42 protein-coding genes and 1 pseudogene (1 of these 43 running past the window's edge) are annotated in these 57,671 nt (G+C 72.9%); 18 read left to right on the top strand and 25 right to left on the bottom strand.

What is annotated here, in order from left to right; genetic code table 11:
- The 3 genes from ACIQGQ_RS32215 to ACIQGQ_RS32205 all read left to right on the top strand — a co-directional run.
- Window positions 1-942, top strand: partial view of a purine-cytosine permease family protein gene (locus tag ACIQGQ_RS32215; RefSeq protein ID WP_402402621.1) — the 3' portion only. 492 nt of this gene lie to the left of the window's left edge; the window shows 942 of its 1,434 coding nt (coding positions 493-1,434); its start codon lies off the left edge, out of view; the stop codon is at window positions 940-942.
- A 74-nt stretch (window positions 943-1,016) separates the two neighbouring features.
- Window positions 1,017-2,654 (top strand): amidohydrolase, encoded by a 1,638-nt coding sequence (locus tag ACIQGQ_RS32210; RefSeq protein ID WP_402402618.1) that lies wholly within the window; start codon window positions 1,017-1,019, stop codon window positions 2,652-2,654.
- Complete coding sequence (locus tag ACIQGQ_RS32205) at window positions 2,651-3,751, top strand: C45 family autoproteolytic acyltransferase/hydolase (protein WP_402402616.1); 1,101 nt, start codon at window positions 2,651-2,653, stop codon at window positions 3,749-3,751. Before ACIQGQ_RS32210 ends, ACIQGQ_RS32205 begins: the two co-directional genes overlap by 4 nt.
- 58 nt (window positions 3,752-3,809) lie before the next feature.
- Here ACIQGQ_RS32205 and ACIQGQ_RS32200 read toward each other — a convergent pair whose 3' ends face one another.
- The 3 genes from ACIQGQ_RS32200 to ACIQGQ_RS32190 form a co-directional block, all read right to left on the bottom strand.
- Window positions 3,810-4,160 (bottom strand): zf-HC2 domain-containing protein, encoded by a 351-nt coding sequence (locus ACIQGQ_RS32200; protein ID WP_402402614.1) that lies wholly within the window; start codon window positions 4,158-4,160, stop codon window positions 3,810-3,812.
- Between the two features lie 212 nt (window positions 4,161-4,372).
- Window positions 4,373-5,041, bottom strand: coding sequence for a response regulator (locus ACIQGQ_RS32195; RefSeq protein ID WP_402402611.1), 669 nt, complete (start codon window positions 5,039-5,041; stop codon window positions 4,373-4,375).
- Window positions 5,013-6,257 carry a sensor histidine kinase gene (locus ACIQGQ_RS32190; protein WP_402402608.1) on the bottom strand — a complete coding sequence of 415 codons (1,245 nt, stop codon included), beginning with the start codon at window positions 6,255-6,257 and terminating at the stop codon, window positions 5,013-5,015. Before ACIQGQ_RS32190 ends, ACIQGQ_RS32195 begins: the two co-directional genes overlap by 29 nt.
- A 403-nt stretch (window positions 6,258-6,660) precedes the next feature.
- Here ACIQGQ_RS32190 and ACIQGQ_RS32185 point away from each other — a divergent pair, with 403 nt between their 5' ends.
- The 5 genes from ACIQGQ_RS32185 (at window position 6,661) to ACIQGQ_RS32165 (ending at window position 20,426) form a co-directional block, all read left to right on the top strand.
- Entirely contained in the window at window positions 6,661-13,512 is a 6,852-nt protein-coding gene (locus ACIQGQ_RS32185) for an SDR family NAD(P)-dependent oxidoreductase (protein WP_402402606.1), read from the top strand.
- The gene (locus ACIQGQ_RS32180; protein ID WP_402402603.1) at window positions 13,509-18,026 is read left to right on the top strand and encodes a beta-ketoacyl synthase N-terminal-like domain-containing protein; all 4,518 of its coding nucleotides are present in this window, start codon (window positions 13,509-13,511) and stop codon (window positions 18,024-18,026) included. The genes ACIQGQ_RS32185 and ACIQGQ_RS32180 overlap by 4 nt, the downstream gene beginning before the upstream one ends.
- Window positions 18,016-18,360: an acyl carrier protein gene (locus ACIQGQ_RS32175; protein ID WP_402402600.1), complete on the top strand. Its 345-nt coding sequence runs from the start codon at window positions 18,016-18,018 to the stop codon at window positions 18,358-18,360. Before ACIQGQ_RS32180 ends, ACIQGQ_RS32175 begins: the two co-directional genes overlap by 11 nt.
- Before the next feature lie 90 nt (window positions 18,361-18,450).
- Window positions 18,451-19,260 carry an alpha/beta fold hydrolase gene (locus ACIQGQ_RS32170; RefSeq protein WP_402402598.1) on the top strand — a complete coding sequence of 270 codons (810 nt, stop codon included), beginning with the start codon at window positions 18,451-18,453 and terminating at the stop codon, window positions 19,258-19,260.
- Window positions 19,257-20,426 carry a glycosyltransferase gene (locus tag ACIQGQ_RS32165; RefSeq protein WP_402402595.1) on the top strand — a complete coding sequence of 390 codons (1,170 nt, stop codon included), beginning with the start codon at window positions 19,257-19,259 and terminating at the stop codon, window positions 20,424-20,426. The genes ACIQGQ_RS32170 and ACIQGQ_RS32165 overlap by 4 nt, the downstream gene beginning before the upstream one ends.
- A 212-nt stretch (window positions 20,427-20,638) precedes the next feature.
- Here the strand turns inward: ACIQGQ_RS32165 and ACIQGQ_RS32160 are convergent, their stop codons facing one another.
- The gene (locus tag ACIQGQ_RS32160) at window positions 20,639-21,430 is read right to left on the bottom strand and encodes an SGNH/GDSL hydrolase family protein (RefSeq protein WP_402402592.1); all 792 of its coding nucleotides are present in this window, start codon (window positions 21,428-21,430) and stop codon (window positions 20,639-20,641) included.
- Between the two features lie 245 nt (window positions 21,431-21,675).
- On the opposite strand from ACIQGQ_RS32160, the gene ACIQGQ_RS32155 reads away from it, so the two are divergent.
- The 3 genes from ACIQGQ_RS32155 (at window position 21,676) to ACIQGQ_RS32145 (ending at window position 26,876) form a co-directional block, all read left to right on the top strand.
- A complete protein-coding gene (locus ACIQGQ_RS32155; RefSeq protein ID WP_402402589.1) occupies window positions 21,676-23,646 on the top strand; it encodes a DUF4139 domain-containing protein in 1,971 nt (656 codons plus the stop codon).
- Between the two features lie 7 nt (window positions 23,647-23,653).
- Window positions 23,654-25,216, top strand: a complete 1,563-nt coding sequence (locus ACIQGQ_RS32150; protein ID WP_402402587.1) for a mucoidy inhibitor MuiA family protein — start codon at window positions 23,654-23,656, stop codon at window positions 25,214-25,216.
- Between the two features lie 64 nt (window positions 25,217-25,280).
- A complete protein-coding gene (locus ACIQGQ_RS32145; protein ID WP_402402584.1) occupies window positions 25,281-26,876 on the top strand; it encodes a sensor histidine kinase in 1,596 nt (531 codons plus the stop codon).
- A 16-nt stretch (window positions 26,877-26,892) separates the two neighbouring features.
- On the opposite strand, the gene ACIQGQ_RS32140 is transcribed toward ACIQGQ_RS32145, so the two are convergent.
- Together ACIQGQ_RS32140 and ACIQGQ_RS32135 are read right to left on the bottom strand one after the other, a co-directional pair.
- The gene (locus tag ACIQGQ_RS32140; RefSeq protein ID WP_402402582.1) at window positions 26,893-27,714 is read right to left on the bottom strand and encodes an ABC transporter permease; all 822 of its coding nucleotides are present in this window, start codon (window positions 27,712-27,714) and stop codon (window positions 26,893-26,895) included.
- On the bottom strand, window positions 27,711-28,676 hold the full coding sequence (locus ACIQGQ_RS32135; RefSeq protein ID WP_402402580.1) for an ABC transporter ATP-binding protein: 966 nt from the start codon (window positions 28,674-28,676) through the stop codon (window positions 27,711-27,713). Before ACIQGQ_RS32135 ends, ACIQGQ_RS32140 begins: the two co-directional genes overlap by 4 nt.
- Window positions 28,677-28,827: 151 nt before the next feature.
- Between ACIQGQ_RS32135 and ACIQGQ_RS32130 the strand changes: the two genes are divergently transcribed.
- Window positions 28,828-29,613 carry a response regulator gene (locus ACIQGQ_RS32130; protein WP_402402577.1) on the top strand — a complete coding sequence of 262 codons (786 nt, stop codon included), beginning with the start codon at window positions 28,828-28,830 and terminating at the stop codon, window positions 29,611-29,613.
- 64 nt (window positions 29,614-29,677) lie between these two features.
- Here ACIQGQ_RS32130 and ACIQGQ_RS32125 read toward each other — a convergent pair whose 3' ends face one another.
- Both ACIQGQ_RS32125 and ACIQGQ_RS32120 read right to left on the bottom strand, forming a co-directional pair.
- Entirely contained in the window at window positions 29,678-30,406 is a 729-nt protein-coding gene (locus ACIQGQ_RS32125) for a GNAT family N-acetyltransferase (RefSeq protein ID WP_402402575.1), read from the bottom strand.
- A gap of 154 nt (window positions 30,407-30,560) precedes the next feature.
- On the bottom strand, window positions 30,561-30,908 hold the full coding sequence (locus ACIQGQ_RS32120) for a DoxX family protein (RefSeq protein WP_402402572.1): 348 nt from the start codon (window positions 30,906-30,908) through the stop codon (window positions 30,561-30,563).
- Window positions 30,909-31,002: 94 nt separating this feature from the next.
- Here ACIQGQ_RS32120 and ACIQGQ_RS32115 point away from each other — a divergent pair, with 94 nt between their 5' ends.
- Complete coding sequence (locus ACIQGQ_RS32115) at window positions 31,003-31,446, top strand: MarR family winged helix-turn-helix transcriptional regulator (protein ID WP_402402570.1); 444 nt, start codon at window positions 31,003-31,005, stop codon at window positions 31,444-31,446.
- A 96-nt stretch (window positions 31,447-31,542) separates the two neighbouring features.
- Here ACIQGQ_RS32115 and ACIQGQ_RS32110 read toward each other — a convergent pair whose 3' ends face one another.
- The gene (locus tag ACIQGQ_RS32110; protein ID WP_402402567.1) at window positions 31,543-33,807 is read right to left on the bottom strand and encodes a PQQ-binding-like beta-propeller repeat protein; all 2,265 of its coding nucleotides are present in this window, start codon (window positions 33,805-33,807) and stop codon (window positions 31,543-31,545) included.
- A 653-nt stretch (window positions 33,808-34,460) separates the two neighbouring features.
- On the opposite strand from ACIQGQ_RS32110, the gene ACIQGQ_RS32105 reads away from it, so the two are divergent.
- Window positions 34,461-35,396, top strand: a complete 936-nt coding sequence (locus ACIQGQ_RS32105; protein WP_402402564.1) for an NAD(P)-dependent oxidoreductase — start codon at window positions 34,461-34,463, stop codon at window positions 35,394-35,396.
- A gap of 64 nt (window positions 35,397-35,460) precedes the next feature.
- On the opposite strand, the gene ACIQGQ_RS32100 is transcribed toward ACIQGQ_RS32105, so the two are convergent.
- On the bottom strand, window positions 35,461-36,744 hold the full coding sequence (locus tag ACIQGQ_RS32100; RefSeq protein ID WP_402402562.1) for a glycosyltransferase: 1,284 nt from the start codon (window positions 36,742-36,744) through the stop codon (window positions 35,461-35,463).
- Between the two features lie 69 nt (window positions 36,745-36,813).
- Between ACIQGQ_RS32100 and ACIQGQ_RS32095 the strand changes: the two genes are divergently transcribed.
- Window positions 36,814-37,452, top strand: a complete 639-nt coding sequence (locus tag ACIQGQ_RS32095; protein WP_402402560.1) for a TetR/AcrR family transcriptional regulator — start codon at window positions 36,814-36,816, stop codon at window positions 37,450-37,452.
- 91 nt (window positions 37,453-37,543) lie between these two features.
- Here ACIQGQ_RS32095 and ACIQGQ_RS32090 read toward each other — a convergent pair whose 3' ends face one another.
- Entirely contained in the window at window positions 37,544-39,127 is a 1,584-nt protein-coding gene (locus tag ACIQGQ_RS32090; protein WP_402402558.1) for an alpha/beta hydrolase, read from the bottom strand.
- A gap of 247 nt (window positions 39,128-39,374) precedes the next feature.
- Entirely contained in the window at window positions 39,375-41,600 is a 2,226-nt protein-coding gene (locus ACIQGQ_RS32085) for a HelD family protein (protein WP_402402770.1), read from the bottom strand.
- A gap of 174 nt (window positions 41,601-41,774) precedes the next feature.
- Here ACIQGQ_RS32085 and ACIQGQ_RS32080 point away from each other — a divergent pair, with 174 nt between their 5' ends.
- Window positions 41,775-42,272, top strand: coding sequence for an HAD domain-containing protein (locus ACIQGQ_RS32080; protein WP_402402555.1), 498 nt, complete (start codon window positions 41,775-41,777; stop codon window positions 42,270-42,272).
- A gap of 142 nt (window positions 42,273-42,414) precedes the next feature.
- Here the strand turns inward: ACIQGQ_RS32080 and ACIQGQ_RS32075 are convergent, their stop codons facing one another.
- The 12 genes and pseudogenes from ACIQGQ_RS32075 to ACIQGQ_RS32020 form a co-directional block, all read right to left on the bottom strand.
- Window positions 42,415-43,074 (bottom strand): DUF2461 family protein, encoded by a 660-nt coding sequence (locus tag ACIQGQ_RS32075; RefSeq protein WP_402402553.1) that lies wholly within the window; start codon window positions 43,072-43,074, stop codon window positions 42,415-42,417.
- Between the two features lie 105 nt (window positions 43,075-43,179).
- A complete protein-coding gene (locus tag ACIQGQ_RS32070) occupies window positions 43,180-43,608 on the bottom strand; it encodes a CBS domain-containing protein (RefSeq protein WP_402402550.1) in 429 nt (142 codons plus the stop codon).
- A 559-nt stretch (window positions 43,609-44,167) separates the two neighbouring features.
- Window positions 44,168-44,878 carry a GNAT family N-acetyltransferase gene (locus ACIQGQ_RS32065; RefSeq protein ID WP_402402548.1) on the bottom strand — a complete coding sequence of 237 codons (711 nt, stop codon included), beginning with the start codon at window positions 44,876-44,878 and terminating at the stop codon, window positions 44,168-44,170.
- Between the two features lie 183 nt (window positions 44,879-45,061).
- Window positions 45,062-46,015 (bottom strand): LLM class flavin-dependent oxidoreductase, encoded by a 954-nt coding sequence (locus ACIQGQ_RS32060; RefSeq protein ID WP_402402767.1) that lies wholly within the window; start codon window positions 46,013-46,015, stop codon window positions 45,062-45,064.
- A gap of 78 nt (window positions 46,016-46,093) precedes the next feature.
- Window positions 46,094-46,627: a hypothetical protein gene (locus ACIQGQ_RS32055; RefSeq protein WP_402402546.1), complete on the bottom strand. Its 534-nt coding sequence runs from the start codon at window positions 46,625-46,627 to the stop codon at window positions 46,094-46,096.
- Entirely contained in the window at window positions 46,624-47,613 is a 990-nt protein-coding gene (locus ACIQGQ_RS32050; protein ID WP_402402544.1) for an alpha/beta fold hydrolase, read from the bottom strand. The genes ACIQGQ_RS32055 and ACIQGQ_RS32050 overlap by 4 nt, the downstream gene beginning before the upstream one ends.
- Window positions 47,597-48,442 (bottom strand): hypothetical protein, encoded by an 846-nt coding sequence (locus ACIQGQ_RS32045; RefSeq protein ID WP_402402541.1) that lies wholly within the window; start codon window positions 48,440-48,442, stop codon window positions 47,597-47,599. Before ACIQGQ_RS32045 ends, ACIQGQ_RS32050 begins: the two co-directional genes overlap by 17 nt.
- Window positions 48,443-48,508: 66 nt before the next feature.
- Complete coding sequence (locus ACIQGQ_RS32040) at window positions 48,509-49,810, bottom strand: lanthionine synthetase C family protein (protein ID WP_402402538.1); 1,302 nt, start codon at window positions 49,808-49,810, stop codon at window positions 48,509-48,511.
- Window positions 49,807-52,824, bottom strand: coding sequence for a lantibiotic dehydratase (locus ACIQGQ_RS32035; protein ID WP_402402535.1), 3,018 nt, complete (start codon window positions 52,822-52,824; stop codon window positions 49,807-49,809). Before ACIQGQ_RS32035 ends, ACIQGQ_RS32040 begins: the two co-directional genes overlap by 4 nt.
- Window positions 52,825-52,967: 143 nt before the next feature.
- Complete coding sequence (locus ACIQGQ_RS32030) at window positions 52,968-53,138, bottom strand: hypothetical protein (protein WP_177328114.1); 171 nt, start codon at window positions 53,136-53,138, stop codon at window positions 52,968-52,970.
- Window positions 53,139-53,361: 223 nt separating this feature from the next.
- Window positions 53,362-53,484: a hypothetical protein gene (locus tag ACIQGQ_RS32025; protein ID WP_402402532.1), complete on the bottom strand. Its 123-nt coding sequence runs from the start codon at window positions 53,482-53,484 to the stop codon at window positions 53,362-53,364.
- A gap of 69 nt (window positions 53,485-53,553) precedes the next feature.
- Window positions 53,554-53,777: pseudogene (locus tag ACIQGQ_RS32020) on the bottom strand (hypothetical protein); the annotation flags it as partial.
- A gap of 340 nt (window positions 53,778-54,117) precedes the next feature.
- Here ACIQGQ_RS32020 and ACIQGQ_RS32015 point away from each other — a divergent pair.
- Both ACIQGQ_RS32015 and ACIQGQ_RS32010 read left to right on the top strand, forming a co-directional pair.
- On the top strand, window positions 54,118-54,783 hold the full coding sequence (locus ACIQGQ_RS32015) for a hypothetical protein (RefSeq protein ID WP_402402529.1): 666 nt from the start codon (window positions 54,118-54,120) through the stop codon (window positions 54,781-54,783).
- 680 nt (window positions 54,784-55,463) lie between these two features.
- Window positions 55,464-57,515 (top strand): serine/threonine protein kinase, encoded by a 2,052-nt coding sequence (locus ACIQGQ_RS32010; protein WP_402402526.1) that lies wholly within the window; start codon window positions 55,464-55,466, stop codon window positions 57,513-57,515.
- A 5-nt stretch (window positions 57,516-57,520) separates the two neighbouring features.
- On the opposite strand, the gene ACIQGQ_RS32005 is transcribed toward ACIQGQ_RS32010, so the two are convergent.
- The coding region (locus ACIQGQ_RS32005) for a transposase (RefSeq protein WP_402402764.1) at window positions 57,521-57,671 on the bottom strand (151 nt) is incomplete at its 5' end.

Raw genomic sequence — 57,671 nt, 5'->3', positions numbered from 1 at the left:
ATCGCCGGTGGCACGCTGCTGATCGCGATCTTCGGATACGCCACGATCGTCCGCCTCTACACCGCCCTGAGCGTGCTGCTGACCGTGGTGTTCTTCGTGGTCACGGGGTACGTGCTCGCCCACACCGACTGGTCCTACGCCCCGGCCGAACCGCTCAAGGGCGGCGCGCTCGCGGTGGCGCTGGCCACCGGCTTCACCCTCATCGCCTCCACGCCGCTCTCGTACAGCAACAGCCCGGACCTCGCCCGTTACCTGCCGCGCGACAGCAGCCCGTTCGCCGTCGCCGGATGGACGGCGCTGGGCGCGTACCTGCCGAGCACCGTCTTCACGATGGTCGGCGCGCTGGCGGCGACCACCCTCGACATGAGCGAGCCGGAAGCCGCGCTGGAGAGCATCCTGCCGGGCTGGTTCATCCCCGTCTTCGTCATCGCGGTCGTCGTCAACACCATGACGAACAACGGCATGACGGCCTACAGCGCCAGCCTCTCCATCCAGTCGGTCGGCGTGCGCCTCGCACGTGTCCCCGCGGTCCTGATCATCGGGGTCCTCGGCACCGTCATGACGCTGTACGCCATCCTCGTCTTCGACTTCCTGACCAGCGTCCAGACCATGCTCCAGCTGGTGGTCGTGGTGACCGGACCGGCCATGGCGGTGGCGGTGTGCGACCTGCTGCTGCGGCGCAACCGCTACAGCGGGGCGGACCTCATGGAACAGCGGCGCGGCGGCCCGTTCTGGTACCGCGGCGGCTTCCACCGGGCCGGGTTCCTCGCCATCGTGACCGGGGGCGTCGTCTCCGCGCTGTGGGTGAACACCAGCTTCTGGATCGGCCCGATCGCCGGGGCGCTGGGCGATGTCGACCTGGCGATCCCGGCCGGGATGATCACCGCCGCCGCCGTCTACTGGGCGGCCGCCCGCGCCCTCGGCAGCATCCCGCGCGGCTGACCCGCGCCCGGTCCGCGCGCCGGACCGGGCGGGAAAGCCGCCCCTCACCCTCCGCAAGACCCGAAGGAACCCCTGTGTACGCCGACGTCATCGTGTACGCCCAGCACATCGAACACCTGGCCGGGGAGGCCGTGGACGCCTCCGCCGACGCCGACGCCGTCGCGATCGCCGACGGCCGGATCGCCGCGGTCGGCACCGCGGCGGAGATCGACGGGCTCCGGGGCCCCGGGACGGTCGTCCACGACTTCCCGGGCGCCACCGTCCTGCCCGGCCTCACCGACATCCACGCCCACCCCGTGTGGGGGTCGATCTCCATCGGCAGCGGGGTGGACCTGTCCGGCGCCGCCACCCTGGAGGCGGTGTTCGACCGCCTGGCCGGGGCGGTGGGGACCGTAGCGGCGGACGAGTGGATCAGCGGGTACGACCTCGATGTGAACGTCTTCGACGGCGAACCGGAGGGCTCCGTGTTCGAGGAGCGCTTCCCCGGCCGGCCGATCTCGCTGATGACCAGCGACGCACACGCGCTGGTGGTGAGCCCCCGGGCGGTGGAGCTGGCCGGGCTGACCGGCGAGGAGACCTTCACCGACGCCTCCTGTGTCGAGGTCGGCCCGGACGGCCGCCCCACCGGCTACGTGGTCGAGCTCCAGGCGATGGACCTGGTCTTCGCGCACTACCCCGAGGTACCGGTGGAGACGGCCGCCGGTTACGTCCGCGAGCAGCTCGAACAGCTCGCGCGCGGCGGGCTGACCGGGCTGCACGCGCTCGACTTCTCCGACCCCTCCGAGGAGGTGTACCGGTACCTGGAGGACCACGGCGAGCTGCCGCTGCGCATCCGCTGCTCGCCGCTGGTCCCGGCCGACTCGCCGCCCGAGGTCTGGCAGGAGGTCGCCGGACTCCAGGGCCTGCGCGGGCGGCGCTGGCACGTCGAGGGCGCCAAGTTCATGCTCGACGGGACCGCCGACAACGGCACGGCCTGGTTCGAGCAGCCCGACATCCACGGCGAGAACCGCGAGCCGCTGTGGCGCGACACCGAGGCGTACCGGGCGGCGATGCGCTTCTTCACCGAGCGCGGCATCCCGACCGCCACCCACGCGATCGGTGACCGGGCCGTCCGTTTCGCCCTCGACGTCATCGAGGAGGTCGGCCCGGCGGGTCGCGCCCCGCACCGCATCGAGCACCTCGAATCCGTCCCGGACGACCTGCTGGACCGGTTCGCCGCGCTCGACGTCGTCGCGAGCCTCCAGCCCGTGCACGGCACCCGGCACACCCGCGCGGACGGCAGCGACAACTGGTCGCGGCGGATCGGCCCCGAGCGCGCCGCCCACGGCTGGCGCACCCGCGACCTGCTGGACCACGGCGCCGTCGTCGCGCTCGGCTCCGACTGGCCCATCGGCCCCGGCGATCCGCGCGTCGGCCTGGCCGACTGCCAGCTACGCCGCCCGGTCGAGGAGTCCGACGCCGCGCCCGTCCAGCCCGGCCAGGCCGTCACCGCCCGCGAGGCGTACACGGCGATGACCGCCGCCGCCGCGTACGCCGCCGGGGCCGGGGACGAGCTGGGGCGGATCGCGCCCGGCTGCCTCGCCGACCTCACCGTGTTCGCGGCCGACCCGCTCCGTCTGGCCCCCGAGGCACAGCCCGGCAACCCCGTACTCGCGACGGTCGTCGGCGGTGCCGTACAGCTCCACCCGCACACCGTGAAAGGACAGTCGTGACCACGACGCCGATCCCCCGCCCCGCACACCGCCGCCATGTCGAGGCCGCCGGCGCCGACCCGCGCGCCCGGGGCGTCGCCCGGGGCGAGCAGCTGCGCGACGCTCTGCCCGCCGCGATCGACACGTACGACCGGCTCTTCGCGCTCGGCGGGATCTCCCCCGCCACGGTGCGCGGGGACGCCGAGCGGGCCCTCGACGACATCGGCCGGTTCCGCCCCGGGGCCCGTGCCGAGATCGAGGGCATCGCCCACGGCTCCGGCACCGACCTCTGGCGCGTCGCCGCCCTCAACGCGCGCACCGAGATCCTGGCCCGCAGCGCGACCGTGCCGCCCGGCGAGTGCACCACGCTCGTCCGCCGGACCACCGGGGCCGACGGCCCGGCGCGCACCTTCGGCGTCCAGACCTGGGACTGGCACGTGGAGCTGAGCGGTGCCTGGCACACCCAGGAGATCCGCGGCGGGCGCCACGCCTTCGTCGGTCTCACCGAGGACGGCATCCTCGGCAAGATCGGGGTCAACAGCGCCGGGCTCGCCCTGCACTTCAACATCCTCGGGCATGTCCGCGACGGTGTCGGCGGCGTCCCCGTGCACGTCCTCGCGGCGATCGTGCTGGAGGAGGCGGGCAGTGTCGCCGAGGCGGTCGAGCTGGTGCGCTCCGCCCCGCTGGCGTCCTCGGGCTCGTTCGCCCTGTTCGACGGGGTGGACGCGGTGCTGCTCGATCTCAGCCCGGCCGGGGTGTTCCCGGTGGAGGCCCGGGGCGGCACGCTCGTACGGACCAACCACTTCCTGACCCCGGCCCCCGCGAAGGACGAGAAGACCTGGCTCTACCAGCCGGACTCGGGCGAGCGGTACGACTTCGTCCGCGCCCGCCTCGACCGGGCACCGGCCGCGACGCCCGAGGAGCTCGCCGCCGTGCTGGTGACGGGCGAGGGCGAGCCCGCGGTGACCTGCCTGCCGGACCCGGACAAGCCGCTCGGGCAGCGCTGGGCCAGCCTGGCGACGGTCGCCCTGGACCCCGCGACACGTACCGCCCGGGTCCTCGACGGCACACCGGCCGACATCGGCTCGCGCGACTGGCGCGTGCTCACCGCCGGCTGACCGCCCCGCGCCCGCCCCCGGACCCCGACGGGTCCGCCGGGCGGGCGCGCGGGTCCGCTCAGCCGGCGGACGCGTACGAGGTGGTCTTGCTGACCCACTGGGAGAGTGTGATCTGCCGGGTCGCGGCGCGCTCCGCGCCGCGCCGCTCCGAGGGGGCGTCCCCCCGGCCCGGTCCCTGGCCGTGGGCGAGGGCCTCGCGCAGCAGGGCCAGATGGGCCGGGACCTGCGCGGGGCGGCCGTACGCCGTCCGGCAGGCGGGGCAGGCCGCCAGGTGGGCGGCCACGGCGCGGGCCTCGTCGGGGGCGAGGGTCTCGGGTGCGTTGGCGGCCAGCTGTTCACGGATCGTGCGGCATTCCTCGGCAAGGGGCTTCTTGCCGGACGTCTCGGTCAGGCAGCGGGCTCCGGTCATGGCGAAACCTCCGTTCATGGCCCCACCATCCCCCGGCGAGGGGTCCGGACACATCGTCCGCACACAGTGATTCGCGCCTACCACGGCTGCGGTATCCGGTCCGCCGGTGTACTGCCGGGTCCGCGGCCCGGCGCCCGGCGGGCTCTCAGAGCCCGTCGGGGTGACCTTCGATCGATGGGCGTCCGCCCGGTCAGAGGTCGCCCGGCGGGCTCTCAGGCCGCCGGGCTGACCAGCCCGCACTGGTAGGCGACGACCACGAGCTGGGCGCGGTCCCGGGCCGCCAGCTTGGTCATCGCCCGGTTGACATGCGTCTTCGCGGTCAGCGGACTGACGAACAGGCGGTCGGCGATCTCCTCGTTGGACAGGCCCAGCGCGGCCAGCGCCGTGACATCGCGTTCCCTCGGCGTCAGGCAGGCCAGCCGCTCGTGCACCCCGACCGGGCAGGGGTCCGGCTGGGCCAGGAACCGGGTGATCAGGGCCCGGGTCGCGGTCGGCGACAGCAGGGCCTCGCCGCTCGCGACCGTACGGACGGCGTCCAGCAGCTCCTCCGGCCGGGCCCCCTTGCCGAGGAATCCGCTGGCGCCCGCGCGCAGCGCCTCGGCGACGTGCTCGTCGTCCTCGAAGGTGGTCAGGACGAGCACCTTGACCCCGGCCGTGCCGTCCGCCTCGGTGATCAGCCGGGTGGCCTCCAGACCGTCCATCTCGGGCATGCGGATGTCCATGAGGACGACGTCCGGGCGCTCGGCGGCGGCCAGTGCGACCGCCTCGCGGCCGTCGGACGCCTCGCCCACGGTCTCCATGTCCTCCGTGGCGTCGAACAGCATCCTGAAGGTGCCCCGCAGCAGGGCCTGGTCATCGGCAAGCAGTACGCGGATCGTCATGCCCGTCCCTCTGGTCCCGTGCCGGTCCGGGGCGGGAGCGGCCGGGGCGCAGCGGCAGTTCGGCCGTCACCGTGAATCCGCCCTCGGGGCGTGGTCCCGCGCGCAGTCGGCCGCCGATGGCGGCGGCCCGTTCGCGCATGCCGATCAGTCCGTGACCGGCGCCCGGATGCGGACGGCGCGGTCCGTCGGACCCGTCGTCCTCGACGGTGATCGTAAGGCGTTCGCGGTGGTAGTGCAGGCAGAGCCGGGCGCGGTCGGCGCCGGCGTGCTTGCGCACATTGGTCAGGGATTCCTGGACGATGCGGAACGCGGCGAGGTCGACGGCCGGGTCCAGGGGGCCGGCGTCGCCGTGCCGGGTGTGGCTGACGGACAGCCCGGCACGTTCGAAGGAGGCGAGCAGGGCGGGCACCTGGGCCAGGCCCGGCATGGGGGCGCGGGGGGCGACCGGGTCGTCGGACTGCCGCAGCAGCCCCACGGTCACCCGCAGTTCGTCCAGGGCGGAGCGGCTGGTGTCGCGGATGTGCTCCAGTGCGGTGAGGATCTGTTCCGGCCGTTGGTCCACCAGGTGCACGGCGACGCCCGCCTGGGCGTTGATCAGGGCGATGTGGTGCGCGACGATGTCGTGCAGTTCGCGGGCGATGCGGACCCGTTCGGCGGCCACCCGCTGCCGCGCCTCCTGCTCACGGGTGCGTTCCGCGTGTTCCGCCCGTTCCTCGACGGCCAGTACGTAGGCGCGGCGCGAGCGCACGCCCTCCCCCACGGCGGCCGGCAGCGCGGTCCAGGCCACCATCGCGAGGGTGTCGGGTTCCAGCCATGATCCCGCGGCGCCCATCGTGGAGGCGCCCACCAGGACGGCGGCCGAGCCGGCGGCCGCCGTCCACGCGGTACGCCGGTCGGTGCGCACCGCCACGGTGTAGACGGAGACCAGGACCGGGCCGGCCACCAGCGGGCTGTCGCGGACCCCGAGCAGCTGGAAGAGCACGCCGCAGCCGGTGGTGACGGCGAGGACGCCGACCGGGTGACGGCGCCGCCAGACGAGCGCGGCGCAGCCGATCGCCGCCACGAGCACCGTGGACCAGCGCATCTCGAAGGTGCGCTGGTGCGGATTGACCGAGGCCGCCACGACGGACAGCACGAACAGCACCACCGCGCGCATCGCGTCCGCCGCGAGGCCCCGGGCCGGTCCGCCCGGCCGCCACACCTGGGTCATGGCCATTCCCCCACCGTAGGGGCGGGGGACGAATCGGGCATCGGCTGGGCCGGGCGCCCGTGCGGGCCGTGCGGGAGGGGCCCCGGCCCGGCCTCCGTGCCGCGCGTCGGGGGCACCTGGAGACGGAAAGCCCTTTCGGGTTGCTGTGACCTTCGACACACCGCATGTTTCATGCCGGACACACGCATGTCCTACACGTGTCATGACCATGACTTGCAGGTGACGGCCGGTGCACACCCACGTGAGGAAGTCCGCATTGCCGCGCCTCGGGGTCTTTGCGGTTCACACCCGCTTAACGCGCGTAGACACCTTGGCCGGGAGAGGACATCACGACCTGTTGACCCCGCTGATCCCGCACCAGTTAACTACCGCAGATCACGCCCAACGGACCCTTGAATCGGGGGACTTCATGCCGATGCCGTTACCCGGCGCACCCGCTCTGCCCTCGGCGCCGGACCTGGTCATCGCGGTCAATCCGCTCCATCGCCCCTCCCCCCGGCTGACCGCCGCGGCGGCCCGGGCGGGCGCTCTCGGAGTGCTGGAGCTGCCCACGGGGGACGCGCGCGGGGCCGAGGAGTTACTGGCCCGTACGGACCGGTGGACCCGGGCACCGTTCGGCGTACGGATCCGCCCCGGCTGCGTACTGCCGGACGACGACGGCCCCGGGTCGCTCCCCGGGCGCGCCGGGACCGTCCTGCTGGCCGATTCCGCCCGCCGCCCCGCCGACTTCCCCGGCCGCCGGGTCCTGGTGGAGGTCATCTCCCTCGCCGAGGCCCGCACCGCGGCCCGGGACGGGGCGCACGGCCTGGTGGCACGCGGTCACGAGAGCGGCGGCCGGGTCGGCGAACTGAGCACGTTCATCCTCCTCCAGCAGATCCTGGCCGACGAGGCACTGGACCTGCCCGTGTGGGCCGCGGGCGGCATCGGCCCGTACAGCGCGGCGGCGGCCGTCGCGGGCGGCGCCGCCGGAGTGGTCCTCGACACCCAGCTGGCGCTGTTCGACGAGGCCCAGGTGGCCGCCGGGACCGCCGAGGCCCTGCGCGGGCTCGACGGCTCCGAGACCGTCGTCCACCACGGCCACCGGGTGCTGCGCCGCCGGGGTCCGGCCGCGCCCGCGCTCCCCGGGGACGCCGAGGAGTTCACCGCCCGGATCGGCGGGGACGACCCGGGCACCCAGTTCCTCCCCGCCGGGCAGGACGTCTACCTGGCCGGTTCGTTCGCCCGGCGGTACCCGGACGTCTCCCGGGCGCTGCGCGCGGTACGGGGCGCCGTGGCCGGGGCGCTGGCCGACGGCGCGGCCGGCGAGGCGCTGGCGGCGGGCTCCGCCGGGGCCCGGACGCTCGGCACCGCCCTGCCCATAGCCCAGGGGCCGATGACCCGGGTCAGCGACCGGCCCGCGTTCGCCGCCGCCGTCGCCGCCGAGGGCGGGCTGCCGTTCCTGGCGCTGGCGCTGGCGGGGCCCGAACGCACCCGCGCGATGCTGGAGGAGACCCGGGCGCTGCTCGGGGGGAGCGCCTGGGGCGTCGGCATCCTGGGCTTCGCGGACGACGCGGTGAAGGAGGCCCAGCTGGAGGTGGTCCGCGAGCTGCGGCCCTCGCACGCGATCATCGCGGGCGGAAGGCCCGCGCAGGCCGCCGCCCTGGAGGCCGAGGGCATCACCACCTTCCTGCACGTGCCGTCGCCCGGCCTGCTGCGGCAGTTCCTGGCCGCCGGGGCGCGCCGGTTCGTCTTCGAGGGTTCGGAGTGCGGCGGCCATGTGGGACCGCGCGGCAGCTTCCCGCTCTGGCAGGCGCAGACCGAGGTGCTGCTCGACTTCCTGGCCGAGTCGGGCGGCCGGGGCGCCGACGAGCTGACCGTGCTCCTCGCGGGCGGCGTCCACGACGAGCGGTCGGCGGCGATGGCGGCGGCGCTGGCCGCCCCGCTGACCCGGGCCGGGGTGGGCTTCGGCGTACTGATGGGCACGGCGTACCTGTTCACCGAGGAGGCCGTGGCCGCCGGGGCGATCCAGCCGCTGTACCAGCGCCAGGTGATCGCGGCGGACCGCACCGATCTGCTGGAGACCGCCCCCGGGCACGCCACCCGGTGCGCGCACTCCGCGATCACCCGCGACTTCGCGGCCCTCAGGGACGAGCTGCGCGAGCGCGGGGTGCCCGACCGGGAGGCGTGGGAGCGGCTGGAGCGGTTCAACGTCGGCCGGCTCCGGCTGGCGTCCAAGGGCATCGAGCGGGTCGGCGACGAGCTGCTGACGGTGGGCGAGGAACGCCAGGCGCACGAAGGCATGTTCATGGCCGGCGAGGTGGTGGTGCTGCGGCACGGCCCGACCGGGGTGGCGGCGCTGCACTCCTCGGTGACCGAGGGCGCCGCCCGGCTGCTGCGGGAGCGCGCCCCCGCTCCGGCGGCGCCCGCCGAGGAGTCCGCGCCGCTGCGGATCGCGGTGGTCGGGATGGCCGGGATGTTCCCGGGCGCGGCCGACCTCTCCGAGTTCTGGGCCAACGTGCTGTCCGGGAAGGACTGCGTGACGGAGGTTCCGGCGGACCGCTGGGACCCGGGGCTGTACTACGCGCCGGACGGCGACGGGGAGCGCACCCCGTCCCGCTGGGGCGGCTTCCTGCCCGAGATCCCCTTCGACCCGCTGGCGTACGGCATCCCGCCGGCCTCGCTCGCCAGCATCGAGCCGGTGCAGCTGCTGGCGCTGGAGGCGGCCCGCCGCACGCTGGCGGACGCCGGGTACGACGCGCCGGGCACCGACCACCGGCGCACCTCGGTGATCTTCGGGGCGGAGGCGGGCAGCGACCTGTCCAACGCGACGGCGCTGCGCACGGTGCTGCCCTCGTACATCGGGAGCATCCCGGCCGGTCTCGACGAGCAGCTGCCCCGGCTGACCGAGGACTCCTTCCCGGGGATGCTGGCCAACGTCATCGCGGGCCGGATCGCCAACCGGCTCGACCTGGGCGGCGCCAACTACACGGTGGACGCGGCCTGCGCCTCCTCGCTGACCGCGGTGGACGCGGCCTGCAAGGAGCTGGTCACCGGCACCAGCGACCTGGTGCTGTGCGGCGGCGCCGATCTGCACAACGGCATCAACGACTACCTGCTGTTCTCCTCGGTGCACGCGCTCTCCCCCTCCGGCCGCTCGGCCACCTTCGACAGCGGCGCGGACGGGATCGCGCTCGGCGAGGGCGTGGGCTGCGTGGCGCTGAAGCGGCTCGCCGACGCGGAGCGCGACGGCGACCGGATCTACGCCGTCATCGACGGGGTGGGAAGCGCGAGCGACGGCCGGGCACTGGGGCTGACCGCGCCCCGTCCCGAGGGCCAGCGCGCCGCGCTGGAGCGGGCGTACGCGGGCGCGGGCGTCTCCCCCGCCGAGGTCGGCCTCGTCGAGGCGCACGGCACCGGGACCGTCGTCGGCGACCGCACCGAACTCGCCACGCTCACCGAGGTGTTCACCGAATCGGGTGCGGCGCCCGGGAGTTGTGCGATCGGATCGGTCAAATCGCAGATCGGACACACCAAGTGCGCGGCGGGCATGGCCGGTCTGATCAAGACGGCGCTCGCCCTGCACCACGGGATCAGGCCGCCGACGCTGCACGTCCGCGAACCGAACGCGGCCTGGTCCGAGGAGACCAGCCCGTTCGTCTTCCACACCGAGGCGAGTCCGTGGCCGGTGGAGCCGGACCGGCGGGTCGCCGGGGTCAGCGCCTTCGGCTTCGGCGGCACCAACTTCCATGTGGTGATGCGGGCCCACGAGCAGACCCCGGCGCCGCACGCCCTGGAGCGCTGGCCCGCCGAGCTGTTCGTCTTCCGCGGCGCGGACGCGGGGGCGGCCGGCCGCTCCGTACGGCGGCTGCTCGACCTGCTGGAGCGGGGCGGGCCCTGGCGGCTGCGGGACTACGCCCGGCACGCCGCGCACCGCGCCGACCGGGCCGCGCTGAACGGGGAGCCCGTCCACTACGCGGTGGTGGCCGAGTCGCTCGGGGCGCTGCCCGGTCTGCTGGAGCGGGCGGCCGCCGGTGAACACGCCCCCGGTGACGGCGTGTTCGGCGCCGAACGGGAGCGGGAGGGCCTGTACGGGGAGACCGGGGAGGTTCCCGCCGAGGCGCTGGCGTTCCTCTTCCCGGGGCAGGGCAGCCAGAAGCCGGGCATGCTCGCGGACCTCTTCGTCGCCTTCCCCGAGCTCCACCGCCATCTGCATCTCGGCGCGCGGTGGGCCGGGGTGCTGCACCCGCCCGCCGCCTTCGACGCGGAGACGAAGGCCGGGCAGCTGGCCCGGCTCACCGACACGGCGGTGGCACAGCCCGCGCTGGGCATCGTGGAACTGGCCGCGGCCGAGCTGCTCGGCGGGCTGGGGGTACGGCCCGCGATGGCGGCCGGGCACAGCTACGGCGAGCTGGCCGCGCTGGGCGCCGCCGGGGTGTTCGCGCCGGAGGACCTGCCGGCGGTGAGCGCCGCCCGTGCCTCGGCGATCCTCGGCGCGGTCGACGGCGGCGACCCGGGGGCGATGGCCGCCGTGAAGGCCTCCGCCGAGCGGGTCGCGGAGGTGCTGCGGCTGACCGGCCACGACGGCGACGTCGTCACCGCCAATCACAACGCGCCGGAGCAGACCGTCGTCTCGGGGCCGACCGCGTCGGTGGAGGCGGCCTGCACCGCGTTGCGGGACGCCGGTCTTCCGGTCGTGCGGCTCCAGGTGGCCTGCGCCTTCCACAGTCCGCTGCTGTCCGGTGCGGGCGATACCTTCGCCGGACGGCTGGCCGGGGTCGAGGTGCGTCCGCCCGCCTTCGACGTGTGGGCGAACCGGACCGCCGACCGCTACCCGGACACGCCCGGGGAGATCCGCGCGTCGCTGGCCGCCCAGATCGAGTCGCCGGTCCGGTTCACCGAACAGATCGAGGCCATGTACGCGGCGGGCGCCCGGGTCTTCGCCGAGATCGGCCCCGGCCGCACGATGTCGCGGCTGGTGGGCGCGATCCTCAAGGGCCGCCCGCACCGCACCGTCCCACTGGCGGCCGACCACCGGGGCGGATTGCGCGGACTGCTCGACGCGCTGGCCCGGCTCGCCGTCCTCGGCGTCGACGTCCGCCTCGCCCGGCTCGTCCAGGGCCGCTCCGCCGTCGACCCGGAGACCGCGACCGCGCCGCGCGCGGCGGGGTGGACGGTCGACGGCCATCTGCTGCGCCGCGCCGACGGCACCATCCCGTCGGGCGCCCTCCATCCCCCCACCCAGATATCGGAGTCGGTCGTGCCGGAGCATCCCCACCCCAGCGGTTCCCCGTCCGGACCCGACGCCCTGATCGCGGAGTTCCTCCGCAGCAGCCGGGAGATGGTCGCCGCCCAGCGCGACGTACTGCTGCGCTACCTGGGCGGCCCGGAGGGCGGTCCTCCGGCGCCCCTGTCAGTGCCGGGCACACCGGTGTACGCCCCGGCGGCGGTCTACGAGCCGCCCGCGCTGCCGGCCGCCCCCGTCCCCGTCACTGTTCCCGCCGTGCCCGAGGCGCCCGCCACCGACCGGGCGGGGGTGCTCGCCGCCGTCCTCGACGTCGTCGCCGACCGCACCGGCTACCCGGTCGACATGATCGAGCCCGGACTCGACCTGGAGGCCGACCTCAGCGTCGACTCCATCAAGCGCGCCGAGATCGCCGGCGAACTGGCCGGCCGGCTCGGCCTGCCCACCGACACCCCGGAGGGGCTGGACCGGCTCAGCGCGGCCCGCACCGCCGCCGCCCTCACCGACCTCCTCGTCGAGGCGCTCGGCGACGGCTCCCCGGAGCCCGGGGCCGCCGCACCGGACGCGCCGGACGCGCCGGAGGCGGAGAGCGAGGCCGTCGAACCGGAGATCGTCGCCCCCGTCCGGCTGGAGTTCACCGAGGAGGAGCTGCCCGGGGTGGCCGCCGCGCTCCCGGCCGGGAGCCGGGTGCTGCTGCTCGGCGGTGGTAAGGCCGCCGAGGCGCTGGCGGACCGGCTGCGGGCCGCGGGCGCCGACCCGGTCACCGCCGACGACGTACCCGACGACCTCCCCGGCACCGTGTTCTACCTGGGCGCCCTGGACGCCGACGCACCGCCGCTGCCCGAGGCGCTGCCGCTGTTCCAGAAGCTGCTCGCGGCGGCCCCGGCCCGGCTGGTCGCGGTGGAGCGGCGGGAGACCGGTGCGGTGACCGGGCTGCGCGGCTTCTTCCGCACGGTCGCCCGCGAGTACCCCGAGTGCGCCGCGACCCTGCTGGAGGTGGCGGCGGACGCCGGTGCCGGGGACGTCGCCGGGGCCCTGCTCACCGAGGCGGCGGCCACCGACCGGGAGCCGGTCGTGCTCACCGACGGCACCGTCCGGCGGGCGCTGCGGCTGACCCCGACCGGGTTGGGCGCGCTCGCCGAGACCGGTGCGGGCCCGGCCGGGGACGGGGTGGCGGAGGCGGAGGCCGCCGGTCTCGACCGGGACGCCGTGGTGCTGCTGGTCGGCGGCGCGCGCGGCATCACCGCCCGGTTCGCCCGGACGCTGGCCGCCGCGAGCCGCTGCCGGCTGGTCCTGATGGGCCGCACCCCGGTCCCGCCGGAGACCGAGGACCCGGCGACGGCAGGGGCGCGGGGCCGTGACGCGCTGCGCCGGGCGCTGCTGGCGGCGGGGCTGACCCGGCCGGCCGAGATCGAGCGCCGGCTCAACGCCCTGCTGGCGGCCCGCGAGGTGCGCGCCACCCTGCGGGAGCTGGCGGAGCTGGGCAGCGAGGCCCGCTACCACTGCGTGGACGTGCTGGACACCGAGGCCGTGAACACGGCGGTGAAGGAGGCGCACCGGGAGTACGGCCGCCTGGACGGGGTCGTGTACGCGGCCGGGGTCATCGAGGACCGGCTCATCGCGGAGAAGACCGCCGACTCCTTCGCCCGGGTCCTCGCCACCAAGGTCCAGGGGGCACGGGCGGTGCTGGACGCGGTGGACTCGCTGCCCTCCGGGCCGCGGTTCGCGGTGCTCTTCGGCAGCATCGCGGCGGCGCTGGGCAACCGCGGCCAGAGCGACTACGCCACCGCCAACGACGCCCTGGAGGAGCTGGGCCGCCGCTGGACCCGGCCCGGACGGCGCGGGCTCACCGTGCACTGGGGGCCCTGGGCCGCGGCGGAGACCGGCGGCGGCATGGTGACCCCCGAGCTGATGCGCTCGTACGCGAACCGGGGCATCAAGCTGATCGACCCGGAGGAGGGCCCGCTGAGCCTGCTGCGGGAACTGGCCTGGGGACCGGCCGGGACGTACGCCGCGGTCTACACCGCGTCGGGCTGGTGACCGGCGTGACCGCACAGACCCCGGTCGCCGTCGTCGGCATGGACGTCTTCCTGCCGGGCGCCGGGGACCTGGACACGTACTGGCACAACATCGTCGGCGGGGTGGACGCCATCACCGAGGTGCCGGACGACGGCTGGGACGCCGGGTTCTACGCGCCGGGCGCCACCGGCGGCGACCGGCGCAGCGACCGGATCTACTGCCGGCGCGGCGGGTTCGTGGACCGGACGGCCGAGTTCGACGTGGCCCGGTTCGGGATCATGCCGTCGTCGGTGGCGGGGACCGAGCCGGACCAGCTGATCGCGCTGGAGGTGGCGTACCGCTCGCTCCAGGACGCGGGGGGCGACGGTGTGCTGCCGTCCGCGCGGGAGCGGGCCGGGATCGTGCTGGGCCGGGGCGGCTATCTGACGCCCGGCCTGGTCCGGCTGGACCAGCGGGTGCGTACCGCGAACCAGTTGGTGCGGACGCTGGGCGAGCTGGCCCCGCACCTCGGCGAGGAGGAGCTGGAGCGGGTCCGGGCGGCGTTCACCGAACAGCTCGGACCCGAGCGGCCGGAGTCCGCGATCGGGCTGGTGCCCAATCTGGTGGCCTCCCGGGTCGCCAACCGGCTCGACCTGCGCGGACCCGCGTACACGGTCGACGCTGCCTGCGCGTCCTCGCTGATCGCGGTCGACCACGCCGTGCGCGAACTGGCCTCGGGGCGCTGCGACCTGATGCTGGCGGGCGGGGTGCACCACTGTCACGACATCACCCTGTGGAGCGTCTTCAACCAGCTCGGGGCGCTCTCCCCCTCCGAGCGCATCCGCCCCTTCCACCGGGGCGCGGACGGGGTGCTGATCGGCGAGGGCACCGGGGTGGTCGTCCTGAAGCGGCTCGCCGACGCCGAACGGGACGGGGACCGGGTCTACGCCGTGGTCACCGGCACCGGGGTGGCGGCGGACGGCCGTTCGGCGAGCCTGCTCGCCCCGGATCCGGGCGGGCAGGTCCGTGCGGTGCGCCAGGCGTGGCAGGCCGCCGGGCTCGACCCCAGGGCCGCCGGCTCGATCGGTCTGCTGGAGGCGCACGGCACCGCCACCCCGGCCGGCGACGGGGCCGAACTCGCCACGCTCGCCGAGGTGTTCGGCCCGGCCGGGGAGGACGGCCGGGCGGCGATCGGCTCGGTGAAGTCGATGATCGGGCACACCATGCCGGCCGCCGGGATCGCCGGGCTGATCAAGGCGGCTCTGGCCGTGCACCACGGGGTGCTCCCGCCGACGCTGCACTGCGAGGACCCGCATCCGGCACTCGCGGACACCCGGTTCGCCCCGCTGGCCCAGGCGCGGCCCTGGCCGGATCCGGTGGGCGGCGCGCCGCGCCGGGTGGGGGTGAACGCCTTCGGGTTCGGCGGGATCAACGCCCATGTGGTGCTGGAGCAGCCGCCCACGGCCGTGCCCCGGGCGGTGCCCCGGGTGACGGTGAGCGAGCCGGAGCGGGTGCTGCGGCTGGCCGCCGGAACGGTCGACGGGCTGGCCGCACTGCTCGCCGGTGACGACGCCTCGGTCCTGGCCGCGGGCCGGGACGAGAAGGCGCCGGGCGGCGGTCCGGTGCGCCTCGGCATCGTCGACCCGACCGAACGCCGGCTGAAGCTGGCCCGCAGGGCCGTGGCCAAGGGGATGCCGTGGCGGGGCCGCAGCGACGTGTGGTTCACACCGCGCCCGGTCCTGGGGGCGGGCGGCGGGCGGACCGCCTTCGTCTTCCCCGGCCTGGAGGCCGAATTCACGCCGCGCGTCGAGGAGTTGGCCACCCGCTTCGCGCTGCCGTGGTCCCCGGGCTCCGACGCCCGGGTCGGCGACGTGGGGCGGCACGGCGCCGCCGTCTTCCAGCTCGGCCGGCTGCTGGACACCGCGCTGCGCCGGGTGGGTGTGGAGCCGGACGCCGTCGCCGGGCACAGCGTGGGCGAGTGGACGGCGATGGCCTGCGGCGGCATCCACGCCGCCGACGAGGTCGACGCGTTCCTCTCCGCCTTCGACCCGGACGCGCTGCGGGTGCCCGGGGTCGCCTTCGGGGTGCTGGGCCTGCCCGCCGACCGGGTGCTGGCGGAGCTCGGGGACCGCGAGGACGTCGTGCTCTCGCACGACAACGCGCCGCGCCAGTCGATGATCTGCGGCCCCGAGGAGGAGGTGGCCGCCCTGGTGCACCACTTCCGCTCCCAGGGGGTCGTCTGCCAGGTGCTGCCGTTCCGTTCCGGGTTCCACACCCCGCTGCTCGCGCCGTACCTGGGGCCGATCCGGGAGGCCGCCGAGCGCTACTCGCTGCACCCGCAGACCACCCCGGTCTGGTCCGCGACCACCGCCGCGCCCTTCCCGGCCGGTGCGGACGCGGTGCGTGAGCTGTTCGTCCGCCATCTGCTGGAGCCCGTCCGCTTCCGGGAGACGGTCCTCGCGCTCCACGCGGCCGGGTTCCGGGCTTTCGTGCAGCTCGGGGCGGGCCAGCTCGGTTCGTTGATCGACGACACCCTCGCCGGGCAGGACCGGCTGGTGGTCTCCGCGCACTCCTCGGCCCATGACAGCCTGGCGCAACTGCGCCGGGTGGTGACCGCGCTGTGGGTGGAGGGCGCCGCCCCCGATGTCGCCCCGCTGCTCACCCCGGGCGCCGCCGAACCGGCCGTACCCGCCGCCCGGGAGGCGGAACGCACCGCCCGCCCGGGGGTGCGGCTGGACCTCGGCGGGGCGCTGGTGTCCCTGCCCGCGCGGGAGCACGGGCTGCTGGCCCGGACGTCCGCGCCGGCGGCCCCGGCGCCGGTCCCCGGTGCGGCGCGCGATCCGCTGAGCGCCGAGCTGTCCGCGCTGCTCGACGCCACCGCGTCGGCGGCCAGGGAGCTCGTCGGCGCCCGCGGCCTCGCCCGCCGCTCCCCCGCCGCCCGGCCGGTCCGTCCGGCGAGTCCGGCGAGTCCGGTGGGTCCGGCAGTTCCGGCCCCGGCGGTCCGGCCGCCCGGGGCGGAGCGGGAGCTGCGGGTGGACGTGGCCACGATGCCGTACCTGCTGGACCACTGCTTCTTCCGGCAGCGTCCCGGCTGGCCCGACGAGGGGGACCGCTGGCCCGTGGTGCCCGCCACCACGGTCGTCACCCACCTCATGGAGTTCGCCGAGCGGGCCCGCCCCGGGACGCGCGCCGTCGCCGTGCACGACGTACGGCTGCTGAAGTGGATCGCCGCGATCCCCTCGGTGCGGGTGCCGGTGGAGGTGCGGGACGTGGCCCCGGACCGGGTGGAGGTCGCCCTGACCGGCTACTCCCGGGCCGTCGTCGAACTGGCGCCGCGCTACCCCGACGCCCCGCCGGTGTGGCCCGTCGACCCGGCCGCGGAACAGCGCCCCGAGCTGCGCGCGGAGCAGCTGTACACGGACCGGTGGATGTTCCACGGCCCCCGCTTCCAGGGGGTGAGCGAACTGACGGCCGAGGCCGACCACTACGTACGGGGCGTGCTGACCACCCCCGAGGCGCCCGGCGCGCTGCTGGACAACGTCGGCCAGCTGCTCGGCTACTGGATCATGTCGAAGCTCGACGAACGCACCACGGTCTTCCCCGTGGCCATGGAGCGCATCCGCTTCTTCGGCCCGCACCCCGCCCCCGGCACCCGGCTCACCTGCGCGATCCGGATCACCGAAGTGACCGGTTCGACGCTCACCGCCGACATGCGGCTCAGCCACGAGGGCCGGGTGTGGGCCGAGTTCACCGGCTGGCAGGACCGGCGCTTCGACAACGACGCGACGATGCGCGCGGTGGACCGCTTCCCCGGCCGCAACACCCTCTCCGAGCGGCACCCCGGCGGCTGGCTCGCGGTGCGGGAGCGCTGGCCCGATCTGGCCACCCGCGAACTGGTGATGCGCAACATGCTCGGCGGCGCGGAACGCGAGGTGTACGACGGGCTGAAGCCGATGGTCCGCCGTCGCTGGCTGCTCGGCCGGATCGCCGCCAAGGACGCGGTGCGCACCCTGCTGTGGCGGGAGGGCGCGGGCGACGTCTACCCGGCGGAGGTGGCCGTGCACAACGCCGCGTCCGGCCGGCCGCTGGTGCGCGGGGTGCACGGCCGCGAACTGGGCGAGGGCCTGGCCGTCTCGCTCGCGCACTGCGGGGAGACCGGGGTGGCCATCGCCCGCCGGGGCCCCTGCGGGATCGATGTCGAGGAGGTCGCCGACCGCTCGCGGGAGACGATGACGGCCTCCTGCGAACCGGCCGAACTGGCCCTGCTCGACGGTCTCGTGGCGGCGGGCGAGGAGGGCGCGGCGGTCTGGTTCACCCGGTTCTGGACGGCCAAGGAGGCGGTCTCCAAACGGCTCGGGACCGGGCTGCGGGGCCGCCCCGCCGACTTCCGGGTGGTGTCCGCGGCCCCCGACCGGCTGAGCGTCGTGGCCGGGGGCGTGGCGTACGAGGTGAACAGCGCCGAGCTGACCGGCGGCGCACGGGAGCCGGACGGGCGGCGGTACGTCGTCGCCTGGACGGCGGACGACGGAACGACAGGAGCCCAGGATGACCACTGAAGCGACCGAGGCGATCGGGGCCGCCGCGACGGCCACCGGCCCGGCGGACGAACTGCGCGCGAGGACCCTCGACGACATCGCGGGCATGCTCCGCGAACTGCTGGCCGAGGAGGGGCTGGACGACATCGGGATCGACCGGGACACCCGGTTCCACGACGACCTCGAACTGGAGAGCATCGACCTGGTCACCCTGGCCGGTTCGCTCCGCGAGCACTACGGCGAGCGGGTCAACGTGGCCCTGTTCATCGCCGATCTGGAGCTCGACGAGATCATCGCCCTGACGGTCGGCCGGCTCGTCGACTTCGTGACGGACTCGCTGCGGTCCGCCCCCTGAACCGGGCGCCCGTCCCGCCGGACGAGGCCCCCGCTCCCGGGCCCGTCCGGCGCTCCCGCACCACCTCTTCCCACGAAAGGCCCACCCCCCATGGCCAAGATCCGTACCGGCGAGATCATCACCCACGTACAGCGGTTACCGGCCACCGCCGTGCCCGCCCACGGCGGTGATCCCCAGGTCGTCGTCCTCGTCCACGGGCTGCTCACCGACAGCCTCGCCAGCTACTACTTCACACTCGGTCCCGCCTTCGCCGCCGCCGGGCACGACGTCGTCATGTACGACCTGCGCGGGCACGGGCGCAGCGACCGGCCGGCCACCGGCTACCGTCTGGAGGCGTTCGTCGACGACCTGGCGGCGCTGCTGGACGGGCTGGACGTCACCGGCCGGGTGCATCTGGTCGGCAACTCCTTCGGCGGGACGATCGCCGCCGGTTTCGCCGCCTGGTACCCGGACCGGGTCGCCACCATCACCATGATCGAGTCCGAACCGCCGGTCGCCCTGTGGAACGAGCACATGCGGGCGGGGCTCGCGGACGCCAAGGAGCACCTGGTCCTGGAGGAGTCGATCAGCTGGATCGCCGCCCACCACGGCGCGCACACCGCCCGGCTCTCCCGCAACGCGGGCCGCATCCTGCGGGCGACGACGCTCGCCGAGGACGTGCCGCTGAGCCGGACCATCGACGACGACCTGTCGGCGCTGGCCTGCCCGCTGCTCGCCGTCTTCGGTGACGAGTCGGGGCTCAGCGCCCAGGTGCCGGACCTGGAGAAGCGGGTGGCCGGCTGCCGCACGGTGGTCCTGCCGGAGCAGGGCCACTCGGTCCTGGTCGAACAGCCCGCCGTCACCCGTGACCTGATCCTGGGGTGGATCGCCGAGCACACCCCGGCGGGAGTCGCGCGGTGACACGGTTCCTGCTGGTCGTGCCGCCGCTCGTCGGCCACACCAACCCGCTGGTCGGGGTGGCCGAGGAGCTGGCCGGGCGCGGCCACACCGTCGCCTGGTGCGGGAACGCCGAGCAGCTCGGGCGGCTCGTGGGCGGGGGTGCGCGGATCTACGACTGCCCGATGCCGGTCGACGGGCGGATGGTCCGGCCGCCGGGGCTGACCGGTCCGGCGGCGTTCCGGTTCCTCTGGGAGAACTTCTTCGTCCCGCTGGCCGAGGCCATGGCCCCGGGCGTGGAGGCCGCCGTCGACGACTTCGCGCCCGACGCGGTCCTCACCGACCAGCACACGCTGGCCGGTGCGCTCGTCGCGGAGCGGCGCGGCATCGCGTACGTCAGCGCGGCCAGCACCTCGGCCGAACTGGTCGATCCGCTCGCCGCGTTCCCGAAGATCGGCGCGTGGCTGGCGGAGCTGCTGGACGGGCTGCGCCGCCGTATCGGGGACCCCGCCGCCGAGGGCGACCCGCGGTTCTCCCCGTACGGGGTGGTGGCCTTCACCGGGCGCGAGCTGATCGGCGACGCGCCGCTGCCGCACGACCGGGTGCGGCTGGTCGGCCCGGTCATCGCGGAGCGCCCGGGCGACGGCGACTTCCCGTGGGAGGAGCTGGACGGGGACCGCGCGCTGGTGCTGGTCTCGCTGGGCACCGCCAACACCGACGCGGGGGGCCGTTTCCTGCGGGAGGCGGTCACCGCCCTGGACGCGCTGCGCGACCGGGTCCAGGGCGTGGTCACCGACCCGGGCGGCCTGCTGGAGGACGTACCGGACGGCATCCTGGTACGCGGGCACGTGCCCCAACTCGAGCTGCTGGCACGGGCGTCGGCGGTGGTGTCGCACGGCGGGCACAACACCGTCTGCGAGTCGCTGTGGCACGGACTGCCGCTGGTCCTGGCGCCGATCCGGGACGACCAGCCGATCGTCACCGGTCAGGTCGTCGCGGCGGGCGCCGGGGTCCGGGTGCGGTTCGGGCGGGTCGACGCGGCCCGGCTGCGGACGGCGCTGGAGACCGTGCTCGACGACACCGGCGGCCACCGCACCGCCGCCCGTGCCATCGGCCGCTCGCTGCGGGCGGCGGGCGGCCGGCGGGCCGCCGCCGATCTCGTGGAGAGCGCCGCGGCCGGCCGGTCCTGAGGAACGTCCCGCCCACAAGGGCGGGGGCGCCCGGCCCACCGGCCGAACACCCCCGCCCCGATCCTCATCCGTTCTCCCGCATTCCCACCATGGCAGGCGCTTCGCATTCCATCCGCCAGGAGGGCCGGTATTTCAATTCCCGTTCCCGCGGCCGCTGAATTTCGCACGCCCTTTTCAAGGTCTCACCGCGCCGGAAATCAGGGGAGCCCGATTCAGCCGGTAATACCGTTGAGCAGCGCGAGATATCCGTCGCGGTGTCCGGCCGTGTTCGGGTGGTAGGACTCGTCCAGCTTGCTCCACTCCAGGCTCGTGACCCAGTCGGGGCCCTTGGAGCAGATGCTGTGCGGGTCGAACGAGGACCGCGGGTCGAGATAGGTGAACCCGGCGGCGGAGGCGGCCGCCGACTCCACACCGGCCAGCGTGTCGGCCGCCGAGTTGAGCGCCGTGCGCTCCTTGTCGCTCAGCCCGAGGATGCCGCAGCTGCCGCCGATGGTGTACAGGCGCGGGTAGCCCACGACGACGACCCGGGCCTGGGGGGCGCGGGCCCGGATCGCGGCGTACACCTGCTGGAGCCGGCCCGGAAGATAGCCGGTCGCGGCGGCCTTCGCGGCGTCGACGCCCGCGACGCAGTCCTTGTCGTCGATGGTGAGGATGCAGTTCTTCAGCACGTCGACGAAGCCCACGTCGTTGCCGCCGACCTGGACCGTCACCAGGGTGGTGTCCGCCGTCACCTGGGGCACCTGGTTGGCCAGCAGCTCCGTGGTGGTGTCGCCGGAGCAGGAGGCCTCGACGAAGGCGTAGTCGGTGTGCTGGGCCGCCCACAGCCTGCTGTACGCCAGCGGTCCCCGGCGGCAGGCGTCGCCGGAGTTGTCGTACGTACGGGTGCCGACGCCCACCGCGTAGGAGTCGCCGAGCGCCACGTACTTTCCGCCCGCCGCATGTGCCGGGGCAGCCGATATCGCACCGACCAATAAGGCGGAAACCATACCGAGAACGATCTTCATGGATCGCATGGGACCCTCTCCGATTGAAGAAATTACCGACCCCCATGAAATACCATCGGTGAATGCGCCGGGAACACCCATTCATCGGAAAAATCAAAAACTCCCGATGACGTCCGTCCGAACGGACGCCTTCCGTTCCCGGCGCCGCACGACGTGTCCTGGCGCGTCCGGGGGGTGTCCGGCCGACCGGCGGCCGTGGCGCCTATGCTGCGCTCAACACGGACACGTCAAGGGGGGCTGGACGGATGACGGCTGGTTCGCTCGATTCGCTGCCGGAGTGGGGCTCGGCCCTCGATTCGGTCGTGGTGTACGCGCGGGGCGCCCTCTGCCGCCGCCTGGCCCGGGGCAGCGTGCCGCCGGACGGCCGGGTACGGGTGACGGGCCTGCCCCGCTCGCTGGACCCCGGCTCGCTGCGGGTCCGGGTCCTGGGGGACTCCGGGGCGCGGGTCACCGGGGCCCGGGTGGAGGTCGGGGCCGAGCCGTCCGGCGCGGAGGTGCCCGAGGGGCCCCGGCGCGAGTTCGAGCGGCTGACCGAGGAGTACGCCGCGGTGTGCGGGCGCCGGGACCGGCAACTGGGCCTGATCGAGGAGGTCTCCGCGCTCCGGCCCGTCCCGCCCGCCCGCAGGCGCGAGGACCCGCACCGCCGTACCGCCGCCGATGCCTGGCTGGCCCTCGCCGACTTCGTCGACGGGCGGCTGACGGGGCTGCACGCCCGTCTGGTCGAGCTGGAGGAGGCGGTGCGCGAGGCGGAGCACCGGCTCACCGTCGCCGCCGACCGCCTCGAACGCGCCTCCACCGACACGCCGTCGCCCGGTGTGGACACCACGGTCCGCGCGGTCCTGACGCTCGACGGTGCCGGGGACGGCGACACCGGGGTGGAGCTGGAGTACGGAGTGCCGGGCGCCGTCTGGGTGCCGACGTACCGGCTGGGCCACCGTCGGGACGACGACAGCGGACGCCTGGTGCTGCGCGCCTCGGTCGCCCAGCGGACCGGCGAGGACTGGACGGGCGTGCGCATCGCCCTGGCCACCGCCGACCTCCGCCGCCGTACCGATCTGCCGAGGCTCCGTTCGCTCCGGATCGGGCGCGGCCGGCCCGCACCCGCGCCCTCCGGCTGGCGCGAGCCCCCGGCCGGGCTGGGCGACCTGTTCTCCGGCTACGACGCGGCGGGGCCGCCCCCGCCACCGGCCGGCGTCCTGGCGGTGGCCGCCGGAGCCGGAGCCGGTCCCGTACGGCCGTCCTCGCCGCCTCCGCCGCCCCCGCCGCCGACCGGGGCTCCGGTGGCCGGCGGGTACGGGGCCGCCCCGGCCGCCGCCCGCTCCGCCGTCCCGGCCGCGCCCGGCGGAGCCGTACCGCCGCCCCCTCCCCCGGTGACGGGACCGCCGCGCCCCGGGGACGCCGAACTCGACTACGCCGGGCTCGTCCTGTGCGGCCCCGACGAACAGGGCGGCCGCCGGGGCAGGCTCTTCCCCGGCGCCGCCTTCGACCCGGTGACGGCCGAGCACCGCCGCCGCGCCGAGGCCGTGGCCGCGCTGCCGCTGCCCGGTCACGCCGTGCGGCCCCGTGAGTCGGCGGGCTCCTTCGACCACCGCTTCGACGCCGCCGCCCGCGCCGACATCCCGTCCGACGGCACCTGGCACACCGTCACCGTCGGGGAGATCCCGGTCGGCCTGCGGACCGAGTACCTCTGCGTACCGTCCGTGGAGCAGACCGTGTACGCGACCCTGGTCCTGTCCAACGCCACCGACCAGGCTCTGCTGGCCGGCCCGGTGGAGGTCACCGTCGACGACGAGTTCCTGCTGACCGCCGCGCTGCCCACGCTCGCCCCGGGCGGGGTGCGCCGGATGGGGCTCGGCCCGGCGGAGGCCGTCCGCGTCACCCGTCGCACGCGGCTGGACGAGTCGGCCTCCGGCCTGCGCGGCACGACCACGGTGCTCGACCACCACGTCCAGGTCGAACTGGCCAACCGGCTGGCCCGGCCGGTCACGGTGGAGGTGCGCGAGCGGGTGCCGGTCACCTCCGACCCGAACGTCCGGATCGAGGAGCGGGCCGACTGGACGGCCCCGGAGGACGGTGCCGGACCCGACCCGCACCCGCCGGGCACCCGCGTCTGGCGGCTCGACCTGCCCCCGGGCGCCACCGCCGCCCTCGACGGCGGCTACGAGATCCGCATCCCGGCCGGCAAGGCCCTGGCCGGCGGCAACCGCAGGAGCTGAACACACCATGTCCACGCCCCCGAAGCCGATCGCCCTTCCCGTCACCGCCGTCACCTGCCTGGAGGACCGGGCCCAGGTGGAGCGGACCGCCGTACTGGACCTGGCGGCCGGCGTCCAGCGGCTGCGCCTCGGCCCGGTCGGCGCGGCGGCCGTCGACCGGACCCTCCACGCCGAGCTGGTCTCCGGTCCCCCCGCGACCGTGCTCGACGCCCGGATCGTCCGCACCTGGACCCCGCGCGGGCCCCGGCCGCCCGCCGACGGCGACTCCGCCCTGCGCCACCGACTCCACGCCCTGAAGACGGAGCAGCGCGAGCTGGAACAGCGGCGCGACCGGCTCCGTACCCGGCTCGACGTCCTCGGCCGTCTCGCCGCCGACCTGCTGCGGGAGATCGGCGAGGGTGCCGGTTCCGGGGAGAGCGAGCTCGCGCGCTGGACGCGTGAGCTGGACCGCGCCGACGAGGAGCGCGACACGTACGCCGAGCGGCTCCGCGCCTGCGAGGCCCGGTTGAGGGCGCTCACCACCGAACTCGCCGCGACCCGGCACGCCCTGGACCTCGCCGAGGAGGAACCGGCCGAGCTGGTCGGCCACATCGAGCTGACCGTGGCGGCGGAGGCGGCCGGTCAAGTCACCCTGCGGCTGAGCCACCTCACCCCGTGCGCCCTGTGGCGCCCCGCCTACCGGGCGGTGCTCGACGGGGACACGTTGACGCTGGAGACCGAGGCGGTGGTCTGGCAGCACACCGGCGAGGACTGGTCCGACGTGCGGCTGACCCTGTCGACGGCCCGTTCGTCCCTGGCCGCCGAGCCGCCCCGGCTGGTCGAGGACCGGCTGGTCCTGACGGACCGTCCCCCGCACGAGCGCCGCACGGTCGAGGTGGAGCTGCGCGAGGAGGAGATCGCGGACCTGGGCCCCGCCCCGGTGCTCGGCCTGCCCGGGGTCGACGACGGCGGCGAGACCCGCGTGCTGCGGGCCCCCGCGCCGGTCTCGGTGCCGGGCGACGGCCGGGCCCACCGGGTGCCCGTCTCCGTGTTCAGCACGGCCGCGCCCGCCGAGTATGCCTGCGTCCCCGAACTCTCGCCGCTGGTCACCCGGGTGGTGCGGTTCGACAACCGGTCCGGCCACGCCCTGCTCGCCGGGCCCGTGGACCTGGTCCGGGACAGCGGCTTCGCCGGGCGCGGCGCACTGGAGTTCACCGCCCCCGGCGCCCCGGTGGAGCTGGCCTTCGGAAGCTGCGACGACTACCGGGTGGTCCGCCGTACCGAGGAGTCCCGCGACACCACCGGCCTCACCCAGCGCACCGTGGTCACCCGCACCGTCCGACTGGACCTGTCCCGGTTCTCGGCCCCCGGCGAGCGGGACGAACGCACCGTCGCCGTCCGCGAACGGATCCCGGTTGCGGAGGTCTCGGCGGTGGAGGTCCGGCTGCGCGAGAAGTCCTGCTCCCCCGCCCCGGACGAGGTCGACGCCGAGGGCATCGTCCACTGGACCGTCCCCCTCCCGCCCGGCGGCCGACGCACCGTCACCCTGGTCTACGAGCTGTCGGCGAGCGCCAGGGTCACCGGCCTGTGAGCCGGTCGACGGGCCCGGCCGCCGGGCGGGTGCCGCACGACCGGCCGGGTGCCGGGACGGAACGGTGACCGGCGGCGCACCCCCCGGACCGCCGCCGGGGACCGGGCGGGCCCGGCTCTTCGACGCGGCGCTGTGGGTGGCGCTGGCCGGTGCGGTGGTGTGGGACTTCCGGTCCGCGCTGGCCCCCTCGGCGGTACGGGACCTGGTGGCGCCCCTTCTCGTCCTGGCGGTGGCCGTTCCGGCGAGCCGCCGCTGGCCGGGCACCGCCGTGGTCGCCGTGAACGGGCTGTGCGCGCTGGGCCTGGCCGACGCGTCGGACCCGGCCAACGCCGCCGCCCTGGGGCTCGGCGCGATGACGTGCCTGCTGGGCGCCCGAGTGCGGGAGGTGCGCGTTCCGCTGGTGGTGCTCGCCTCGTGCCTGGCCGTCGACCTCGCGGTGTGCGCGGTGCTCGGGCAGGGCGCGATCTGGTGGTTCTACGCGGTCACCGTGCTGCCGGTCGCCCTGCTGGTGCCGTGGCTCGTCGGCCGCTACCAGCAGGCACGGCGTGCCCTGGTGTCGGACGGGTGGCGGCTGGCGCGGAACCTGGAGGAGCGGCAGCGGTTCGTCGCCGAGCAGGCCCGGCTGCGGGAGCGGACGCGTATCGCGGCCGACATGCACGACTCCCTCGGGCACGTACTGAGCCTGATCGCCCTGCGGGCGGGCGCCCTGGAACTGTCACCGGACCTGACCGACCGGGACCGCGCCGATGCGGCGGAGCTGCGCGGGACGGTGTCGGAGGCCGTCGACCATCTGCGGGAGACGGTGACGGTGCTGCGCGAGGGGCCGGACGCGGGCCCCGAGGACTCCTCCGTGGAGTCCGTCGAGGAGCTCCTGGACCGGGCGAGGGCCTCCGGTGTCGTGGTGGAGCTGGTCCGGGAGGGTGACAGCCCGTCCCTCTCCCCGCTGGTCGGACACGCCGTGTACCGGGTGGTGCAGGAGTCCCTGACGAACGCGGCGAAGCACGCCCCCGGCAGTGCGGTACGTGTCCGGATCACCCATGCGGACGGCCGTACCGAGGTCGAGGTGGTCAACGCGGCTCCTCCGGCGGGCCCGTTGCCCGGGCAGGTGCCGGGCAACCGGGGTCTGACCGGGCTGCGGGAACGGGTGGGCGCGCTCGGCGGGGTGCTGCGCGCCGGACCGTTCGAGCGGGGGTTCCGGGTCACCGCCGTGATGCCGGACCGGGTGGGCGGCACGCCTCCGGACCGTGCCGTGCCGGACGGCCGGGACGACGGGGCGGAGTCGGCGCGCCGGATGCGGGACGCGCGGCGCGAGGTCAGGCTGCGGTTCGCGGTGGCGTTCGTCGCCCCGGCGGCCCTCGCCGCGACGGTCCTTCCGGCTGCCGGGTACCTCGCCTACCAGTTGTCGACGTGCATACTGCGCCCGGTGGACTACGCCGCCGTCCGGATCGGCCAGGACCGGGCCGAGTTCGTCCGCCTCCTGCCGCCGCGCGGATACCGCTACCCGTCGGACGCGGCACGCGCGGTCCCCCGCCCGTACGGCAGCACCTGCGTGTTCTACCGGTCGAACGGCAGCCTTCTCGACCAGGCCGACCTGTACCGGTTGTGCTTCTCCGGTGGCCGGCTGGTCGCCAAGGACGTCATACCGGGCGGCCCGGTATGACGTCCCGGGGCCCGGGTCAGGCGTCCCGGTGCCGGAGCACGCAGGCACCGGCCACCTGGGCGGCGGCCGTCCACGCCAGCAGGACCAGAAGGCCCACCGGGGCCGGATAGGGGGCGTTGCCGTCACCGAGCATGAAGTACCCGCCCGCGGTCTGCGGCAGATAGTCGTTGACGGCCAGCAGCGCCGGGCCGCCCAGCCCGACCAGCATCGCGGGGAGCGCGGTGATCAGGACGAAGAGGGCGGCCACCGCACCCGCCGCGGCCCGCGCGGCGAACGAGACCCCCACCGCCAGCACCCCGATCAGCGCGCAGTAGACGCCCATGGCGAGGATCCGGGAGGCGGTTCCGGACGCCTCGAACTCGGCATGCCCCCGGAACGGGCCCCAGGCGACGGCGGTGCCCAGCACACCGAACACCGTGCCCGCCACGAAGCCCACCACGGCGCTCAGCAGCGCCTTGGCCCCCTGCACCCGGTGTCTGACCGGCACCCACAGCAGCGAGTTCCGCACACTGCTGGTCGTGTACTCGCTGGTCACCACGGTCACCGCGAGGACCACCAGGACGAACTGGGTGAGGGCCACCGAGGAGACCGGGGCGTTGCCCACCGGCTGGACCGGCTTGTCGTTGATCCGGGCGATCGACCCGTAGTAGAAGGTGAACACCGCCGTGACGACCAGACCGGCGGCCAGGCAGACGTAGGGCGTGCGGATGGACCACAGCTTGGTCCACTCCGCGGCGAACGCACCGGCGAACCCGCCACCGCTGCGGTCCTGTTCCGGACGGCCGCGGTCCGGGCGCTCCCGCCGTTCGCCGTCCACGACGGCCGATTCCACGCTCATGCGCCCTCTCCCCGCTTCTCGCCGGGTCCGGCTTCGCCGGTCCCCGTCCTCCCCGTCCCGTACTCCACGCTCCGCGCGGTCAGTTCCATGTAGACCTGTTCCAACGAGGCGGATTCGGTGCGCAGTTCGTGCAACCGGACACCGAGCCGGTGGGCCAGGTCGCCGATCTCCCCGGCGTCGCGGCCGTTCACGACGAGCCCGCCGTCGGCCGCCGTCTCCACCTCCGCCCCGCCGTCCTCGCGCAGCCGGCCGGCCAGCAGGCGCAGTCCGTCCGGGTCGGGGACGCGGATCCGCACCGACGCCGGGGAGCCGCCGGCCAGCAGCTCGGCCATCGGGGTGTCGGCCAGGAGCCTGCCCCGGCCGATGACCACCAACTGGTCGGCGGTCAGCTGCATCTCGCTCATCAGGTGGCTGGACAGGAAGACCGTCCGGCCCTCCGCCGCCAGGGACCGCACCAGCTCGCGCACCCAGCGGACGCCGTCGGGGTCGAGCCCGTTGACCGGCTCGTCGAGGATGAGCACCTCCGGGTCGCCGAGCAGCGCGCCCGCCATCCCCAGCCGCTGGTACATGCCGAGGGAGAACGCCCCGGCCCGGCGGCGCGCCACCCCGGCCAGACCGACGGTCTCCAGCACCTCGTCGACCCGGCGCGGCGGAATGCCGTTGCTGCGGGCCTGCGCCACCAGGTGGGCGCGGGCGGAGCGGCCCGGGTGCAGCGCCTTGGCGTCCAGCAGCGCGCCGACCTCGCGGACCGGGTGCCGGAAGGAGGAGTACGGCTTTCCGCCGATGAGCGCCTCGCCCCCGGACGGGCGGTCCAGGCCGAGGATCATGCGCATGGTGGTCGACTTCCCGGCGCCGTTGGGCCCCAGGAATCCGGTCACCCGGCCTCCCTCGATGTCCAGGGTCAGACCGTCCACGGCGACGGTTCCGCCGTAACGTTTGGTCAGGCCTCGCAGGCTGATCATTGGTTGTCCCTTCGACTCACTCGTACTCCCGTCACGCTAGGAAGCGACCGGGTCAGGCACATCGGTCGTTCGCCGGGAGGACCCCCTGCTTTCGTCGGGGGTGGCGTCAGATCCCGGCCCGGAGGGCGCGTTCACCGCTTAGGGTCGTCCTGTGCGGGAGACACGGGAGGACGAGGAGGCCGGGGAGGCGCGACCGCTACGGATCCTGCTCGCCGACGACGAGGCGATGATCCGTTCCGGAGTACGCGCGATCCTGGCCCGGCATCCGGGCATGGAGGTGGTCGCGGAGGCCGCCGACGGCCGGGCGGCCGTGGAGCTGGCCCGTCTGCACCGGCCCGACGTGGCCCTGCTGGACATCCAGATGCCCCGGCTGGACGGCCTGGACGCGGCCGCGCAGATGTACCGCGACCGCCCCGGCGCGGCGGTGATCATGCTGACCACGTTCGGCGAGGAGGCGTTCGTCGTCCGCGCGCTCCACGACGGGGCCAGCGGGTTCCTGCTGAAGGCCGACGACCCCCGTGAGCTGCTCAACGGGGTACGGGCGGTGGCCGCCGGGGGCGCCTACCTCTCACCGAGGGTGGCGGCCCGGGTGGTCAACGCGCTGCGTACCGGCCGGGCGGGGCACGGGACGCCGTCGCGGCAGGCCGTGGAGCACCTCACCAAGCGGGAGCTGGACGTACTGGCCCTCCTCGGGGCCGGACTGTCCAACGCCGAGATCGGGGCGGAGCTGTTCCTGGTGGAGAGCACGGTCAAGGCGCACGTGAGCGCGATCCTCGCCAAGCTCGGGGTACGCAACCGGGTCGAGGCCGCCATCACCGCCCACGAGGCGGGCGTGGTCCGCCGCGTCCGGGCTCCGCTCCCCCGCCCGGTGCCCCGGACCAGCGGCCAGGGCCCGGCGTCGGTCGCACGGCCGACCGGACGGGACTCCCGTACGTGACCGGGGCCGTGCGGCCCAACCGGTCCTTCCGGTGGCGGCGGACGGGTCACCCGCGAGTGGCCTGTCAGTGCCCCGGCGCCCCGTCGGCGGCGCGAACGTCGGCCAGGGACCTCTTCTGGCGGCCCTCCGCGTCGAAATTGCCGGGCGAGAGCCACTGCCGCAGCGCCGTGCCGACGCGCGGCCACTCGGCGTCGATGACGGAGTACCAGGCGGTGTCGCGGCTGCGGCCCTTGTAGACCACGGCCTGGCGGAAGATCCCTTCGAAGGTGAAGCCCAGCCGCAGGGCCGCCCTGCGCGAGGGCGCGTTGAGGCTGTCGCACTTCCACTCGTAGCGGCGATGGCCGAGCTCGTCGAAGACGTAGGACATGAGCAGGAACTGGGCCTCGGTGGACACCGGGGTCCGCTTGAGAAGGGGCGAGAAGGTGACGCTGCCGACCTCGACGACGCCGTTGGACGGGTCCTGGCGCATCAGGGCGAGAGTGCCCACGGCCCTGCCGGTGCCCAGGTCGACGACCGCGTAGGTCAGGGGGTCGTCCGCCCGCGCCGCCTCCGCCAGGTGGGCGCGGTGGCCGGCCGGGTCGTCGAAGGGGCCGACCGTCATGTAGGTCCAGTCGCTGTCGTCCGTCGCGCGGGCGAATGCCGCGTACAGGTCGTCGGCATGGCGGTCCGCGTCCAGGGGCTCCACCCGGCAGAAGCGGCCCTCAAGGGTGACCCGGCCGGGCGCGGGAACGCCCGTCCAGCCGGGCAGCGGGGGCCCGACGGGCTGGCCGTATTCGTTGGGTCGTGCGGACATGCTGGTCTCCTCGCGTGGTCCGGCTCTTCCGGGCCAGGCATCGCGCGGCCCCCGATGAGGTCCACACTAAGGTCATTCCGCGGGGCCCCGACGTGGCGTACCCACCGCGAGGGCGCGAGCACATCGCGTCGCCGCCCGGCGGAACGAGGGCGGATCAGGCGGAGGCCACACGCAGCACCAGCGCGGCGACCGCGAGCAGGGTGAGCACGACCACCGGCGCCACGGCGTAGTCCTTCACGCGCAGGTGGGCGATGACGCCTCCGGCGAAGTAGAGCACCAGCCCCACGGCCGCGGCCATGCCGAGCGGTGCGACCACCAGACCCGCGAGCAGGCCGAGCGCGCCCGCCGCCTTCGCGGTGGCGAGCCGGGGAAGCCAGGACTCCGGCACGCCCACCTTCGCCATGCTGCCCACGACCTGGGGGTTTCGGGTGAACGTGAGGAAGGCGGAGCCGGCGGAGGCGAGCGCGAGCAGCACGGCGACGACGACATATCCGATGAACACGATGGAACAACTCCAATGATCAATGAGAAGCAATCGTTGAACGATATCAATGATTACTCGCAATCCACAATGGAGTCGCTGTTACGGTGGCGTCATGGCAGCTGCGCGACCGGACGACCGACTCGGCTTTCTCCTCTCCTTCCGCGGAGAGCTCACCGGCGTACGCATCCGCGCCGCCCTGGGCGTGGTCGGGCTGCCCCCACGCCAGGCGATGACCCTGATGCGACTGGCCCCCGGCGCCACCAGTCAGCGCGAGCTGGCGGCCGCGATGGAGATCGACCCGAGTCAACTCGTTGCAGTACTCAACGAGTTGGAGTCGTCGGGGCTGTGCGAGCGCCGACGGGACCCCGCCGACCGGCGGCGGCACATCGTCGAGATCACTCCGGCGGGCCAGGGGGTCCTGGAGCGCATGGACGAGGCGGTGCGCGAGGCCGAGCGCGAGATCTTCGGTGGTCTCACCGAAGCCGAACAAACCCTGCTGCGGGAACTGCTCGACCGTGTCGTGGTGGACCCGGCCGCCCACGAGTGCGGTGAGTGAAATGCCGCACCGGCCCGGCCGAGGATTTCGGCCGGGCCGGTGCTGGTGCCCGCGGTCGGTATCGGTATCGGCGGCGGGGGTCCCGCGCCGCCCGGGTCAGCCCGCCTTCGGCGGGTTCTCCGTGTCGAAGGCGAAGAGTGTGTTCCGGGCCGCGGTCACGACCACGATCCGCCCGACGACGGTCACGCGCGGGGTGGCGCCCAGCTCGCCGGTCAGGCCGTCCGCCTGCGGGTTCGTCGTCCACAGGGCCGTGCCGTCCTTCGGCGACAGTGCGACCACCCGGCCGGTGGCCGAGCTGAAGTACAGGGCGCCGGTACCCGCGGCGGGGCCGGACGCGCCCTCCACACCGGTCTGCCGTGCCCACTTCGTCCGGCCGGTCATGGGGTCGAGCGCCGTGATGCGACCGGTCTGGCCGCTGACGTAGAGGGTGCCGTCCACCATGCCCGGCGTCCCCGCGTACGGCTCGGCCAGCCGGGAGTGCGTGACCTTCCCCGAGTCCGGGTCGACCCGCACCACCCCGTCGTACCCGGACAGGTCCGTCCCTTCCCGCTGTTCCCGCAGGAACACGAGCCTGCCGTCCGCGACGCCCATCGGCACGGCGGCGCCGTCCACCTCGATGGCTCCGCCCAGCTTCCCCGAGGCCCGGTCGACCGTGTACAGGGTGAAGTGGCGGACCTCCACGGCGTTCGCCTCGCCCGCGGGCGCGCACATCGCGAGCAGCCGCGAGCCCATCGGGACGGGAGCGCACCACGAGTCCGCGGGGAACGGTGTGGTCCAGGTGACCTTTCCGCTGTGCGCGTCCCGGTATTCGAGGCGGGAGTTGGAGACATCGACCGTCACGACGGACGAACCGAGCACCAGGGCGTCCATGGACCGGCCCGTGACGGCCTGCGACTGGGCGCCGGACGGCGTGGACCACAGCTCCCGTCCGCTGTCCGCGTCGACCGCCACCACCTCGATGGGAGAGCCCACCGCTTCGCCCTGGGCGGCGACGCGGTAGCCGAGCACCGTGTCGTCCGTGGCGCCCACCAGGTGTATGCCCTGGACGGGGACGCCCGGACTCTTCACCGTCCACGCCCGCGAGCCGTCCACGGCACTGAGCCGGGTCGCGACCACACCGCCGCCCCCGCAGAACACCGCGTCTCCGTGGGCGACGCAGCGCAGCTCGTCGGGGATGTCCTCGCGGGCGCCCAGCGCGACCGTGTGCCATGGCTTGAAACCGTCCGGAAGCGGTGCGACCGGGGCCGCGACACTGTCCCCCTTGCCACCGCCCTTCGTGCCGAGGCCGGCCACCGTCAGTGCGGCGGCGCCCCCGCCGATCGCCGCGACCGCGACCGCGGCCGCGAGCACGGGGCGCCATCGGCGGTGCGGACGGCGGCCGGTGGCGGTCCCGGCCTCGCCGGATCCGGCCGGGACCGGGACGGGGGCCGGTTCGGCGGGGGCCGGTTCGGTCGGCGCCGGGGTGTCCCGCGTCGCGAGGTGGTGCTGGGTGCTCACGTCGCGGGTGTGACCCGCGCCGGTCCCGTTCGCGCCGGTGTCGCCGACGCCGCCGAGGTCGGCCGGCAGGTCCCGCAGCAGCACGAGGAGTTCGTCCGCCGAGGGGCGCTTCCCGGGCTCCTTGTCCAGGCACAGCTCGACGACCGTGCGCAGGGCCGTCGGCACGGCGTCCAGCGACGGCTCCTCGTGCAGCACCTGGTACGCCGTCATGTAGGGGCTGTCCGCGTCGAAGGGGCCGTGGCCCGTCGCCGAGTACACCAGCAGCGTGCCCAGCGAGAAGACGTCGGAGCGCGGTCCCACACCGCGCGGCGCCTGGAGCTGCTCCGGCGACATGAACGGCGGCGTGCCGATGATCCGCCCGGTCATCGTCAGCGTCTGCTGGTCGGTGGCGCGCGAGATGCCGAAGTCGATGACCCTCGGCCCCTCGGGCGAGAGCACGACGTTCGAGGGCTTCAGGTCGCGGTGGACCACCCCCACCCGGTGGATGTCGCGCAGCGCCTCCGCCAGCCCGATGGCCAGCCGCCTGAGCTCCACCCCGTCCAGCGGGCCGTCCGCGGCGATGCGCTGGGTGAGTGTCTGCCCCTCGATGAAGGCCGTCGCCATCCACGGCTGGTCGGCCTCGGGGTCGGCGTCGACCACGGCGGCGGTGAACGCGCCGCTCACCCGTCGGGCCGCCGCGACCTCCTGGCGGAAGCGGATCCGGAACTCGTCGTCCGCCGCGAACTGCTGGTGGATCACCTTGATCGCCACGGGCCGCCCCGAACTCGTACGGGCGAGAAAGACCGTACCCATCCCGCCCGAGCCGAGCCGGGCCTCCAGCGGATAACCGCCGACCTCGACCGGATCACCTCCGCGCAGCGCCACTCTTCCCGACCTCCCCGTCCCCCGTGCGTCTCGGCCGCCACGGGCCCGCTCCATTTGTGCTGCCTACAAAGTAGCCGCAGAGCGATGGGGCGGAGCAAAGCGGGTGGCCCACAGCCGACCCGCGGCGGGCGCCGCCGACCTGCTACGGGGAACGTCTCCCGCACCCCGTCCCGTCGCCGCGCCCGATTGACGCTCCCGGACGCCCGGGGGAATACTCTCCGCCCGGTTGGAACCGGGCGCGCGCGGAGGCATCCGACGGGCGCGCCGCGGACCGGCGTGACAACGCACACCGGACGAGCACCATGAGACGGACCGTCGGACAGACATGGGGTGACGCTTGTGACCGAGTGGATTCCGGCATTCGACGCCGACTGCCCGTTCTGTGAAGAAGTGGTGAAACGGGTGCGCGCGCCCTTCGGCGCTCCGTGACCACGTGCCGGAACGGCCGGTGACCATCGGGCGGGAGCCGTCCGCGTAGGAAGGTGTCCCCCATCCGGGGTGCCCGCGGCCGTGTCCGGGGCGGGGCGGGCGGGGCGGGCGGGGCGGGGCGGCAGACTCGTGGGTGCGCGTACGCGGCCACGGGCCCGCCCGGCGTCCGCCGCGTTCCCCCGGACCGCGCGCACCGAGCCATCTCCCAGGAACGAGGTACGGCCATGACGGACGCGGCCCGGCAGCGCCCGCGCGTCGGCTGGATCGGCACCGGCCGCATGGGCTTCCAGCTCGCCGCCCGGCTGCTGGACGCCGGATACGACGTGGCGGTGCAGAACCGTACGCGGGCCAAGGCCGAGCCGCTGGCCGAACGCGGGGCGGAGGTCGTCGACGTCCCGGCCGACCTGGCCGACCGGGACGTCGTCTTCACCACGGTCTCCGCCTCGCCCGATCTCCAGGCGGTCACCACGGGACCGAACGGTGTGCTGACCTCGTCGGCCGCCGCTCCGGGGGTACTGGTCGACAGCTCCACGGTCTCCGCGCGGATGTCGGCACTGATCCGGGACGAGGCCGCGCAACGCGGGACGGAGTTCCTCGCCGCCCCGCTGAGCGGGAATCCGAAGGTGATCGCCGCGGGCGGACTGACCATCGCGGTCTCCGGCCCCCAGGAGGTGTTCACCCGGGTCGAACCGCTGCTCTCCGCGCTGGGCCGCGGGGTGACCCATGTCGGCGAGGGCGAAGCCGCCCGCCTCGTCAAACTCGCGCACAACGTCTTTCTCGGTGTCGTCACCCAGTCGCTCGCCGAGATCACCGTTCTCGCGGAGAAGGGCGGCGTCAGCCGTGCCGCCTTCCTGGAGTTCCTCAACAACTCCGTGATGGGCTCGGCCTTCACCCGTTACAAATCACCCGCGCTGGTGCATCTGGACTTCACACCGACGTTCACCATGCCGCTGCTGCGCAAGGACCTCGACCTGGGACTCTCCGCGGCCCGCGAGCTGGAGGTCCCGATGCCGCTCGCCGCCGCCACCGCCCAACTGGTCGCCGCCGCCATCGGAGCGGGGCACGTCGGGGAGGACTTCGCCGCCCTGATCGTGGAGCAGGCCAGAAGCTCGGGCCTCACGCTGGAGCCCCAGGACGTTCCCGTGGACGACGGTCTGTGACCGGTCGCCGCGGGCTCCCGACGACCGCTCGACGAAGCTGTGCGGGCGGGCCCCGGACGGCGTGTCAGGCCGGGTCCCCCGGCTCGATCAGGGCGGCGAGGGCGGCGACCCCGTCCGCCGCCGCGATCTGTTCGGCCAGGACTCCGGCCCGGCGCCGGTAGCCCGGCTCGGCCAGCACCCGGCGGGCCGCCGCGCCCAGGGTCCTGGCCGACGGGCGGTTGGTGCGCAGCCCGATGCCCGCTCCCGACCAGGAGACCCGCGCCGCCACCTCGGCCTTGTCCTCGGTGGCCCCGGCGACCACCAGCGGGACACCGTGGCGCAGCGCGAAGTGCACGCCGCCGTACCCGCCGTTGGTGATCATCAGGGCGGTGCGCGGCAGCAGTTCGTCGTACGGGAGGAAGGAGGCCGTTCGCACGTTGCCCGGCAGCCCGGCCCGCCAGGCGGGGGTCCCACGGCCGCCGGTGGCGACGACCACGGTCACGTCCTCGCCCGCCAGCGCCGCCACCGCCGGATTGATCAGCTCGTCGAAATCGGTGTTGGCCGCCGTGCCCTGGGTGACCAGGACGACCGGGCGTTCGCGGTCGAGCGTGCTCCACCAGTCGGGCAGCGGATGGTCGCCGGTGGAACTGCGGGCCAGCGGGCCGATGAAGTGGACGGGCGCGGCCGCGCCGGGGCGCGGGTACTCGAAGGCCGGAACGGTCAGCTGCACCAGGTCGTCCGCCAGTGCGGGCCAGTCGAGGAACAGTCCGGGCAGCGGACGGCCGGTGATCCGCCGGCACAGCTCCGAAAGGTCCCGCTGCTGCGCCGGGAAGACCACCCGCCGCACCAGCGTGGTCAGCACCCGGTTGCGCAGTCGGCCGAGCGGGCCGCCGCGGGGCGGCAGGCCGAGCCCGAACGGAGCGACCTCGGGGCCCGTCAGCGGCAGCGGCACGATCCCCGCCAGCATCAGGCGCGGGCGCCGGTCACGGGGCAGGAGGGCCAGTGGGGCGGCACCGAGGAACAACGGCTCGGCGAGTACGACATCGATGCCGTGCGCGTCGATCAGCGCGGTGACGGTCTCGTACTGCGGTTCCGCCGCCCGGAAGAACATGTGGTCCAGGTCGAATCGCATCGCCGCGAGGCCGCGCTTCCCCGCCCGCTCCGGGTGGGAGTCGGCCCAGGTGTCGTCGAAGTCCACCGCCTGCGGCAGCGGCGCGAAGTCGGCCCCGGCGGCCCGGACCCGGTCGGCGAAGCGACGGCCCGTCAGCAGCGTCACGCGGTGTCCGGCCCCGACCAGGCCACGGGCGACCGCGAGCAGCGGGGTGACGTGCCCTTCCGCGGGCGACGAGCAGATGAGAACTCCGGGCATGTGCGCCTTCCCCCTCCGCTAGCATTCACTAACACCAGCGAGTATTGACTACACCCCGAGGAAGGTCAAATGAGTGGGGCGGAACGCCGTGGCTACCGGTCGGCACTGCGCGCGGAGCAGGCCGAGGCAACCCGGCGGCGGGTCCTCGCCGCGGCCGCGGACCGCTTCGCGGAGCACGGATACGGGCGGACGAAGCTGACCGGGATCGCCGAGGACGCCGGCGTCTCGGTCGAGACCGTCAAGGGGTACGGACCCAAGCGCGCCCTCCTGCTGGCCGCCTTCGAGCAGACCTTCGCCGGGGCCGAGGGACCGGTGCCGCTGCTGGAGCGCGAGCCGTTCACAGCCATCGAGCACCTGGAGGGCGAGGCCTACCTCGCCGCCGGAATCGAGCTGATCGCCGCCGCCAACGCCCGCTCGGCACGGCTGTGGCGCGCCTTCGTCGGCGCCGCGGACACGGAGGCCGACGTCCGGGCCGTCCTGGACGAGTTGCTCGACCGCCGCCGCACCGACATCCGCGAGACCGTCGCACGGCTGCGCGCCCGTGGCCTGGTCGACGAGTCCGTGGGCGAGGAGGCCGCAGCGACCCTGTCGTTCGTCCTCTCCCCCGAGGGGTACGAACAACTCGTCCTCGACGCCGGGTTGGCCGAGCGGCAGTACCGCGACTGCCTGGTCCGGCTCGTCGCGGCCGTGCTCCGCCCCGGCCCCTGACCGCGCCGCACGTCCCGTCCGAGGTCGCGGCCAGGGGTGCTCGCAGAAGGACCCGTCCACACCGGCCGACGGAACCGGACGGTCTCTCCGGTCAGCCGTTCGGGCTGGTGAGGTAGGAGTCGATCACGCGCATCGCTTCCTCCGTCCCGCCTCTGCGGTAGAGCCAGTGGCCCACGACGTCCATGGTGTACAGGGACGCCCGGGGGAAGGAGCGGGCCATCCGCCGCGCGCCCGGCAGGGGGGTGGCGAGGTCGTGGGTGGCGTTGACCACGAGGACGGGCGGGAGTGGGCCCTGTACACGGGCGGGCCGCGGCTTCGGCGGCGCGGTCCAGCCCTGGCAGCCGAGGACGGTGTCCAGGGACTGGGCGTTGTAGCGGACGTGCGGGGCCGCCTTCGCGACCCTCTCCCGGATGGCCCGGTAGTGGGCGTAGTCGCGGATCCGGAAGTCGTAGTCCCGGCAGAGCACGAGCCGCGGGAACGACTGGGCGCCGACGGGTACCCATCGGACCTCGCCCTTCCCCGTGTCCAGGGCGGCCAGTTGGCGTGCCGTCTCTTCCCGGCTCCCCTTGCCGAGCGCGAAGGTCAGGAAGTCCGAGAGCCTGTCGGCGTCGACCCTGGTCCGGGTCGGACCGTTCGGGCCGGGCTCGCGGAGGGTGCCGGCGTCGGCCCGCGCGAACAGCGTGTCGGTGACGGCTGTGAGGTCCCTGCCGTGCAGTGCGCATGCCGTGTCCGTGTCGCACCAGGCCGCGAGCCGTTTCAGGGTGTTGTCGATGGTGACGCTGCCGTCGGTGAGGTAGCGCTCGGCGTCCGGCCGGTCCGGGTCCATCGCGCTGTCGAGGGCGAGGGCGCGCACCCGGTCCGGGAAGAGCCGTGCGTAGCGCTCGCCGAGGAAGGTGCCGTAGGAGTGGCCGATGAAGCTGATGCTGCGTTCGCCGAGGGCGGCGCGGATCGCGTCCATGTCGCGGGCGACGCTCTCGCCGTCCAGTTGGGCGGCGAGCGGGCCCGTCCGTTCCAGGCAGCTGTCCGCGAGCCGGCCGTTGAGCGTGCGCAGCCGTTCGAACTCGGCGGCGTCGCGGGGGCGGGCCGGGATCGAGGCGCTGATCGTCTCGTCGCATTCGGCGTTCCGGCTGCGGCCGATGCCACGCGGGTCGAAGCCGATGATGTCGAAACGCCGGAGCATCCGCGGGGTGTAGCCCTCGGTCGGGTCGTCCGCGTACAGCGCGTCGTCGGCCCCGGCCGCCCCGGGACCACCCGGGTTCGACATCAGGACGCCGATCCGCCGTGCCGGGTCGGTGGCCCGGTACCGGGCGACGAAGATGCCGGTCCTCGGGCCGTCCGGCTCCGCCCAGTCCACCGGAACCTCGACCGTCGCGCACTGCGCCCTCGGGCTGGGGTCGGGGTAGGGCGGCTCGGCCGGCGGGCAGGTGCCCCAGCGGATCGGCGGTACGGAGACGGTGCCCGTCGGCCGTCCCTGCGCGGCGGCCGCCCCGGGGACGAACAGCGTGCCGGCGACGGAGAGCGCCAGCATGGCGGAGACGGCGCGCCGCCGCCCGGGGCCCGGGTGGGGCACCCACTCCGAGGTGGTGCGGAACGTGGTCTTCGAGGTGGGTTCCGGGCTCCGGTTCCGGCGTGCGGCTGGCCCCGGGTTCAATGTCCCGCTCGTGGTCGTGTTCATGCATGGCACTGTGGAGACGCCGTATGACGGTGGCTCCATGACCACGTGGTGGGAACGTAACAAGGGTTCCTTCCGCCCCGCACGGCGCGACCGCCGGGACGTCTCCCGCGGGTCCTCCGGCAAGTCCCTCGGCGGGCGGCCCCGGGCCGCCGTCCGGTGACCGTGCTCGCCGGTTCGGACGGGGTGGCCGGGGAACAGGGCCGGCCCGGGCCCCCGACCGCGTCAGGGGCCCGGCAGGCAGCGGGACTCAGCGGCGCGCCTCCTCCAGCAGTCCCCCGAGCGCCCCGGGCAGATCGCCGGTGTGCACCACCCCGAGGTGCTGGGTGGCGCGGGTCAGCGCGACGTACAGATCGCTCACCCCGTACGCGGACGGCTCCACGACCAGCACGGTGTCGAACTCCAGGCCCTTGGCCTGCCGCGCGTCCAGCAGCACCACGTCCCGGGTGAGGTCGGGCGCCGCCCCGTGCCCCGCGTCCGGCAGCTCAGCCAGCAGTGACGCGTGCAGCGCGGCCGGAGCGACGACGGCGACCCGTCCCCCGCCCCCGGCCGCCGCGGCCTCCCGGGCCACGGCGGCGGCGAGCCCGTCCCCGGCGACCCGCAGCGCCCAGGGCCGCACCCCGGTCGACCGCACCGAACCGGGCGGCACGAACGACGGGTCGTGCGCCCGGAGGAACCCGGCCGCCACCTCCATGATCTCGGCGGGCGTACGGTAGTTGACCCCCAGCCGTACGTGCTCCCAGCGGTCGCCCACGTACGGTTCCAGAATGCGCTGCCAGGAGCCGAGGCCGGCCGACTCCGCGGTCTGGGCGGGGTCCCCGACCAGGGTCATGGAGCGGGTCGGGACGCGCCGCATCAGCAGCCGCCAGGCCATCGCCGAGAGCTCCTGCGCCTCGTCGACGACGATGTGGCCGAACGCCCAGGTCCGGTCGGCCGCCGCCCGTTCGGCGGCGGTGCGGTGGTCGGCCGCCTCGTGGCGTTCGGCCATCCGCTCGGCGTCGATGATGTCGTGCGCGGCGAGGACTTCGGACTCCTCGTCCTCGAATTCGTACGTCTCCGAGCCCGCCGAGAGGTCCAGCACCCCCTGTGCGTAGGCGATCCGCTCCTGCCGCTCGGCCTCGGCGGCGGCACGGGCGGCACTGTCGTCCTCGCCGAGCAGCTCCGCCGCCTCGTCGAGGAGCGGCACATCGGCCGGGGTCCACTCCCCCTCCTGCCGGCGGATCAGTTCGGCCGACTCGTCGTCGAGATGGACCGGCTCCGCGAGGAAGTCCGCGACGAAATCCTCCGGGGAGAGCTGCGGCCACAGCTCGTCGACGGCGGCATGGACCTCCCGGCTCGTCGCGATCTCCTTGCCCATCTGGGCGAGGTCGTCGGGCCCCAGCAGATTGGGGCCGCCGAACGGGTCCGCGCCGATCCGCTCGGCCAGTTGCGCGGTCAGCGCGTCGATGATGTGGAACGCGAAGACGGGGCGGGCCAGGTTGTGGGGCAGCCCGCTCTCGCGCGCCCGGTGGCGCGCGTCCTCGGCCATGGCCCGGTCCAGCAGGAGCGTCCCGTACCCCTCATGGTCGATCTCGGTCGCCCGTTCGGGCACGGTCTGCCGGTCCCGCAGCGCCTCGGCCAGCACCCCGGCCATCCCGACCCGGCCCTTGACCTCGGCGGCGGCCGGGCTGTCGGTGCCGGTGGCGTGCACGCCGGGGAAGAGTTCACCGACGGTGGCCAGGAGCACCCCGGTCTCGCCCAGGGACGGCAGCACATCGCCGATGTAGCTCAGGAAGGCCGGGTTCGGGCCGACGATCAGCACCGCGCGGCGGGCCAGCAGTTCCCGGTGCTCGTACAGCAGGTACGCCGCGCGGTGCAGCGCGACGACGGTCTTCCCGGTGCCGGGACCGCCCTCGACGACCAGCACGCCCTGGTGCGGCGCCCGGATGATGGCGTCCTGTTCGGCCTGGATGGTCCGGACGATGTCATGCATCCGGCCCGTGCGGGACGCGTCGAGTGCGGCCAGCAGGACCTCGTCGGCGTCGGCGCCCTCGTGTCCGGTGCGGGTCTGGTCGGCGAGATCCATCAGCTCGTCGTGGAGCGCGGTGACGGTGCGCCCCTGCGTGGTGATGTGCCGCCGTCGCCGCAGCCCCATCGGGGTGTGGCCGGTTGCCAGATAGAAGGGGCGCGCCACATCTGCCCGCCAGTCGATGACCAGCGGTGTGCGGGATTCGTCGTCCTGGCGAATTCCGATGCGTCCGATGTGGTGGCTACGGCCGTCCCGGAAATCGATGCGCCCGAAGCACAGCCCGTTCTCCCCCATCTGAATCGCACTGAGCAGCCCGGACTGTTCCGCCACCAGGACGTCCCGCTCGATCCTCGCCTGGAAACCGTTCCCCACCTGCGCGAGCGCGGCACGCACCGACTCCTCGGCCTGCTTCCTGAGGAGATCGAGCCGTGCGTAGAGGCCGGTGACGAATTGCTGTTCCTGCCGCATTTCCTCGCTTGACAATTCCACTCCTGACGCGATATGCTTCTCGTAGAGAGTTTCTCTTCATGTCTTTTCGTCAAAGTCATGAAGAATCAAATATACGCAGGATCGGGCTCCGAGTGTCAATTCACTCGGAGCCCGATCCTTTTGTACAGGAGGCTTGCGTCGGGAGGCTTCGGCATGAGCGAGCGCGAGGAACGCCCCTTGCTGTTCCTGGACGTTGACGGACCTCTCCTGCCGTTCGGCGACGGCCCGCAGCGCGAGCCGTCGGGCGCCGCGACAGACCCGCACCTGACGCGGCTCGACCCGCGCGTGGGGCCCCTCCTCGCGGCCCTGCCGTGCGAACTGGTCTGGGCCACCACCTGGGAGGACGAAGCGAACGCTCACATAGCACCGCGGCTCGGCCTGCCGCCCCTCCCGGTCGTGCACTGGCCCGACCCCTCCGACGCGCATGAACGCGAGGACCAGTGGTACGGGCTCCACTGGAAGACCCGGACCCTGGCGGCATGGGCGGACGGACGCCCGTTCGCCTGGGTCGACGACGAGATCACCGGCGCCGATCAGGACTGGGTGAACGCCCACCACCCCGCCCCGGCCCTCCTCCACCCCGTCGCGCCGTCCCTCGGCCTCGCCGCCGACGACCTCGCAGCCCTCGACCAGTGGCTACGGGCCGCCTGAGGCTTCCCTCGCGATCCACAGGAACCGGCGACAACCCGGCCGGCGACGCGATGGGGCCACCGGGGCGAGCGGCCCGGTGGCCCGGAGCGGAAGGGTCCTTCATGCGGCAGAGGTGCAGTGGCCGCTGATCCGGCGGGCGGCTTCAGTTGACCGGTCCGTCGGCCGGGGTGGTGGCGGTGCGACCGACGTGGCGGGCCAGCCACATCAGCAGAGCGTCCAGATCGGCGGCCGCCGAGAGTACCCGCTCGGCCGCTTCGGGAGTGTGCAGCCACTCCTCGCAGCCCAGGTGACGGGCGGCGATCAGCGAGCGGTGGCGCAGCAGGTCCGCGCGAGGGTGGTGTGCCGGATAGCCTCGCGGAGGGCGTTTCATCATGTCCCCGGAGATGTCGTAGCCCTTGTGCCGTACGTCGTTGACGATGGCCGACAGTTCGCGGCCGCTGTTCTCGGAGGCCGCAGCGCTGCGGAACATGTCCACCTGGCCGGGGTCGGGGTACCACCAGGCGCCCTGGATCCGCAGGCCGTCCAGGGACAGCCGGAGCCCGATCTCGACCTTGCGGCCGAGCCGGATCACCGCGCTCTGGTGCTGCCACCACCAGGAGCCGGTACGGAAGTGCCAGACCGAGAAGTCCTCGTACCGGGGGTCGGTGTCGGCGATGTCGTTGAGCAGGGCGATCATCGGCCGGCGGACCAGGCGCTCGCGGTCCGCGCGGTAGCGCTCCCTGGTCTCTTTGGTCGGTTCACCCTGGAGTTGCCACAACACGTCCATGGCCTGCGGCGGCCAGCCGGTGAACTGTCTGCGCATGCGGGGAGGATAGCCCGGCCCGGGGGCGGCCCGCACAAGGGCGCTGCGGACTGGGACGGTCTGCTTCGAGCCGAGCGGCGCGGAGTTGGAGCCGCCCCCGACCGCCTATGTCTGGGGCGGCGCCGCGTAGACCTGCGCGGCGAACGCGTGTACCTGCGCCTCGGGCAGGCTCCGCGCGACGTCCGCCTCGCTGATCATTCCGACCAGCTTCTTGTCCTCGATCACCGGAAGTCGGCGGATGTGATGGGTGCCCATCTCGGTGATCACGTCTTCCACGCTGGCGTTGCCGTCGATCCAGCGGGGCGTTCCTTCGACGAGGTCCGCGGCGGTGCACTGGCTCGGATCGTGGCCCTCGGCGACGCACTTCACCACAATGTCACGGTCGGTAATGATTCCGCACAACCGCTCGTCCTCGTCGCTGACCGGCAACGCGCCGACGTGCAGTCGGCGCATCCGCTGCGCGGCGTGGAGCAGCGTCTCCGTCTCGGGGATCCACTGCGCGCCCTCGTGCATGATGTCCTTGGCCGTGGTCATAGGAATCTCTCCTACCTGGGTGCGGTGTGTGCTGCTCTTCGCCAGGGATCCCGTCCGCGTCTCCTTCAATGGTTGCGCCACGGGTGGGGTTCGGCGAGCGGGCACCGCCGCTTCCCGCAGCGGATCCGAGGATCGGCTCTACGGGTTCACGAGCGGCACGGGGCCGGCCCGGGTTGTTCTCCCGGCGCGCCGTCTGCTCGTACGCGAGGTGCGGGCGGCTGCGACTGTCCGAAGACGGGTCGGGAGTGTTGTCAGGGGGCCCAAAAGATCGTCGCTGTCGGCCTCTGCTCCCTTTGCCGCGCGTGCGTATGAGAGGGCGAAGGGACGGCAGTGCTCGGGAGGCGTCGGTCCCTGTGGCAGCGGGACGGACGGGGCGTTCGTGAAGGTCGTACGGTTTCGGCCATCGCGGTCCCGTGACAGGCGGATCCAGATGCGTCGGGACGGAGACAGGGGTCCCGTGACAGATGGTCTCGACCGCTCGCCAAACGATCCTGACCACTGGAGTCTCGAACATCGGCCTGCCTGCGCGGCAGTGCTGCGCCGCCGTGCGCGGGCGCTTCTACGGCACCCGAAGGAGCTGTCGCATCAAGTGGACGGATGTTGGGCTGAAACCTGCCGCCCGGTACAGATCGTTGGCCCGGGTGTTCTCCTTGAACACGGTCAGGGCCATGCCGGTGTTCCCCGCGGACGCGGCATGTTCTTCCGCCGCCCGGAGCAGCACCCGCCCGTGCCCTCGTCCCCGGTGCTTCTTCTCGACCTCCACGTCGTGGACGAATCCCGTGCGCCCGTCCGCGCTCCCGCCGAGGCAGAGGTGTCCGATGCGCTCGCCCTGGTGGAAGAAGTCCTGGAGCTGGTAGGACCCCGCTGTTCCACCCGGTCCCGCGAGGGAGGTCAGGGCCCTCCGCGCGCTGGACTCCGCGTAGCCGCCGGGCAGTCCCAGTTCGCGCAGCAGTACCGCGTACCCGCGCAGGAACCCTCGCTCCCACGACTCCCGCCCGGCCTGCGACGTACGCACGGCCGCATATCCCTCACCGGGTTCCGGGTCGGCCCGGTTGCCCGGGCCGACCCGCTTGCCCAGGTCGTGGGCGAACTCCTTGTATCCGGCCCGCGACAGCATCGGGAGATCGTCGAACCGGAAGGCGGGGAGCGTCAGGAGAACGTGATCGCATCCGGCGCCGAACAGTACTTGTTCCGCCGCGCGCACGGCCCCCAGGGCGAGACGGCGTTCGTGATCGTCGTCCTCCACCTGGAACGAGTGGATCCTGCCCACGGGTGCTCCGGCGCCCGTGGCCAGCCGGAGGGATCCGGCATCCCGCGCTCCCACTCGGACGACGTACTTCTCGATCGTCGGATCCGCGCCGGGCGCGCCCTCGGACGTCGCCTCCACAAGACGGAGATCTCCCGGCCGCTCCATGTTCCTCCTTGGTTGCCGTCCCGCGTCGCATGCGATCGGTCAGGTCGCGGGACACCCCAGCGCGGCCAGTAGTGCCTGCGCCTCCGAAAGGCCGGCCCGTGGCCCCTCGAGGGCGACCACACCACCGGCGCTGACCACGACTTCGTCCACTCCGGCCGCCGCGTATTCGGCCACGCGGTCCTTCAGCTCGGTCGCGTCCCCGTACAGGAAGGCACCGCCGTCGATGAGGGCCCTCGCCGCCTTCACCGGGTCCGCCTCCACGTCGGTGTCCATGCCGGCCTGCCTCAGCATGTCCTGATAGTGGGGCAGACCGAGATGGGTCCGGTTTCCGGCCAGGACGAGTTCCTCCCCCGCACGACCGGCCTTGTCGAGCGCGGCGGGCACCATCGCGACGACGCGCGGGACCGCACGGCCGCGAGCGGCCGCTCCCTCCCGCAGCGCCGGCAGGATCACGTCACGGATGTACGCGGCGGGCGCCAGCCAGGTGATCGCGACATCGGCCTCCTCTCCGGCAAGCCGCGCCATCCCGGGCCGGAGCACGCCCAGGCCCACTTCGACCCGGGGGCGAGTGACCTTGGGGAGTCTGCCGTGAAAGGAGAAGTACTCGCCCGTGACAGCCAGCTCTCCCCCGTCCAGCAGCCCTTTCAGGATGCTCACGTACTCCCGTACCGCCCCCAGCTGGCTTCGGTAGGGCGCGCCCAGAAGCCTCTTCTGGAACGAAACGCTGCCGGGACCGTAGCCGGCGACGACCGGGTGCCCGGTCGCGGCGGCCACGGACTGGGCCTGGACAGCCGCGTCGTAAGGATGCCGCAGCGGCATCAGCGACACACCGATGCCCGCGGAAACCGGGAATCCGGCCGCCGCCGCGTGGATGAACGGATGGTGTGTGTCGCCGCTCAGTACCTGGCCGAGCCAGAGCGTGCGCCCGCCCCTCGACTGAGCGAGCGCGGCATAGGGCAGGACGGCCTGCATCCGTGCGCCTCCGACGGGCATCATGAGCCCGATGGCAGGCGTCATCGTGTTTCTTCGCACATCAACTCCCATGTGTGGACAAGAGAAATCCGGCCGCGGTCACAGCGGAACGGACGGCGAGGAGAAGATGAACTTGGGCTTGACGCCCGGATCGTAGCCACCGCTCTTGACGACGACGAACTGGAACGCCGCGGCGTTCTCCCGCTCGCTCGCGGCGCACGACGCGATCTCGGCGCGGACGTACTCTCGGAGGATTCGGTACAGATGGTTCTCCGTGATCCCCTGAACACCGGCGGACGCGACGACTCCGCTCAACTTGCCGCAGACCATGAGAACGGACTTGACGTTCCGCCGCTGCGGGGACCACAGAACGGAGGTCCAGCCCCTCTCGTACGGTTGCGACGGCCGCTGCCACCCGCCGGTCGAGCGGTCGGCGTGCACGAGGCGGTAGAGCACGACGTAGTCGTGCTGTGCGGGGATGGGCGCGAAGAACCGCCAGTTCGGGATGAGGCCGAGACGGTCGAACCGCCGCAGCCCGTCGAACACCCGGTGGGGATGCTGGCTGAGGACCGTCGCGGTGAACCAGCCCGCGAGAGCGATCTGGACGGAACGGTCGAGGACACTGCGGTTCAACGGTCGGCCTCCGCCCCGTAGAGGTCGTGCAGGAAGCGTCTTGTCCCCTGAGCGATCTTCTTCGCTCCTTCCTGGTGCGGCACTGCTTCTCGCCTGATGTCGTCGAGGACCGTGGTGCCGGCGAAGTCCGGCAGGTCCATGAGCTCCGCGTGCATCTCCTGGTATGCGAGGCTCTCGGCGTTCCTGGGGCTCGACATGAGCAGGGACACCGGGACGGGGACCTTCGGTATCGTGCCCGGCTCGGCCAGTTCACGATGTGCGGCCCGCCATTCGCGTTCCGCAGCGGTCCAGGTCGAGGCCGCGCGGTACTGATCCAGGCAGAGCGATCTCACGCGTCGGGGGACCTGTTCGATCCACGGGGGCGCCATCAGCAGCGGGGACAGGCCGGAGCGCAGCGACTGCGGCATCAGGGTGAAGCCGAACCCGGTTTGCTCGGAGAGCGATCGAAGCAGCTTCGACCGGTGCAGCTCGCCGGGGTACCGGGGATCGATCACCAGCACTCCGCCGACCAGCTGGGGCGCCTCCGCCGCGGCCCGCAGGGCGAGGAGCCCACCGAGTCCGTGGCCGACCAGCACCACGCGACGGCCCCCGCACGTCACCCGCACCAGGTCCGCGGTGTCCTTCACGAGCAGGTCGAGAGTGAACGCGGTGGTGCTCCCGAAACGGCTCCTGCCGTATCCGGCGCGGTTGGCCGCCAGGACCGAGAAGTCGTCGCCGAGCTCGTCCTCGACCGCGCTCCATCGCTCCACGGTGTCGCCCAGATCCGGCAGAAGCGCCACCACGGGGTCCGTGGCGAGCGCCGGGCGAGGTGTGCGCCGGAACCGGTACGCGACGGTGTTGCCGTTGTCGGTGCGCACGAATAGCTCCGAACCGGTTCCCCGCGCGACCCGGCGGGACGTCCGCCGCTGCGCGACGGCTCCGGTGAGCAGAGCGGTACCGAACACCGCGGCGATCAGGCGCGGCAGCGCGTCATCCCTGGTGTCCACGGAGTCCCTCCGCTGTGCCGATCGCGTTCGGACGCGTCACGTAGAGGACCGCGGGATAGGTGGAGCAGAAGGCCCACACGAAGCGCGAGAGCCCCATCACCCGGGCATTGGCCAGGTGGAAGGAGCCGGAGACGGCCAGCATGAGAGGGGCCGCCCTCCCCTTCGCCATAAAGATCACGGGGAAGGCGCACTCGAACAACAGCACCCCGTGGCTCGCGTACTTCGACAGCTCCGGGAAACGCCGCGTCAGCCTGTACGCCCCCTCGTCGCCGTAGATCTCGGTCCTCAGGATGCCGGGCAGCGCTTCGCCCGAACGCCAGCCCGGCCCGGCGAGCTTGGTCACGCCGGCCGCGAAGTACGACAGGGCCGACTGGAGTGCGATGAACCAGAGGCAGGTGTCGACCACCTTCGGCTGCCGCTCGCTCAGCCGGGCCACGGCAGCGACCCCCTGCACCGTGAAGGCCACCTGGTCGGATCCGTCCGTTCCGAAGTGCTGGCGAGGATTGACCACCAGGGAGGACAGGGCGAGGAAGGACCCGGCGGCCGCTCTGGTCCGGCGCCCGGTCGACGGCACCACGAGCGTCGCCGCCGCGGCCACGCGGGCGATCTGGATCGACCGGCTCACCCGCGGCCTGCCCACGAAGTCCAGGACCCGTTGCACCGGGGGAGGTGCCCACGCGAACTCCTCACGGACCAGGTCCCAGTCCACGAGAGGGGCGTTGCGCGCCCGGCGTTCGTTCGTCAGTGACTCAAGAGCTGCGACCAGGTGCGTGATCGCGCTGATCTGCTCGGTCGTCGTCAGTGCGCGTGCGCGGCCCGGCCGCGGCATTCGGAATCTCCCTGACCACCGCATGTCTGTCTTTCCCACCTGTTCCGATCGTCCGCCGGGCTGCTGTCAGGCCAGCAGGAGAGCCGCGTCCCACGGCGTCGCCTCGGTGCTTCCCGAGGCATAGGCGTCCAGTGCCAGGACGACGCCGGTGGCGCCGTCGAGGAATCCCGGGAGCGCGAGTGTCGTCCGGCCGTCTTCGTCCGGGTATCCGAACCCGAAGGGTTCCCGTTCGTCGTAGAGCCGGAGAACCACGTCAGCGATCTCTCCACGAACGCGGTTCACCTCCTCGGCCCGTGGCCCCGTCGCGAAGAACTTGAGGCAGTTGAGCGCACCGGCCCAGCCGTGGCAGAGCCCGGCGCTGCGCACCGGCCATTGGTCCAGCGGTACGCGGACCAGGGATTCCACGGCGGAATGGGCCAGCAGGCGCAGTTCCTCCCTGCCTGTCGCGTCCGCCGCGAGACGCAGCGCGGAGGCGATGCCGAGACTGCCGTAGCACCACGCCGTTCTTCCGCCCTCCTCGTCGCCGTCACCGGAAAACCAGGCGTCCCACGGGATGAAGTCGGGCCAGTAGACGCCGTGCTCCCCGGTCCGGACACGATCCCGGTAGACGGCGGCCAGCGTCTCTATCGTCTGCATCTGCCCGGGTACGGACACCCCCTGCTCGTGGGCGAGGGCCAGAAGTGCCAGCGGGCCGGCGATGCCGTGCGACATGCCGAGGTTGAGGTTGCCGTCGCGTGGCGAGGCGACGAGCCCGCCGCGCGGTCTGGTCAGCGTCCAGTAACCGGGGATGCGGTGGCCGTCGACGGAACGACTCTCTCCGAGAGCGACCAGTGCCTTCAGGACCGACACGAGGGTGTCCCGCATCGGGGCGCCCCTCAACAGGGCGTACCGGCCCACGCCCGCCAGACCGCTGATGGCGTCGAAGCGGGCCCGGTCCCCGATGGGATCGTGTGCGACGGAGGTGTGCACCGCTGCCACGACGGCGCCCAGGGAGGCGTCGATCCGTTGCAGGGCGCTTCCGTACCCGTTGCCGTTCCCACGGCACAGAAGGATCGACAACGCCAGGCCGCTGAGCCCGGAGTGAAGTCCGGGGTCACCGGCCGAACCGCGCTGCAGCAACTGGACGGCCGCGGTGAAATGCCGGTGTGACACGCGGTCCATCCGCAGGCCGGGAGGTGCGCAGTCGCCGAAGAGGAGGGCCACGCCGGGCAGCCCGCTGCCCAGGCTCCGCATCTGCGCCTCCAGCTGCGCCGGGGTCGCGTCGTCGCCCAGCGAGTTCGTGAACGTCCTCATGACGGACTCGGGGTCGACGAGTGCGGCCGAGACGTCCTGGCAGACCCGGCGCACACGGCTGGTTCTGTCGGTCATCGGTGTCGCAGCCTTCGCGCCGCGTGGCCGAGCAGGATGAGGCTCCGTTCCTCGTTCTCCGGGTTCACACCGACAAGACGGTTGTGCTGCATGTGGAGGAGGCTGGAGATGGCGTAGTTCTGCTGCTTCTCGGAGAACCGGGACGGGTCCCGCGAGATGCTCTCGCCGTAGCCGCGCGCGGCGGCGTTGTCTCCCCAGGCCCGTACCAGGTCGAGCGCCGGAAGGCGTTCGGTGACGCTTCGTGCGACGTCCTTGGCCGTCACGATCCGGCACACCTCGTCGATCTGGTCACGCCCGACGGCCCCGTCCCTGGACTTCATGAACCGTTCCGCCGCCCACGTGGTCCAGTCCACCCCAAGAGCCTCCAGGAGGGCCGCGTAGTCGGCTACCAGGACTGTGTTCGCGGCGACGTCGAGGGCCTTGCCACGGTTCAACAGGCGGATCTGGTTGACGGCCACCTGGCTGTCGACGCAGAAGATCCTCTCGGCGAGCGACAGCGCCTCGGGCCCGCCGTAGCGCTCGGCCTCCGGCTCGTAGGACTCGGCACCGGCGCGGCGGAGGAGACCCCTGCGCATGAGTGCTCGCAGGTTCTCGTGCAGCCGCTCATACATCCGTCCCGTCGTCCTCGCGTCGGCGCTGTGCAGACGCAGACGGATGTGCGGTTCCGGATCGTTGAAACGGATGAAGAACCACTGGTCGGCCAGATCGGCCATCTCCCTTATCAGTTGCGGCAGATGGCGCGCGATCAGCTCGTCGTGGGTGTCGAGGTCGGCGTACAGCCGTACGTACGCCCAGTCGCCGCCGAGATCGTGGCGCACGGGTTCGATCACTGCCGGCGGATGCGGCGGCCGGGGATCGTCCGTGCCGGACCTCCCGCGCAGCGGTACCACGATCTCGTTGGACCGGCCCTGGAGCCAGCCGAAGTCCTCCTCGCCCGCGCCCGGTCCCTCCATCAGCGTGATCCCGCCCTTGAGCAGGTCACGACGGAGGATCTCGCGGTGGAAGGCGTCGTCGAGGTCCAGGGTGTAGACGCGGTCCTGGTCCACGACGCCGACCCGCCGGTCGACGCGGGACGCCTCCCGCCACCGCGGGACCGCCTCGTGCCAGGCCGAAGGGTCAACCGCGGCCTGGCGCAGGGCGGGAGTCGCACGCCAAGTCCTGGGAAAGGCGACGACCTTGCCGATACGGACGCGCGGCAGCACGGGCAGCGCGTCGTACCCCTTCCAGTTCCATTCGCGCCAAACCTTCCGACCGCTCGTGTAGCGCAGTTCGCTGAGAAACCTCGCCAGGTTCGGCGCGCCCCCCTGCAGCGCGAGCATGTGCGGAACGAAGGGGCGTACCTCCGTGTCCTCACGCGGCCAGTGGAGGCGGAGCCTCGTTCCGTCGGAGTGGACGACCAGTTCTCGCCAGTCGATGGGCCGGCCGCCGTCCTCCGGGCCGACGAAGGTGCCGAGCGGGAGGGTGAAGGGGACGAGGCGCGGCGTGCGCATCACGTTGCGGGCGCGTGTCGAGGTCGGCTCGAAGAAGACCTGCGCGTGGATGCCGGAGGAGCCGTCGGACGGGTAGAGCGAGGCAAGTCGGTCCACGCTGCCGGTCAGTTCCGCGAACCGCCCCATGGTTGCGCCCATGACACGCGCGCCCACCAGCGGTGACGAGACCAGCTCGAAGTCACCGGCGTTCAGCGCGTCGGTGTCCCGGGCTTTGAGCTGGAAGCAGAGATCCATGTCGTACGGGGGTGCTTCCGTGCTGTCCGCGAGCAGTTCCACATCGGACTCGTCCAGGACGACTTCTCCGTCCGGGTGTGTCAGTCCGCGGTGCAGCAGCACGGCCACGTGTTCCTCGCGCCGTGCCCGGCGGAGCTCGTCCTTCGTGCCCGTGAAGTCGGGGAAGACCCGGGAGTTGACGAGGGGGTGGCGGTATCCGGTGGGGAAGCCCAGACCTCGGTGCGAGTCGATGAGCTGTTCGAGCCGGACCGCCCCGTACTTGCCGTAGCGGTCCATGAACGCGTAGAAGTACGACACCATGTGCGGGTGCGACGGCTCGTCGGGGGTGATGCGCCACATCGAGGACGCGTACGACTCGATCTCCGCGAGCACGCCGGGCGGGACAGCCGCCCGGATCCCCGGGTCCAAGTCCACCTGGATGGCACCCTTGGCCGTCTCGGCGAGGCCTTTGGCCGTACGGGAGGCGGTCCTGAGCTCCTCGATCCCTTCCGCCGAGTCCGGGCGCTCCTCGTAACGCCGCAGGCGGGTACGGAGCTCTCGCATCGTGTCGGACTCAGGGCAGGTGCCGTCGTGCGGCAACTCGTCGAGGAGGTCGGAGCGCAGCGAGGTGAGCAGGACACCGTTCCGCACGAGTCCGAGGAGGTAGCGGTCGACCTGCTCGGCCGTGGTATCGGGCAGGGTGCCGGCCAGCCGGTCGACCAGCTCCGCGTACCCGACCGGCTCCGCCGCCTCCTCACGCACGGTGGCCAGGAGCGGGGTCATGCGGATGCTCGCCTGGCCGCTGCCCTTCTCCCCCGAGCCGTCCGGGGCTTTCGTGCTGGGCAGCACGAGCCTGTCCCCGCGGACGTGGCCGAGGTTGGTGACGACGACTGTGAGCGCGTGACGCACGCTCGGGTATGCCAGCAGGGTCCGCGCCACCTCGGAGAACCACGCCTCGTCGAACCGTGCCCTCACACGGGGTTCCGTGTACTCCACACGCGCGGTGTCCGCCGTTTCCAGCACGGAGACTCCGGCGTGCAGGCCGAAAGGTGTCGGCCGGCCGGCTATGCGCAGGGCGTACTTGGTGAGCGAGACGGCCATCTTCATCACGCGCTTCCGCGGCAGTTCCGCGCCTTCGAGCAGCCGCTCCAACGTCTTGTCGAGAGACGGGCTCGACACCGCCACGGCGTCACGGAGGCGCTGGTCCGATGCCAGGAGCCGGATTTGCTCCAGGAGATCGGAGTCGCAGAAGTCGTACGTTTCGCTCGCCGGAGTCGAGGGAATTTCTTCCGGGCTTCGAGAAGTGGCCACCGCACGAAGCATGAGCGGTTCTCGTGAAGTGAAGTAACCGGCCTTCAACCCTGCCTCCATAAGAACGAGCCGTCGGGCCTGCAAAAAGAGGACTGAGCCTCTTTTCACAGGCCCGACATTTCTAAATATCCCTCAGGGGATGATTACGCGCAGCAGGTGCGCCAACCATTGGAGGTGCTGGACCCGTTGCCCATGCTGTCGACCGCACAGCTGTACATCTGGTCAGCCACGTCGCCACTCGACATGAAATGGACGTCGAGGTCGAGGTCGCTCAGTTCCTCGTCAGCCGCTGCGATGAGGAGATCCGTGCTCATGATGCAACTCCCATTCATAGTCAGGGCGCGCATGGAAAGTAACGGATATTTCCCGAGGCCCAATGCCCCGTGCTCCTGCGAGGAAGAAATATCCGCTACGAGTTTCCACGCCGAACGCCAGAACTTACCGCTCAAAAACCTAGGCTCCGATGATCACCCGTGTCAACAGTTCCACAAAAGGAGGGAGGGATTCCCCAGACTATGCCCCATATGCGAATATCGATCACGGGGACTTCACCGGTGGGTATCCGCTCGGGCGGCGGGTCGCCGAGCGGCGCCACGCCTCCAGGGCCGGGGCACTGGAGGCGAAGCGGGTGGTGGAGCTGGAGCCGACTCGGGGTGGCACGGCCCGAACGGGAAGCGGCCCGGGCCGGTGCCGGGCCATCGGGCGAGTCGGACTCCTCCGGGCCGCCACCAGCAGCAAGGAGGGTTCCCAGCCGGTCATGTCGATGACCACGTGACCTGACGACCGCCGGCCGGGGCCAGGACGTCGCCGATCAGCTTCAGCGGGTCGGACTCGTCGTCGGCGGCCCGCCGCGACAGCAACGTTCTGCCGCCTGCATCCAGGGCGAGGCCGTGATGGCGGCTCTTGCCGCTGTCGGCCCCACCCGTATCCGACTCACCGCACCCTTCACGTATGTGCTCGTTCTGTGTGTGTCACGGACGACCTCCCCGGCATTGCGCTAAACCGTGACTTGTTCGCACTTCCTGATCGGCGGCCGCATAGTTGCGGGATGCCGGGCGGCGAAGCGAGGAAAACCACGGGACAGCAGCCGCCTGATAGCCACACGACCCAGTCCATGAAGGGCTCGATCAGCCCGATCAAAACGGTCGAGCCACCCGAGTTGCCGAACAGCCCGCCCGGACGAAACGCTCTTTTTGACGCCCCCTGAGAAGCAATCACGCCTGCGCTCGAGCGACCACCGACGCCCCGTCCAACCGCCCCACACCCCCATTCGGATGTGTCTATTGTGGCTTCATGCGAGCATCGGATGGTTCGGTCGAGTGGCTTGAAGACTTCATCACCGCGTGGCACGGCCCACGTCAACCGGGCTACGGCCTGACCGAGACGGAAATACCCGCTTTCCTCCCAGCTCCGCTCCAACGCCTGTACCGTCATGCCGGACGCTGGCCCGGCCCAAATCCGGAGGAGCACTTGCCGGAATCACCCGGAATCTTCCAGCAACAAGATGTGCTCGTCCCCGCCGAGGCTCTGAGCCTTCACGAGGGAATGGTCGAATTCCTCACCGAGAACCAAGAAAGCTGGACATGTCGCGTTACGGTCGGCAGTCCAGCGGCACCCGTCGTGCTGAGCAACGCCCACTGGATGTGGGACGACGAATCGGAAGACGAGTACACCCCGCTGACACCATCTCTCGAACAGTTCCTTACGAGCTTCGTGCTCCAGGAAACGGTCCTCGGATGCCGCAACCTCGCCACCACTGACGAGTCGGCGGCCCTGCCCAAGCAGTCGATCCCGCTCTGGCTGGACGGCTGGTACGTCTTCGAAGAGCCCAGCCACAGCTTCTGGAGCGTTGACTCCGCACTCGTCGCCGACATCAGTGGAACCCGCTGGGTCGGCTGGAACGGCCCGGACACGCCCCCATCCGAGCTCGGCGAACTGCAAATGATCCGAAGCTACTGAACTTGATCGCGTGATGTCGGTGCCGTTCGCCCGGCAGTTGGACGTCGGCACCGGCCGCCCTGTGGTGTGCACACGCAGGGCTGCGGGTTGACCGATGCCAGGAGAGCTACGCGGGAGCGGTCACGGCTCCAGGCCATGGAGCGTTTCGAACGCGGGCAGAGGAGCGCGGAAATTGCCGCTGCCCCGCGGGGCAGCGTGCGGTCGCACGCTGGGAGTGTCCGGCTCGCCTAGCCGCACACTCCGCCTGCCGACCGCCCCGACCAGCAGGGCCGCGACCACCACGCTCCCGGACGCACGAAAGGCCGCCCTCTCACGGATGAGAGAACGGCCTCCGACTCGCGTTTCCGCACAGTCGGGACGACAGGATTTGAACCTGCGCCCCCCTTGACCCCCAGGAGTGAGGGTCAAGGGTATTTTCTGGATATAGCAGACTTAATCCGGGTGCACTGAGTGCACGTGACGGCCCGTCGTGCACCGTCGCGCATACCGTGTGGTCCCCAACTCATGTCCGGGCCCAGCCCCATGCCCCTCGGCGATCCTTGCGAGCGACAACGAAGCAGCGAACTGCCCCGCCCTTCGAGGCAGTCTGCCGATACCATCCCGTTCCTGGGCTGGGGACTCCATTCATGGGTGTGTGTCAGCCTCATGGCGCTCCATCGCAGAAGAGGAACGAACACCCTGTGAGCATCGCTCGCGTAGACGGGCGGGTACAGCCTGCCCGCTCGGGTGACCCGAAGCGGGTCGGCCCCTACCGGATCATCGGCCGTCTCGGCTCGGGTGGCATGGGCACTGTCCACGCCGGTCTCGATCCAGCTGGCCTCCGTGTCGCTGTGAAGGTGATCCACCCCGCACAGGCCGAGGACCATGAATTCCGGGCCCGCTTTCGCCGAGAAGTCCAGCTCTCTTCTCGCGTGCACGGACCGTGCCTCATACCCCTCCTCGCAGCAGACCCGGATGCCGAGACCCCCTGGCTCGCTACCACCTACGCGCCCGGGCTCACCCTCGACCAGCATCTCGCCGCCCACGGAGCGCTCACCGGCGCCACCCTGTACGCCTTCGCCACCGGCGCTGCCCAGGCCCTCGCCGCGATCCACGCCGCCGGAGTCGTCCACCGGGATGTGAAACCGCAGAACGTCATCCTCACCCCGGCCGGCCCCCGGGTCCTGGACTTCGGTATCGCACACGCCGCCGACGGCACCTCCGTGACCCGGACCGGTGTCATGACTGGCACCCCCGGTTGGATCAGCCCCGAGCACTACCGCACCGGCACCGCCGGACCCGAGGGCGACATGTTCGCCTGGGGCACGCTCGTTGCCTACGCCGCCACGGCACGCCTCCCCTTCGGGACCGGAGCTCCCGACGTGGTCGCCTACCGCGTCATGTCCGAGGAACCCGATCTCGACGGCCTCCCCGACGAACTGCGCGAGCCCCTGACGAAGGCGTTCGCAAAGAACCCCGCCGAGCGAATCAGCGCCGACGCGGCAGCAGAGCAATGCGAGCGGCTCCTGGCCCGCCAGGCAACCCAGGTTCTCGGCGCAACCGCCGACCCTGGGCCGACGCGGATCGGTGACCACCTCACCACTGCATGGAACCTCCCCAGCGTGGAAGACCCCGCTTGGAGCCTGCCCAAGCCCTCGAGACGCAGGCGCGCGCTCATGGCCGCCGCCACCGCAATCGCCGTCGCCGCCGCCTCGGGTGGAATCGCCGCCTCCTACACCAGCGGCGACCGTGCTGAGGTGGCCCTTACGTCCGACCGCACCACTCCTGCGACACCCTCCGCCAAGACATCCGCTCCGGTCAGCGCTTCTGCAACCACGGCTTCCGGCCCGCCTGCCGAAACCACGTCCACCCCTGCGATCGATCCGCGAACCATCAGGATCCCCAAAGATCCACTCGCCGGGGTAGCCAATCCCGCCTACAGGAGATCCGACGACGAAACCCAACCTCACCCGGACGAGTGGAGAGCAAGCACCACCGCCGGCAGCACCGAAGAACGGGACGCCGAGAAGACAATCCGGGACCGGATGACGTCCATGCTGGCCACAAAGGACATGGACTTCATGAAGCCCACCATCACGTTCAACCAGCGGGCACAGACCGTGATGGTGACCGGTGGTCCCGTCCCGCAGTTGCCCGAGAACTACCAGGAAGTGTTTCGCAGGGCCGGTGAGATGGCAGCCTGCTCCACCCTCGCGCATCGTCTCAAGAACGATCCGACCACCTGGCCCTACGGCCGCTTCGCCATCTACTGGAAGACATCCGAGCTCGATGCAACGTCCCTCGGCTACGGGGAGGCCACTGACGGCTGCATCTCAGAGATAGCCGGCCAGTGGCACGGAGACGAATCCGGCATGGCCACGGCCGAGATCCCCAGCAGCGACAAGGCGGAGATCCGCGTCGCCGACGCCACGGTCAAGGCCATCGTCGCCACCTGGAACACCAACACCACCGAGACGAACGACGACCCCATCACCCTCAACGACGGCATCAGCCTCGGCTTCGACCCCATCGAAAACGCAGCCTACGTCTGGACCGACGACCCCAACAGCCGCTTCACCAGCCACGCCTCCCAGTCCAACCTCAGAGGCACAGCCGAGGAGGCTGTCTGCCGCAAACTCACGCTCGAGTTCCGCAACAACAAGAGCTGGCAATACACACACTGGTCTGTCGCCGTCTACGACTCGTACACCGGCACGCGCCAGTTCGTCGGGTCAGGAACCTGCCCTTACTGATCATTTCAAAATGAGGTTCGGAGTCTTCGCAAGCAGATGATGCTGCAGGCGAGTTGGAGTGGTCCGAGGTGGAGATCGGCTCGTATCTCGTAGCGGATCCGCAGGCGTTTGAACTGGTGGAGCCAGGCGAAGGTGCGCTCGACGACCCACCTGGTC

This window comes from Streptomyces sp. NPDC092952 (genome assembly GCF_044754785.1).
Taxonomy (GTDB): Bacteria; Actinomycetota; Actinomycetes; order Streptomycetales; family Streptomycetaceae; genus Streptomyces.
Note: the sequence above shows the minus strand (reverse complement) of the source record. Positions and strands in the feature narration are given on the sequence as shown.

Bases quoted from the DNA above. Each gene is read 5' to 3' on its own strand.
- ACIQGQ_RS32200 (WP_402402614.1), bottom strand. From the start codon at position 4,160: ATGACCGGAGCCCGCTGCCTGACCGAGACGTCCGGCAAGAAGCCCCTT.
- ACIQGQ_RS32195 (WP_402402611.1), bottom strand. From the start codon at position 5,041: ATGACGATCCGCGTACTGCTTGCCGATGACCAGGCCCTGCTGCGGGGC.
- ACIQGQ_RS32190 (WP_402402608.1), bottom strand. From the start codon at position 6,257: ATGGCCATGACCCAGGTGTGGCGGCCGGGCGGACCGGCCCGGGGCCTC.
- ACIQGQ_RS32185 (WP_402402606.1), top strand. From the start codon at position 6,661: ATGCCGATGCCGTTACCCGGCGCACCCGCTCTGCCCTCGGCGCCGGAC.
- ACIQGQ_RS32175 (WP_402402600.1), top strand. From the start codon at position 18,016: ATGACCACTGAAGCGACCGAGGCGATCGGGGCCGCCGCGACGGCCACC.
- ACIQGQ_RS32170 (WP_402402598.1), top strand. From the start codon at position 18,451: ATGGCCAAGATCCGTACCGGCGAGATCATCACCCACGTACAGCGGTTA.
- ACIQGQ_RS32160 (WP_402402592.1), bottom strand. From the start codon at position 21,430: ATGAAGATCGTTCTCGGTATGGTTTCCGCCTTATTGGTCGGTGCGATA.
- ACIQGQ_RS32155 (WP_402402589.1), top strand. From the start codon at position 21,676: ATGACGGCTGGTTCGCTCGATTCGCTGCCGGAGTGGGGCTCGGCCCTC.
- ACIQGQ_RS32150 (WP_402402587.1), top strand. From the start codon at position 23,654: ATGTCCACGCCCCCGAAGCCGATCGCCCTTCCCGTCACCGCCGTCACC.
- ACIQGQ_RS32140 (WP_402402582.1), bottom strand. From the start codon at position 27,714: ATGAGCGTGGAATCGGCCGTCGTGGACGGCGAACGGCGGGAGCGCCCG.
- ACIQGQ_RS32135 (WP_402402580.1), bottom strand. From the start codon at position 28,676: ATGATCAGCCTGCGAGGCCTGACCAAACGTTACGGCGGAACCGTCGCC.
- ACIQGQ_RS32125 (WP_402402575.1), bottom strand. From the start codon at position 30,406: ATGTCCGCACGACCCAACGAATACGGCCAGCCCGTCGGGCCCCCGCTG.
- ACIQGQ_RS32115 (WP_402402570.1), top strand. From the start codon at position 31,003: ATGGCAGCTGCGCGACCGGACGACCGACTCGGCTTTCTCCTCTCCTTC.
- ACIQGQ_RS32105 (WP_402402564.1), top strand. From the start codon at position 34,461: ATGACGGACGCGGCCCGGCAGCGCCCGCGCGTCGGCTGGATCGGCACC.
- ACIQGQ_RS32100 (WP_402402562.1), bottom strand. From the start codon at position 36,744: ATGCCCGGAGTTCTCATCTGCTCGTCGCCCGCGGAAGGGCACGTCACC.
- ACIQGQ_RS32095 (WP_402402560.1), top strand. From the start codon at position 36,814: ATGAGTGGGGCGGAACGCCGTGGCTACCGGTCGGCACTGCGCGCGGAG.
- ACIQGQ_RS32090 (WP_402402558.1), bottom strand. From the start codon at position 39,127: ATGAACACGACCACGAGCGGGACATTGAACCCGGGGCCAGCCGCACGC.
- ACIQGQ_RS32085 (WP_402402770.1), bottom strand. From the start codon at position 41,600: ATGCGGCAGGAACAGCAATTCGTCACCGGCCTCTACGCACGGCTCGAT.
- ACIQGQ_RS32080 (WP_402402555.1), top strand. From the start codon at position 41,775: ATGAGCGAGCGCGAGGAACGCCCCTTGCTGTTCCTGGACGTTGACGGA.
- ACIQGQ_RS32075 (WP_402402553.1), bottom strand. From the start codon at position 43,074: ATGCGCAGACAGTTCACCGGCTGGCCGCCGCAGGCCATGGACGTGTTG.
- ACIQGQ_RS32070 (WP_402402550.1), bottom strand. From the start codon at position 43,608: ATGACCACGGCCAAGGACATCATGCACGAGGGCGCGCAGTGGATCCCC.
- ACIQGQ_RS32060 (WP_402402767.1), bottom strand. From the start codon at position 46,015: ATGCCCGTCGGAGGCGCACGGATGCAGGCCGTCCTGCCCTATGCCGCG.
- ACIQGQ_RS32045 (WP_402402541.1), bottom strand. From the start codon at position 48,442: ATGCCGCGGCCGGGCCGCGCACGCGCACTGACGACGACCGAGCAGATC.
- ACIQGQ_RS32040 (WP_402402538.1), bottom strand. From the start codon at position 49,810: ATGACCGACAGAACCAGCCGTGTGCGCCGGGTCTGCCAGGACGTCTCG.
- ACIQGQ_RS32030 (WP_177328114.1), bottom strand. From the start codon at position 53,138: ATGAGCACGGATCTCCTCATCGCAGCGGCTGACGAGGAACTGAGCGAC.
- ACIQGQ_RS32015 (WP_402402529.1), top strand. From the start codon at position 54,118: ATGCGAGCATCGGATGGTTCGGTCGAGTGGCTTGAAGACTTCATCACC.